The organism is Burkholderia mycopellens (assembly GCF_964265025.1).
Lineage (GTDB): Bacteria > Pseudomonadota > Gammaproteobacteria > Burkholderiales > Burkholderiaceae > Burkholderia.
The window spans coordinates 622796-678334 of sequence record NZ_OZ183802.1; the positions used below are offsets into that span (position 1 = coordinate 622796).

56 protein-coding genes and 1 tRNA gene (2 of these 57 only partly in view) are annotated in these 55539 nt (G+C 66.4%); 34 read left to right on the forward strand and 23 right to left on the reverse strand.

Going from position 1 to position 55539, the window contains the following annotated elements; translation table 11 throughout:
* The 3 genes in view from argJ to ACPTTC_RS02990 are tightly spaced (at most 19 nt apart) and all read left to right on the forward strand, a layout consistent with a single transcriptional unit that may run on beyond the window.
* Positions 1 to 520, forward strand: the 3' end of a protein-coding gene (gene argJ / locus ACPTTC_RS02980; protein ID WP_423391507.1) for a bifunctional glutamate N-acetyltransferase/amino-acid acetyltransferase ArgJ. The gene continues 722 nt to the left of window position 1, outside the view; 520 of the gene's 1242 nt are visible here — the last part of the coding sequence; the start codon falls outside the window, past its left edge; the stop codon is at positions 518 to 520.
* 19 nt (positions 521 to 539) lie between these two features.
* Entirely contained in the window at positions 540 to 1409 is an 870-nt protein-coding gene (locus ACPTTC_RS02985) for an ATP-binding protein (protein WP_423391508.1), read from the forward strand.
* The gene (locus ACPTTC_RS02990; protein ID WP_423391509.1) at positions 1406 to 1864 is read left to right on the forward strand and encodes an NUDIX domain-containing protein; all 459 of its coding nucleotides are present in this window, start codon (positions 1406 to 1408) and stop codon (positions 1862 to 1864) included. The genes ACPTTC_RS02985 and ACPTTC_RS02990 overlap by 4 nt, the downstream gene beginning before the upstream one ends.
* A 60-nt stretch (positions 1865 to 1924) precedes the next feature.
* Here the strand turns inward: ACPTTC_RS02990 and ACPTTC_RS02995 are convergent, their stop codons facing one another.
* The 9 genes from ACPTTC_RS02995 to ACPTTC_RS03035 all read right to left on the reverse strand — a co-directional run bounded on the left by ACPTTC_RS02995 (position 1925) and on the right by ACPTTC_RS03035 (position 9835).
* Positions 1925 to 2125 carry a DNA gyrase inhibitor YacG gene (locus ACPTTC_RS02995; protein ID WP_226195303.1) on the reverse strand — a complete coding sequence of 67 codons (201 nt, stop codon included), beginning with the start codon at positions 2123 to 2125 and terminating at the stop codon, positions 1925 to 1927.
* Positions 2126 to 2150: 25 nt separating this feature from the next.
* The gene (zapD, locus tag ACPTTC_RS03000; protein ID WP_166964954.1) at positions 2151 to 2906 is read right to left on the reverse strand and encodes a cell division protein ZapD; all 756 of its coding nucleotides are present in this window, start codon (positions 2904 to 2906) and stop codon (positions 2151 to 2153) included.
* A 107-nt stretch (positions 2907 to 3013) separates the two neighbouring features.
* Complete coding sequence (coaE, locus tag ACPTTC_RS03005; protein ID WP_423391510.1) at positions 3014 to 3622, reverse strand: dephospho-CoA kinase; 609 nt, start codon at positions 3620 to 3622, stop codon at positions 3014 to 3016.
* A 1-nt stretch (position 3623) separates the two neighbouring features.
* Positions 3624 to 4535, reverse strand: coding sequence for a prepilin peptidase (locus tag ACPTTC_RS03010; protein ID WP_423391511.1), 912 nt, complete (start codon positions 4533 to 4535; stop codon positions 3624 to 3626).
* A 45-nt stretch (positions 4536 to 4580) separates the two neighbouring features.
* Positions 4581 to 5792 (reverse strand): type II secretion system F family protein, encoded by a 1212-nt coding sequence (locus tag ACPTTC_RS03015; RefSeq protein ID WP_423391512.1) that lies wholly within the window; start codon positions 5790 to 5792, stop codon positions 4581 to 4583.
* On the reverse strand, positions 5789 to 7066 hold the full coding sequence (locus ACPTTC_RS03020; protein ID WP_423391513.1) for a GspE/PulE family protein: 1278 nt from the start codon (positions 7064 to 7066) through the stop codon (positions 5789 to 5791). The genes ACPTTC_RS03015 and ACPTTC_RS03020 overlap by 4 nt, the downstream gene beginning before the upstream one ends.
* An 83-nt stretch (positions 7067 to 7149) precedes the next feature.
* Complete coding sequence (locus ACPTTC_RS03025) at positions 7150 to 8442, reverse strand: HlyC/CorC family transporter (RefSeq protein WP_423391514.1); 1293 nt, start codon at positions 8440 to 8442, stop codon at positions 7150 to 7152.
* A 141-nt stretch (positions 8443 to 8583) separates the two neighbouring features.
* A tRNA-Pro gene (locus tag ACPTTC_RS03030) sits at positions 8584 to 8660 on the reverse strand.
* 179 nt (positions 8661 to 8839) lie between these two features.
* Positions 8840 to 9835, reverse strand: a complete 996-nt coding sequence (locus tag ACPTTC_RS03035) for a polyprenyl synthetase family protein (RefSeq protein WP_175955563.1) — start codon at positions 9833 to 9835, stop codon at positions 8840 to 8842.
* A 210-nt stretch (positions 9836 to 10045) separates the two neighbouring features.
* On the opposite strand from ACPTTC_RS03035, the gene rplU reads away from it, so the two are divergent.
* From rplU to proB, 4 genes are all read left to right on the forward strand, one after another.
* Positions 10046 to 10357 (forward strand): 50S ribosomal protein L21, encoded by a 312-nt coding sequence (rplU, locus tag ACPTTC_RS03040; protein ID WP_006025184.1) that lies wholly within the window; start codon positions 10046 to 10048, stop codon positions 10355 to 10357.
* Between the two features lie 24 nt (positions 10358 to 10381).
* A complete protein-coding gene (rpmA, locus tag ACPTTC_RS03045) occupies positions 10382 to 10645 on the forward strand; it encodes a 50S ribosomal protein L27 (protein WP_006476999.1) in 264 nt (87 codons plus the stop codon).
* Between the two features lie 186 nt (positions 10646 to 10831).
* Positions 10832 to 11944, forward strand: a complete 1113-nt coding sequence (obgE, locus tag ACPTTC_RS03050) for a GTPase ObgE (RefSeq protein WP_175955565.1) — start codon at positions 10832 to 10834, stop codon at positions 11942 to 11944.
* An 89-nt stretch (positions 11945 to 12033) separates the two neighbouring features.
* Positions 12034 to 13152, forward strand: a complete 1119-nt coding sequence (gene proB / locus ACPTTC_RS03055; RefSeq protein WP_175971404.1) for a glutamate 5-kinase — start codon at positions 12034 to 12036, stop codon at positions 13150 to 13152.
* Between the two features lie 95 nt (positions 13153 to 13247).
* Here proB and ACPTTC_RS03060 read toward each other — a convergent pair whose 3' ends face one another.
* Both ACPTTC_RS03060 and ACPTTC_RS03065 read right to left on the reverse strand, forming a co-directional pair.
* The gene (locus ACPTTC_RS03060) at positions 13248 to 13856 is read right to left on the reverse strand and encodes a CNP1-like family protein (RefSeq protein WP_423391515.1); all 609 of its coding nucleotides are present in this window, start codon (positions 13854 to 13856) and stop codon (positions 13248 to 13250) included.
* A 13-nt stretch (positions 13857 to 13869) separates the two neighbouring features.
* A complete protein-coding gene (locus tag ACPTTC_RS03065; protein ID WP_034182660.1) occupies positions 13870 to 14517 on the reverse strand; it encodes an RNA pyrophosphohydrolase in 648 nt (215 codons plus the stop codon).
* Between the two features lie 218 nt (positions 14518 to 14735).
* Between ACPTTC_RS03065 and ACPTTC_RS03070 the strand changes: the two genes are divergently transcribed.
* Together ACPTTC_RS03070 and ACPTTC_RS03075 are read left to right on the forward strand one after the other, a co-directional pair.
* Positions 14736 to 16472 carry a proline--tRNA ligase gene (locus ACPTTC_RS03070; RefSeq protein ID WP_423391516.1) on the forward strand — a complete coding sequence of 579 codons (1737 nt, stop codon included), beginning with the start codon at positions 14736 to 14738 and terminating at the stop codon, positions 16470 to 16472.
* Positions 16473 to 16493: 21 nt separating this feature from the next.
* The gene (locus ACPTTC_RS03075) at positions 16494 to 17096 is read left to right on the forward strand and encodes a MarC family protein (RefSeq protein ID WP_009688453.1); all 603 of its coding nucleotides are present in this window, start codon (positions 16494 to 16496) and stop codon (positions 17094 to 17096) included.
* Positions 17097 to 17190: 94 nt separating this feature from the next.
* On the opposite strand, the gene ACPTTC_RS03080 is transcribed toward ACPTTC_RS03075, so the two are convergent.
* Both ACPTTC_RS03080 and ffh read right to left on the reverse strand, forming a co-directional pair.
* Positions 17191 to 17742, reverse strand: a complete 552-nt coding sequence (locus ACPTTC_RS03080) for a hypoxanthine-guanine phosphoribosyltransferase (protein ID WP_175955572.1) — start codon at positions 17740 to 17742, stop codon at positions 17191 to 17193.
* Between the two features lie 94 nt (positions 17743 to 17836).
* Positions 17837 to 19204, reverse strand: a complete 1368-nt coding sequence (gene ffh / locus ACPTTC_RS03085) for a signal recognition particle protein (protein ID WP_124455327.1) — start codon at positions 19202 to 19204, stop codon at positions 17837 to 17839.
* Between the two features lie 89 nt (positions 19205 to 19293).
* Between ffh and ACPTTC_RS03090 the strand changes: the two genes are divergently transcribed.
* The 7 genes from ACPTTC_RS03090 (at position 19294) to ACPTTC_RS03120 (ending at position 27236) form a co-directional block, all read left to right on the forward strand.
* Positions 19294 to 20187 carry a cytochrome C assembly family protein gene (locus ACPTTC_RS03090; RefSeq protein WP_085042265.1) on the forward strand — a complete coding sequence of 298 codons (894 nt, stop codon included), beginning with the start codon at positions 19294 to 19296 and terminating at the stop codon, positions 20185 to 20187.
* 13 nt (positions 20188 to 20200) lie between these two features.
* On the forward strand, positions 20201 to 20512 hold the full coding sequence (locus ACPTTC_RS03095) for a PP0621 family protein (RefSeq protein WP_423391517.1): 312 nt from the start codon (positions 20201 to 20203) through the stop codon (positions 20510 to 20512).
* Positions 20509 to 21099, forward strand: a complete 591-nt coding sequence (ampD, locus tag ACPTTC_RS03100; RefSeq protein WP_423391518.1) for a 1,6-anhydro-N-acetylmuramyl-L-alanine amidase AmpD — start codon at positions 20509 to 20511, stop codon at positions 21097 to 21099. The genes ACPTTC_RS03095 and ampD overlap by 4 nt, the downstream gene beginning before the upstream one ends.
* Positions 21100 to 21550: 451 nt before the next feature.
* On the forward strand, positions 21551 to 24544 hold the full coding sequence (locus ACPTTC_RS03105; protein WP_423391519.1) for a ribonucleoside-diphosphate reductase subunit alpha: 2994 nt from the start codon (positions 21551 to 21553) through the stop codon (positions 24542 to 24544).
* Between the two features lie 365 nt (positions 24545 to 24909).
* Positions 24910 to 26121, forward strand: coding sequence for a ribonucleotide-diphosphate reductase subunit beta (locus ACPTTC_RS03110; RefSeq protein WP_226195313.1), 1212 nt, complete (start codon positions 24910 to 24912; stop codon positions 26119 to 26121).
* Positions 26122 to 26203: 82 nt separating this feature from the next.
* Positions 26204 to 26530: a hypothetical protein gene (locus ACPTTC_RS03115; protein WP_423391520.1), complete on the forward strand. Its 327-nt coding sequence runs from the start codon at positions 26204 to 26206 to the stop codon at positions 26528 to 26530.
* Between the two features lie 28 nt (positions 26531 to 26558).
* A complete protein-coding gene (locus ACPTTC_RS03120; protein WP_423391521.1) occupies positions 26559 to 27236 on the forward strand; it encodes a histone H1-like DNA-binding protein in 678 nt (225 codons plus the stop codon).
* A gap of 232 nt (positions 27237 to 27468) precedes the next feature.
* Here ACPTTC_RS03120 and ACPTTC_RS03125 read toward each other — a convergent pair whose 3' ends face one another.
* The 10 genes from ACPTTC_RS03125 to ACPTTC_RS03170 all read right to left on the reverse strand — a co-directional run bounded on the left by ACPTTC_RS03125 (position 27469) and on the right by ACPTTC_RS03170 (position 35696).
* Positions 27469 to 27942, reverse strand: coding sequence for a glycine zipper 2TM domain-containing protein (locus ACPTTC_RS03125; protein ID WP_226195315.1), 474 nt, complete (start codon positions 27940 to 27942; stop codon positions 27469 to 27471).
* 19 nt (positions 27943 to 27961) lie between these two features.
* Complete coding sequence (locus tag ACPTTC_RS03130) at positions 27962 to 28900, reverse strand: carbohydrate kinase family protein (protein WP_423391522.1); 939 nt, start codon at positions 28898 to 28900, stop codon at positions 27962 to 27964.
* 85 nt (positions 28901 to 28985) lie between these two features.
* Positions 28986 to 29489, reverse strand: a complete 504-nt coding sequence (gene tpx / locus ACPTTC_RS03135) for a thiol peroxidase (protein ID WP_175955600.1) — start codon at positions 29487 to 29489, stop codon at positions 28986 to 28988.
* Positions 29490 to 29562: 73 nt separating this feature from the next.
* Complete coding sequence (locus ACPTTC_RS03140; protein ID WP_423391523.1) at positions 29563 to 30912, reverse strand: DUF3426 domain-containing protein; 1350 nt, start codon at positions 30910 to 30912, stop codon at positions 29563 to 29565.
* Positions 30913 to 30957: 45 nt separating this feature from the next.
* On the reverse strand, positions 30958 to 31860 hold the full coding sequence (gene prmA, locus ACPTTC_RS03145; RefSeq protein ID WP_226195318.1) for a 50S ribosomal protein L11 methyltransferase: 903 nt from the start codon (positions 31858 to 31860) through the stop codon (positions 30958 to 30960).
* Between the two features lie 2 nt (positions 31861 to 31862).
* Positions 31863 to 33230 (reverse strand): acetyl-CoA carboxylase biotin carboxylase subunit, encoded by a 1368-nt coding sequence (accC, locus tag ACPTTC_RS03150; RefSeq protein WP_226195319.1) that lies wholly within the window; start codon positions 33228 to 33230, stop codon positions 31863 to 31865.
* An 84-nt stretch (positions 33231 to 33314) separates the two neighbouring features.
* Positions 33315 to 33779, reverse strand: a complete 465-nt coding sequence (accB, locus tag ACPTTC_RS03155) for an acetyl-CoA carboxylase biotin carboxyl carrier protein (RefSeq protein WP_423391524.1) — start codon at positions 33777 to 33779, stop codon at positions 33315 to 33317.
* Between the two features lie 66 nt (positions 33780 to 33845).
* A complete protein-coding gene (gene aroQ, locus ACPTTC_RS03160; RefSeq protein ID WP_027783493.1) occupies positions 33846 to 34298 on the reverse strand; it encodes a type II 3-dehydroquinate dehydratase in 453 nt (150 codons plus the stop codon).
* 194 nt (positions 34299 to 34492) lie between these two features.
* Positions 34493 to 35044, reverse strand: coding sequence for a TlpA family protein disulfide reductase (locus ACPTTC_RS03165; protein WP_423391525.1), 552 nt, complete (start codon positions 35042 to 35044; stop codon positions 34493 to 34495).
* Positions 35045 to 35051: 7 nt separating this feature from the next.
* Positions 35052 to 35696: a UDP-N-acetylmuramate--alanine ligase gene (locus ACPTTC_RS03170; RefSeq protein WP_226195321.1), complete on the reverse strand. Its 645-nt coding sequence runs from the start codon at positions 35694 to 35696 to the stop codon at positions 35052 to 35054.
* Positions 35697 to 35942: 246 nt separating this feature from the next.
* On the opposite strand from ACPTTC_RS03170, the gene mpl reads away from it, so the two are divergent.
* The 18 genes from mpl to ACPTTC_RS03260 form a co-directional block, all read left to right on the forward strand.
* Positions 35943 to 37328, forward strand: coding sequence for a UDP-N-acetylmuramate:L-alanyl-gamma-D-glutamyl-meso-diaminopimelate ligase (gene mpl / locus ACPTTC_RS03175; protein WP_226195322.1), 1386 nt, complete (start codon positions 35943 to 35945; stop codon positions 37326 to 37328).
* Complete coding sequence (locus tag ACPTTC_RS03180) at positions 37325 to 37894, forward strand: YqiA/YcfP family alpha/beta fold hydrolase (protein WP_226195323.1); 570 nt, start codon at positions 37325 to 37327, stop codon at positions 37892 to 37894. The genes mpl and ACPTTC_RS03180 overlap by 4 nt, the downstream gene beginning before the upstream one ends.
* 80 nt (positions 37895 to 37974) lie before the next feature.
* Entirely contained in the window at positions 37975 to 40062 is a 2088-nt protein-coding gene (locus ACPTTC_RS03185; RefSeq protein ID WP_423391526.1) for a ribonuclease catalytic domain-containing protein, read from the forward strand.
* Positions 40059 to 40925, forward strand: a complete 867-nt coding sequence (gene aroE, locus ACPTTC_RS03190; RefSeq protein WP_175955614.1) for a shikimate dehydrogenase — start codon at positions 40059 to 40061, stop codon at positions 40923 to 40925. Before ACPTTC_RS03185 ends, aroE begins: the two co-directional genes overlap by 4 nt.
* Positions 40926 to 40939: 14 nt before the next feature.
* Entirely contained in the window at positions 40940 to 41677 is a 738-nt protein-coding gene (mtgA, locus tag ACPTTC_RS03195; RefSeq protein WP_226195325.1) for a monofunctional biosynthetic peptidoglycan transglycosylase, read from the forward strand.
* Between the two features lie 438 nt (positions 41678 to 42115).
* Complete coding sequence (locus tag ACPTTC_RS03200; RefSeq protein WP_175955618.1) at positions 42116 to 43726, forward strand: S10 family peptidase; 1611 nt, start codon at positions 42116 to 42118, stop codon at positions 43724 to 43726.
* An 82-nt stretch (positions 43727 to 43808) separates the two neighbouring features.
* Positions 43809 to 44207: an EF-hand domain-containing protein gene (locus ACPTTC_RS03205; RefSeq protein ID WP_226195326.1), complete on the forward strand. Its 399-nt coding sequence runs from the start codon at positions 43809 to 43811 to the stop codon at positions 44205 to 44207.
* Between the two features lie 349 nt (positions 44208 to 44556).
* Positions 44557 to 45456, forward strand: coding sequence for an IclR family transcriptional regulator (locus ACPTTC_RS03210; RefSeq protein WP_423391527.1), 900 nt, complete (start codon positions 44557 to 44559; stop codon positions 45454 to 45456).
* Complete coding sequence (locus ACPTTC_RS03215) at positions 45453 to 46478, forward strand: 2-dehydro-3-deoxygalactonokinase (protein ID WP_423391528.1); 1026 nt, start codon at positions 45453 to 45455, stop codon at positions 46476 to 46478. The genes ACPTTC_RS03210 and ACPTTC_RS03215 overlap by 4 nt, the downstream gene beginning before the upstream one ends.
* Before the next feature lie 23 nt (positions 46479 to 46501).
* A complete protein-coding gene (locus ACPTTC_RS03220; RefSeq protein ID WP_423391529.1) occupies positions 46502 to 47179 on the forward strand; it encodes a 2-dehydro-3-deoxy-6-phosphogalactonate aldolase in 678 nt (225 codons plus the stop codon).
* On the forward strand, positions 47179 to 47958 hold the full coding sequence (locus ACPTTC_RS03225; RefSeq protein ID WP_423393309.1) for an SDR family oxidoreductase: 780 nt from the start codon (positions 47179 to 47181) through the stop codon (positions 47956 to 47958). Before ACPTTC_RS03220 ends, ACPTTC_RS03225 begins: the two co-directional genes overlap by 1 nt.
* Positions 47959 to 48060: 102 nt before the next feature.
* A complete protein-coding gene (locus tag ACPTTC_RS03230; RefSeq protein ID WP_175971378.1) occupies positions 48061 to 49056 on the forward strand; it encodes an arabinose ABC transporter substrate-binding protein in 996 nt (331 codons plus the stop codon).
* Positions 49057 to 49123: 67 nt separating this feature from the next.
* Positions 49124 to 50635, forward strand: a complete 1512-nt coding sequence (gene araG, locus ACPTTC_RS03235) for an L-arabinose ABC transporter ATP-binding protein AraG (protein ID WP_423391530.1) — start codon at positions 49124 to 49126, stop codon at positions 50633 to 50635.
* Positions 50636 to 50705: 70 nt separating this feature from the next.
* Complete coding sequence (gene araH / locus ACPTTC_RS03240) at positions 50706 to 51722, forward strand: L-arabinose ABC transporter permease AraH (RefSeq protein ID WP_423391531.1); 1017 nt, start codon at positions 50706 to 50708, stop codon at positions 51720 to 51722.
* Positions 51723 to 51751: 29 nt separating this feature from the next.
* Positions 51752 to 52558, forward strand: a complete 807-nt coding sequence (locus ACPTTC_RS03245) for an SDR family NAD(P)-dependent oxidoreductase (protein ID WP_423391532.1) — start codon at positions 51752 to 51754, stop codon at positions 52556 to 52558.
* Between the two features lie 49 nt (positions 52559 to 52607).
* Positions 52608 to 53669, forward strand: a complete 1062-nt coding sequence (locus tag ACPTTC_RS03250; RefSeq protein ID WP_423391533.1) for an aldose 1-epimerase — start codon at positions 52608 to 52610, stop codon at positions 53667 to 53669.
* A gap of 39 nt (positions 53670 to 53708) precedes the next feature.
* Entirely contained in the window at positions 53709 to 54536 is an 828-nt protein-coding gene (gene pyrF / locus ACPTTC_RS03255; RefSeq protein WP_050013849.1) for an orotidine-5'-phosphate decarboxylase, read from the forward strand.
* Positions 54537 to 54757: 221 nt separating this feature from the next.
* Positions 54758 to 55539, forward strand: partial view of a haloacid dehalogenase-like hydrolase gene (locus tag ACPTTC_RS03260; protein ID WP_423391534.1) — the 5' portion only. 277 nt of this gene lie beyond the right edge of the window; the window shows 782 of its 1059 coding nt (coding positions 1–782); its start codon is at positions 54758 to 54760; its stop codon lies off the right edge, out of view.

A 55539-nucleotide genomic window follows, 5' to 3' on the forward strand; every position in this document is an offset into this window, starting at 1 on the left:
CCTGATCGCGTCGGGCAAGAGCATGCTGCCGGCGATCACGTCGACCGATTCGCCGGCCTATGCGGCGCTGCGCGATGCGGTGACGGAAGTCGCGCAGGTGCTGTCGCAATTGATCGTGCGCGATGGCGAAGGCGCGACGAAATTCATGACGGTGCAGGTCGAAGGCGGCAAGAGTGTCGCGGAATGCCGCCAGATTGCTTACGCAATCGGCCATTCGCCGCTCGTGAAGACGGCCTTCTACGCATCCGACCCCAACCTCGGCCGGATTCTCGCGGCGATCGGCTATGCGGGCGTCGCGGATCTCGACGTCGACAAGATCGACCTCTACCTCGACGACGTGCTCGTCGCGCAGGCGGGCGGCCGCAACCCGGCCTACCAGGAAGAGGACGGCCAGCGTGTGATGAAGCAGAGCGAAATCACGATCCGCGTGCTGCTCGGCCGCGGCGACGCGCAGGCCACCATCTGGACGTGCGACCTGTCGCACGACTACGTGAGCATCAACGCGGATTACCGCTCCTGATCGGGAGTGCCCGGACGACATGGACAAGCTTGAACAGTTTCTGACGCGCGCCGAAGCGCTGCTCGGCCGTCTCGAGGGGATGCTGCCGCCCGCGCCGGCAGCGGTCGACTGGAATGCCGCCCACGCGTTCCGCTGGCGCACGCGCCAGGGGCGCGGCTATCTGCAGCCGGTGCCGGCCGTTTCGTCGATCACGCTCGATGATCTGCACAACATCGATCGCCAGAAAGGGCTGATCGAACAGAACACGCGGCAGTTCGTGCAGCAGAAGCCGGCCAACAACGTGCTGCTCACCGGCGCGCGCGGTACCGGCAAGTCGTCGCTGATCAAGGCGTGCCTGAACGCGTATGCGAAGGACGGCCTGCGCCTGATCGAAGTCGACAAGGACGACCTGCACGATCTCGGCGACATCGTCGACCTGATCTCGCAGCGTCCGGAGCGGTTCATCGTGTTCTGCGACGACCTGTCGTTCGAGGAGGGCGAGTCGGGCTACAAGGCGCTGAAGGTCGCGCTCGACGGCTCGATCGCCGCGCAGTCGGACAACGTGCTGATCTACGCGACGTCGAATCGCCGCCATCTGCTGCCCGAGTACATGAGCGACAACGAGACGTACAAGCATCTCCCGGATGGCGAGATTCACCCCGGCGAGGTCGTCGAGGAAAAGATCTCGCTGTCGGAGCGCTTCGGCCTGTGGGTCAGCTTCTATCCGTTCAAGCAGGATGACTACCTCGACATCGTCGGGCACTGGCTGCGTCATTTCGGCTGCCCGGATGCGGAGATCGAATCCGCACGCGGCGACGCGCTCGTGTGGGCGCTCGAGCGCGGCTCGCGGTCGGGGCGCGTCGCGTGGCAGTTTGCACGTGACTGGTCGGGCCGCAAGGAGCAGGTATGAGCGCGGATCTCGCACAAGGCGCGGTGCGCGCGCCCGATGGCCGCAAGGTGACGGAAGTCGCGGTCGGCGTGATGGTGCAGCCGGACGGCACGGTCGGCCGCTGCCGCTACCTGCTCGCGCAGCGGCTGCAAGGCAAGCCGTATGAAGGCTACTGGGAGTTTCCGGGTGGCAAGCTGGAGGCCGGCGAAAGCGTCGAGGACGCGCTTGCACGCGAACTGCACGAGGAACTCGGCATCGAAGTCACGGCCAGCCATCGCTGGCACACGCTCGAGCACGATTATCCGCATGCGTACGTGCGGCTGTATTTCTGCAAGGTGACGGGTTGGACGGGCGAGCCGCACAGCAAGGAAGGGCAGGCGTTCGTGTGGCAGCAACTGCCGGTCGACGTCGCGCCGTTGCTGCCGGCCGCGCTGCCGGTGCTGGAACTGCTCGAGAAGGAAGCCGCGTCGAACTGACGCCACGATGGCCTGCCGGAAAGGCGGGCCATATCACTAGCGGGCGGTGCCGCGCATCGCTTAGCTGTCTCGACGGTTGTCCGCGCCGTCCTCCTCCGACGAGGGGCCCTCGTCGGAGGATCCACCGATCCGGTACTTTTCCGCGGCCCATGCGCCGAGGTCGAGCTGTTTGCAGCGGGCCGAGCAGAACGGGCGGAACTGATTTTCGGGCGTCCAGCGCACTTCGGCGCCGCACGACGGGCATTTCACAACGGTAGTCATACGAAAGCGATCCGGCCCGCGGCCGTTACAGATTGCACAGTGTCAGATGGAACGGCACGTCGATGTCCACCGCGCGCGGCCGCACATCGCCGTCCTGCATGGTGAACCGTACCCACAGCATGTATTTGTTGGCGCTCGCTTCGGGAATGACGCGCAGCTCCGGCGGTACGCGCACCTGCATCAATTGGTACGTGCGGCCGGACAGCATCTGCTGGTAGCTGCCTTGCATCGCCATGACCTTCGACGCCTGGCCCGATTCGCGCGCGAGCCGCAGCACGATCGTCACGGCGTCGCGCAGCGGCAGCATCGGCAGGATCCACTTCGTGATGTCCTGGCGCCTCTGCTCGGCGGGCCATTGCTGCCATGCGTAGTACGACGGCAGGTCGAACTTGCACGTGCCGCCGGGAATCACCGCACGGCTGCGGATGCTGGCGAGCCACTCGTTGTCGACGAGGTGCTGCCCGGTCTTGCCCTGCATCTGCGCGAGATTCGCAAGCGTCTGCTCGATTTCGCCGAGCACGGCTTCGAGCGCGTTCTGCTCGATGCCCGGATTGCCGCGAAAGGGGGCGAGCGTCTGGCGCTGACGTTCGAGCTCCTTCATCAGATCCGATTTCAGGTCCGCGCGGCCCGTTACCTCGGCGATTTCGAACAGCGTCGTCAGCGCGACGTGGTGTTCACGCGGGTCCTCCTGAGCCAAAAAGAACGCGAAGCGCTCGAAGAGATCTTCGAGGCGCAACAGCGTGCGAATTCGCTCGTTGAACGGATACTCGTAAAGAATCAAGCGCGCTCGCCTCTTGGGTAGGAATTGAAACAATGCAGGACATTCTAATGCTCACTCTCTACCCTAGCAACGCGCCAATTTCGTACACCATCACGATCGCGTGATGCTCAGTGCGCAGCGGCCGCGAACCCGAGATAGCGTTGGTGCAGTGCATCGACCTGCGCGGCGAGCGCATCGGGTGTCGTCGCGTCGTTGACGATCACGTCGTCGGCCGCCGCGAGACGGGCTTCGCGCGTCGCCTGTTTCGCGATGATCGCTTCGACCTGCTCGCGCGTGAAGCCGTTGCGCCGCATCACGCGCGCAATCTGCGTTTCGACCGTGCAATCGACGACGAGCACGCGATTGCTGCGTGCCTTCCAGTTGCCTGACTCGACCAGCAGCGGCACGATGAACATCACGTACGGGCCTTGCGCTTCGCGCGCTTCGCGATCGGTCTCCGCGCGGATCAGCGGGTGCGTGATTGCTTCGAGGCGCCGGCGCGCGGCGTCGTCGCTGAAAATCAGTGCGCGCATCTTCGCGCGATCGAGCGAGCCGTCGGCGGCAACGAAGCCGCGGCCGAATGCCTGTTCGATCGCGGGCATCGCGAGACCGCCCGGCGCGGTGATGCGATGGGCGATCAGATCGGTATCGACCAGCGACGCGCCGCAGGCGCCGAATAGATCGGCGACGGTCGTCTTGCCGCTGCCGATGCCGCCGGTCAGTCCAATGGCGAACATGTCAGCCTCCGAGCGCCGAATAGAAAGGGGTGCCGAAAAACAGCGTCGCGACGCCGCCTGCCGCGAGGAACGGGCCGAACGGAATCGGCTCCTCGAAGCGCATGCGGCCGCGCCAGGTCGCAATGAGCCCGACGATCGCGCCCGTCACCGCAGCGAACAGCACGACCTGCGGCAATGCGGCCCAGCCCATCCATGCGCCGAGCGCGGCGAGCAGCTTCAGGTCGCCGAAACCGATGCCCTCGATGCCCCGCAGCCATTTGAACAGCCAGTAGATCGACCACAGGAACAGGTAGCCGGCCATGGCCCCGATCACGGCCGAGCGCAGCGACGTGAATGTTCCGCCGAGGTTCAGCACGAGCCCGGCCCAGAGGAGCGGCAGCGTCATCGAGTCGGGCAGGTAGCCCGTCCGGATATCGATTGCGCTCATCGCGAGCAGCGCGGCGCACAGTGCAAACGCAGCAAGCGCGGCGACGGTCGGGCCGAATGCCGCGAGCGAGCCGGCGGCGAGCAGCGCGCACGCGAGCTCGACGAGCGGATAGCGGATGCCGATCGCGTGGCCGCAGCGCCGGCAGCGCCCGCGCAGCATCAGATAGCTGGCGAGCGGGATGTTTTCCCATGCGCGCAGCACGTGGCCGCAATGGGGGCAGGCGCTGCGCGGGCGCCACAGATCGTAGCGCGGCGGGTAGCCGTCGTCGGGCGGGGCGCTCGCGTTGCCGGTCGCCTCATCGATCTCGGCCTGCCACGCGCGCTGCATCATCACGGGCAGCCGGTGCACGAGCACGTTCAGGAAGCTGCCGACGCAAAGGCCGATGGCGACCGCGAACGCATACTGCAGCGCGGGCGGCAGCATCGCCAGCGCGAGCAGCGTGCTCTCGGGCGAATCGGTAACGGCGTACAGGGGCGCTGGCATCATGAGGCTCAAGGTTCGGACTAAAAGGCGACAGAATCGGTTGCGATGCTACACCACGTTGCCGAGCTGAAGGATGGGCAGGTACATCGCGATTACGAGGCCACCGACGAGTGCGCCCAGTACGATCACGATCAGCGGTTCGCCGAGCGCGGCGAGTGCATCGAAACGTGCGTCGAGCTGGCGTTCGCACAACGCGGCGATGTCGGCGAGCATCGTGTCGAGCGCACCGGTCTCCTCGGCGACGGCGATTGGCTGCACGACGTCGTCCGGAAAGCAGCCGGCCGACTGCATCGCGTCTGCGAGGCGTGCGCCGCGCAGCACGCGGGCTGCGATATGCGCAGTGGCGTGCTCGAACACCGGATGGCCGGCGGTGCGCTCGAGCGTGGCAAAGGCGTCGGCGAGCGGCACGCCGGCGCCGAGCAGCGTCGCAAGCGAGCGGCACCAGCGTGCGGCCGCGTACCGGCTGAGCGCACCACCCGCGAGCGGCGCGTGCAGCAGGTGCCGCGCGACCGCGTGGCGCAGCGGTGCAGACCGCCGCAGCGCGTGATGTGCTGCCAGCCCAGCTGCGGCAGCACCGGCAGCGAGCACACCGCCCCACGCTGACAGCGCGGAGGACAGCGCGAGCAGCGCGCGGGTCGGTGCCGGCAGTGCGGCGCCAAAACCGTCGAAGATCTGGCGGAACGTCGGTACCACCCACACCATCAACGCGGCCGAGATCGCGAGCCCGAACAGGATGACGGCCGCCGGGTAGGCGAGAGTGGCCCGCGCCTTGCGCCACTGCGCGTCGGTGCGCTCGCGGTGCTCCGCGACCCGGGTCAGCACGATGCCGAGCGAGCCGGACGCTTCGCCGACTTCGATCAGCTGGCGATACAGCGTGCCGAACTGGGAGGGATAGCGTGCGAGTGCATCGGCGAAGCGTCGGCCGCCGATGATCTCGCGGGCGAGACCCGCGGCGATGCGCGGCAGGCCGTCGCGTGGCCGCGTGCGCGCGAGCATCTCGAGCGACGGCGCGAGCGGCAACCCGGCCTGCAGCAGGCTTGCGAGCTGGCGCGTGAAGCGCGTGACATCCCGCGCGCTGGCCGTTGGCGGCCGGGCCGGCCCGCGGACGTCGAGCGACAGCACGGCGATGCCGTCGCGTGCGAGCGCGGCACGTGCACTCGCCGCGTCGAATGCGACGACGGTGCCGCGGCGCGACGTGCCGTCGCGACGGCGGCCGCGCCACGCGAAGCGGGTTTCACGCGGCGGCGTGCGCATGCTCATGTTGCAGGTGTCGCGGCGAGGGCTTCCGCGATGCTCGTCGTGCCGTCGTGGACGCGCGCGAGCGCCGCGTCGCGCAGACTGCGCACGCCTTCGGCCGCCACGCATTGCGCGAGTTCGCCGACACTCGCCCGTGCGACGATGCGTTCCGCCAGCCCGGGCGATACCGGCATGGTCTGATGCAGGCCGACACGGCCGCGATAGCCGATGCCGTGACAGGCCGGACAGCCGCGCGCGACGAACGGCCGCCATCCGGCTGCGAGGGCAGCCGGGTCGCAGCCGGTTTCGCGCAGGACGGGCACCGGTGCGTCCGAGTGCACGCGGCAGGCGGTACACAGCCGCCGGACGAGGCGTTGCGCGGTGACGAGGTGCAGCGTGGCCGCGAGGTTGTACGGTGCGACGCCGATGTCGAGCAGTCGCGCGACGGCGGCCGGCGCATCGTTCGTGTGCAGTGTCGACAGCACGAGATGGCCGGTCTGTGCGGCCTTGATCGCGACGTCGGCCGTCTCCGCATCGCGAATCTCGCCGACCATGATGATGTCCGGGTCCTGCCGCAGCAACGCGCGCAGTGCTGTCGCGAACGTGAGCCCCGCCTTTTCGGCGACACCGACCTGGCTGATGCCGTCGAGCTGGATCTCGGCGGGATCCTCGACCGTGCAGACGTTGTGCGCGTCGCGATCGAGCATCTGCAGCGCGCAGTAGAGCGACAGCGTCTTGCCGCTGCCGGTCGGACCCGTGACGAGCACGAGACCATGCGGTGCGCGTATCGCGGCCTCCATCGCGGCCGCCTGCTGCGCGTCGAAGCCGAGGCGGGCGAGCGTGAGGTCGGGTGGCAGCGTCTCCAGGCGCCGCAGCACGAGCTTTTCACCGAACAACGTGGGCAGGGAGCTGACCCGGTAGTCGCCGCGCGTACCGCCGTCGATCACGATGCGCAGCCTGCCGTCCTGCGGGAGCCGCCGCTCGGCGATGTCCATGCGCGCGAGCACCTTGATCCGTGTGACGAGCGCGTCGCGCAGATGAAGGGGCGGTCGCGCATGTTCGTGCAGCACGCCGTCGATGCGAAGGCGGATGCGCCAGCCGGCTTCGAATGGTTCGACGTGGATGTCGGATGCGTCGCGCACGCGAGCCGCGTGAAGGGTATCCGTCAGCAACCGCACGGCCGGCGCATCGTCGAGCTGGGCCGCGTCGAGCGTGCGCGGTGCGGTGGCGGACGACACATCGGAGTGAGCGGGCGGCGGCTGCGCGCGCAGCGGCGCCCCGGGAGGAGGGAAATGCATGTGAGCCGGCGCGCTGGCCGCCTGTTGACCGTGACCAGCAGATGGTCGCGCGTCGCGGGCGGCGCCGGCAGTCAGCCGTTCGGCTAGCGCGCGGTGACGCGTGCGGTGCGCGAGCCGCGCGGCTTGAAGAGCTTGACGGTGCGCACGGCCTGATCGTCGCTGCGCATCACTTCAAGCATCACATCACCGATTTTCAGGCACACGTCGTCTTCCGGAATTTCCTCGAGGATTTCGAGCACCAGGCCGTTCAGCGTCTTCGGCCCGTCGGTCGGCAGCTTCAGGTGCAGCCAGCGATTCAGTTCGCGCAGCGGCATGCTTGCCGAGACGATGCATTCACCGTTCTCGTCCCAGCCGCCCGCGCGTTCGCTGCGCGGCATCGACGTCGTGAATTCGCCGATCAGCTCTTCAATGATGTCTTCGGGCGTGACGAGCCCTTCGAGCTCGCCGTACTCGTTGACGACGAGCGCGGTCCGTTGCCGCGTTTCCTGGAAAAACTGGAGCTGCTGGACCACCGGCGTGCCGGACGGCACGTAGTACGGCTCGGCGAGCAGCGTGCGTAGCGTCTCGCGGTCGAACTCCTGGTTGTGCAGCGCGGTCAGCGTCTTGCGGACGTGCAGCACGCCGAGCACCTTGTCGATGTCGCCTTCATAGACGACGAGCCGGTTGTGATAGCAGGTTTCGAGCTGGTGCAGGACGTCGTCGAGCGGCGCGTAGAAGTTGAGCGACTCGATCTGGCGGCGCGGCACCATCACGTCGTCGACCGTGATGTTCTCGAGGTCGAACAGGTTGAGCAGGATGCTGCGGTGCTTGGTCGGCATGAAACTGCTCGACTCGAGCACGATGGCCCGCAGCTCGTCGGCCGACATTCGCTGGTCGCGACCCTTCTTCGTGTTGATGCGCAGCACCCACAGCACGCCGTTCGCGAGTGCGTTGACGAACCAGACGACCGGCTTGAACACGCGCATCAGCGGCGCGATCACGAGGCTCGCGGGCAGCGCGATGCGTTCGGGGAACGTCGCGCCGACGATCTTCGGCGCGATTTCGGCGAACACGATGATCAGGAACGCGACGATGCCGGTCGCGATCGACAGCGCGAGGTTGTTGCGGCCGAACGTATGCAGCGCGAGCGACGTCGTCAGGACCGGGATGATCGTGTTGAACAGGTTGTTGCCGATCAGGATCACGCTGAGCAGCAGGTCAGTGCGCGTCAGCAGCCCTTGCGTGGTTTTCGCGCCGAGTACGCCCTGGCCGGCGAGATGCTTCAGCCGATGGCGGTTGAGCGCCATCATCGCGGTCTCGGAAATCGAAAAGAAGCTGGAACAGAGGAGAAGCAGGAAGACGGCGCCGATTTGCGCCCATAAGGGAATTTGGTCCACGCGTTGGAAGGGCAGTGAAGGACAGGGATGGAAGGAATATAGCAGAGGCCGGCGGCTGCGATGTGTCGTGCGCGACACGAGGGCCTGCGGCAGCCGGGCAAAAAAAAACCGTGCACGGCGTGCACGGTTTTTTTACAAATCTGGTCGGGGTGAGAGGATTCGAACCTCCGGCCTCTACGTCCCGAACGTAGCGCTCTACCAGGCTAAGCTACACCCCGATTTGCACTCTTCCGATTTCGTGGTCTTCTTCAAGAACCGCTGCGTCGTCGAGCAAGAACATAACTATAACGACGTTTCTTTAAAAAGGGAAGGCCTTGGAGAAGAAATTTTTCGAGACAGGTGATTTTCCCGTGTCGAACATGCATAGCGCGCCGTGGCGGCGACGCATGGCATGGACTTACGACTGCCGCGACGTCGAGTACGAGCACAACGCGAGCAGGCTTTCCTTGTAGATCGAATCGGGGAACGCGACGATTGCCGCCGCCGCCGCCTGTGCTTCCTGGCGTGCGCATTCGAGCGTATGGTCCAGTGCGCCGGAGCGCGTGATCGCTTCGAAAATCGTGTCGAAGCGATCGGTGCCACCCTGTTCGATCGCCTCGCGTGCCAGCGCCGACTGTTCGGGCGTGCCGCGTTCGATTAGATAGATGAGCGGCAGCGTCGGCTTGCCTTCGCGGAGATCGTCGCCGGCATTCTTGCCCATTGCCTCGACGGTGCCCGCGTAGTCGAGCCAGTCGTCCATGATCTGGAACGCGGTACCGATCCGGCGGCCGTATTCGGCGGCGGCAGCCTCGGTCGGCGCATCGGCGCCTGCGAGTACCGCGCCCAGACGGGCCGACGCCTCGAACAGCTTGGCCGTCTTGTAGCGGATCACCTGCATGTAGCGCGTTTCGTCGACGTCCGCGTCGTGCATGTTGAGGAGCTGCAGCACCTCGCCTTCGGAAATGATCGTCGTCGCTTCGGACAGGATCTCCATCACGCGCATCTTGCCGACGCCGACCATCATCTCGAACGAGCGCGAGTAGAGGTAGTCACCTACCAGCACGCTCGCTGCGTTGCCGAACAGCGCATTGGCGGTCTGGCGGCCGCGGCGCAGCTCGGATTCGTCGACGACGTCGTCATGCAGCAGCGTGGCCGTGTGGATGAACTCGACGACGGCGGCCAGCACGTGCCGCTGGTGCGACGTCTCGCCGAGCGCGCCAGCGACGAGCAACAGCAATGCCGGCCGCAGCCGCTTGCCGCCCGCGCCGATGATGTACTCGGCGATCTGGTTGATCAGCAGCACATCGGACGCGAGGCTTTGCCGGATAACGCGATTCACCTGCTCCATGTCACTGGTGATCGGAGCGAGCAGATGGGCGGCGCTGAGGGTGGGGGAGGCGGTGGACGACGACATGATGATGGAATTGGGTGATGCGGCGGATTATAAGTCGAATCCGAGATATCCCGGTCTGTCACACGTGCCGCAGCCTTGAATTTGGCCGTTTGGCCGAGGCCCGCGCGCGGCAATCGTCAATCGGTTTTGACTCCGGTGCTAACCCCATGTATAATCACGTGTTTTCCGCGCGTGGTGTGCGGAAAAATTGGATCCAGAGTGAGGTTCTCAATGTACGCGGTCATAAAAACCGGCGGCAAGCAGTACAAGGTTGCCGTTGGCGAAAAACTCAAAGTAGAACAGATACCGGCTGACATTGACGCTGAAATCACGCTCGACCAGGTTCTCGCAGTGGGCGAAGGCGAATCGATTAAGTTCGGTACGCCGCTGGTCAGTGGGGCTTCCGTCAAGGCCACCGTTGTGTCGCACGGTCGTCATGCCAAGGTCACCATCTTCAAGATGCGTCGCCGGAAGCACTACCAAAAGCACGGCGGCCACCGCCAGAACTACACTGAGCTGCGCATCGACGCGATCAACGCGTAAGCGCCTCGGTAAAGGAGCAATCAGATGGCACACAAAAAGGCAGGCGGCTCTTCCCGGAACGGCCGCGACTCCGAGTCGAAACGTCTCGGCGTGAAAGTGTACGGCGGCCAGGCAATCAATGCCGGCGGCATCATCGTGCGTCAGCGCGGTACGCGCATGCACGCAGGCGAGAACGTCGGCATGGGCAAGGATCACACCCTGTTCGCGCTGGTCGACGGTCACGTCAAGTTCGCGACGAAGGGCGCGGACAAGAAGCATCTGGTCATCGTTGTCCCGGCGGCTGCCTAAATTCAGGCACCCAAGGGCTTCGTAGCCGAAAGGCCCCGCAGTCTTCGCGGGGCCTTTTTTATTTGGTCGCCGGGCGCGTATGCGTTCGGCGACCATCGCGCAACCGGCGTACGATCGGCCGAACGGCAGATTGTTCAAGCGCGCCGGCGCGCGGCACAATAGTGGAAATACTGGGCGGAGTGACGAATGAAGTTCATTGACGAAGCACGAATCGAAGTCATCGCCGGCGACGGAGGCGATGGCAGTGCGTCGATGCGCCGCGAGAAATTCGTCCCGTTCGGCGGGCCGGACGGCGGCGACGGCGGCCGGGGCGGTAGCGTGTACGCGATCGCCGACCGCAACATCAACACGCTGATCGACTACCGTTACGCGAAGAAGCATCTGGCGCGCAACGGCGAAAACGGGCGCGGCTCGGATTGCTACGGCAAGGGCGGCGACGACGTCACGCTGCGCATGCCGGTCGGCACGATCATCAGCGACATGGATACCGGCGAGCTGATCGCCGACCTGACCGAGCACGACCAGCAGGTGATGCTTGCGCAGGGTGGCGCCGGCGGGCTCGGCAACCTGCATTTCAAGTCGAGCACGAACCGCGCGCCGCGCCAGAAGACGGACGGCAAGCCCGGCGAGCGTCGCATGCTGAAGCTCGAGCTGAAGGTGCTCGCCGATGTCGGCCTGCTCGGCATGCCGAACGCGGGCAAGTCGACGTTCATTTCGTCGGTGTCGAACGCGAGGCCGAAGATCGCCGACTACCCGTTCACGACGCTTGCGCCGAATCTCGGCGTGGTGCGTGTCGGTCCGAGCAAGAGCTTCGTGATCGCCGACATCCCGGGGCTGATCGAGGGCGCCGCCGAAGGCGCGGGCCTTGGCCATCAGTTCCTGCGCCACCTGCAGCGCACGGGCGTGCTGCTGCATCTCGTCGATCTCGCGCCGTTCGACGAAAGCGTCGATCCGGTTGCGGAAGCGAAGGCGATCGTCGGCGAACTGCGCAAGTACGACGAGGCGCTCTACGAGAAGCCGCGCTGGCTCGTGCTCAACAAGCTCGACATGGTGCCGGAAGACGAGCGCAAGGCGCGCGTCGCGGATTTCCTCGAGCGCTTCGAGTGGGATGGCCCCGTGTTCGAGATCTCGGCACTGACGGGGCAAGGTTGTGAAGCGCTGTGCTACGCGATCTACGACTATCTCTCCGAACATTCGGACGCGCATCGCGCGGCGGAGGCGGAAGATCTCGCGGCAGACGTGCGTTTCCGCGACGCGCCGCCTGCCAAGGGCGATGCAGCGCCGGGCGACGACGCCTGAACGGTTTCGAGTGCGCCGGGCGTGCGGCCCGGCGTCGGCGTTCAATCGCGCCCGGCCGGGCAGGCATCAGATACAGGAGACAGTGCAGGATGCGTTCGATCATCGCGGATTCGAAGCGATTGGTGGTGAAGGTGGGCTCCAGCCTCGTGACCAACGACGGCAAGGGGCTCGATCATGCGGCAATCGGCCGTTGGGTGGCCCAGATCGCGGCACTGCGCGCCCAGGGCAAGGAAGTCGTGCTCGTCAGCTCGGGCGCGATTGCCGAAGGGATGCAGCGGCTCGGCTGGAGCAAGCGGCCGCGGGAAATCGACGAGTTGCAGGCTGCCGCCGCAGTCGGCCAGATGGGGCTCGCGCAGGTCTATGAGAGCCGCTTCGCCGAGCACGACATCCGCACCGCGCAGATCCTGCTGACGCATGCCGACCTGGCGGACCGCGAGCGTTACCTGAATGCGCGTTCGACGATGCTGACGCTGCTGCGGCTTGGCGTCGTGCCGATCATCAACGAGAACGACACGGTCGTCACCGACGAAATCAAGTTCGGCGACAACGACACGCTTGGCGCGCTCGTTGCAAACCTGATCGAAGGCGATGCACTGATCATCCTGACCGATCAGTCGGGGCTGTTCACGGCCGATCCGCGCAAGGATCCGGGCGCGACGCTCGTTGCGGAAGCCAATGCGGGCGCGCCGGAACTCGAGGCGATGGCCGGCGGCGCCGGCTCGAGCCTCGGCCGCGGCGGGATGCTGACGAAGATCCTCGCGGCGAAGCGCGCGGCGCACAGCGGCGCGAACACCGTGATCGCGAGCGGCCGTGAGGCAGACGTGCTCGTGCGTCTGGCGGCCGGCGAGGCGATCGGCACGCAACTGATCGCACGTACCGCGCGGATGGCGGCGCGCAAGCAGTGGATGGCCGATCATCTTCAGGTGCGCGGTCACGTCGTGATCGATGCGGGCGCGGTCGAGAAGCTGACGGCCGGCGGCAAGAGCCTGCTGCCGATCGGCGTGATCGACGTGCAGGGCGCGTTCGCGCGCGGCGAAGTCATCGCGTGTGTCGGCCCCGACGGGCGCGAAGTGGCGCGTGGGCTCACGAACTACAGCAGTGCGGAGACGAAGCTGATTCACCGCAAGCCGAGCGGCGAGATCGAATCCGTGCTCGGCTACATGCTGGAGCCCGAGTTGATCCATCGTGACAACCTGGTGCTGGTGTGACCATTCGTGCCGGTTCCGGCCGTCAGATGAAAAAGCCCGCGTGATGCGGGCTTTTTTCATGCGGCGGACAGGGGCGCGGCGGGCGCCGCGCACCGTCAGCGCAACTGGCTCATCGCGGTGCGGTGAAACCGGATGTTTTCCAGGATCTGCTGGGTTGAGCCCTGCGGCATCTTGTTCGCGCAGAAGTAGTCCTGATAGAGCGCCGAGTGGTAGGCATTCAGCTCGCCGTTCTCGATGCGCTGCCAGTCGTTCTCGACGGTGCGATCCCAGCCGTCGTGATCCGAATTCAGGCCGGCATACTGGCGCCATTCATAGGTGTCGCAACGGATCCCCTCGTAGTTCACGTTGCGCGCGCCGGCCGGGCTCGTGATGACGACTGCGTAGCGCACGACGCCGTCGGTGCCGACCGCGAGCGACTTCGCATCGACGAAGAACTTGAGCGGCGTGTTCTGCGATACGGTGAACGGAAGCAGGTCGCCCGTTTGCGGCAGCGGCGGCAGCGAGTCGACCGTGTTTTCCTTCCAGGTGCCCTGGCGGTCCAGCAGATACACGAACGCGCTGTCATCCTTGTTGGTGGGCGTCTTCGAATTCGCGCAACCTGCCAGCGTGGCCGCCGCGACAATCGATGCGAGCGCGAGAGCAATCGCTTTCAATATGCATTCCTCGTAAAAAAAGGGCGCGACACCAAGGTCGCGCCCGGTCATGCAGTTTGATTCGTCATTTGCCGACGATCACGTGGGGCGGCATCTCGTCGAGCGTGCCCGCTTCCACTTCGATCTCCGAACAGACTACCGATGTATCGACAATCGTCAGCGTCTGCTGGGCCTGCGCGCCAATGACGCGCGGATAGCGCGACAGACGCGGCCCGCGCGGCTTCTCGGCTCGCTGCGCCGGGCGGCGCAGGAAGCGCGACAGTTCCGTCAGCGCCAACTGATAGACATCCCGCTTGAACTCGATCACCGCATCGAGCGGTACCCAGTACTCGTTCCAGCGCCACGCATCGAACTCCGGGTGGTCGGTCGCGCGCAAGCAAATGTCGCAATCGCGTCCAACCATCCGCAGCAGGAACCAGATCTGCTTCTGGCCGCGGTAATGACCGCGTACTTCGCGTTTAATGAACTTGTCAGGCACCTCATAACGCAACCAGTCGCGAGTGCGGCCGATTATCTTGACGTGTTCCGGATGCAGGCCCGTTTCCTCGTGCAGTTCCCGGTACATCGCCTGCATGGGGGTCTCGCCGTACTTGATCCCACCTTGAGGAAACTGCCAGGAATGCTCTCGGAGCCGCTTGCCCCAAAACACCTCGTTGCGCGCGTTCAAGAGGATGATGCCGACGTTCGGGCGAAAGCCTTCACGATCCAGCATACAACCACCTTCGAATCCTTTAAAATTGCTTTGATTATAAACAGATAACGGGCGCTGCGCACCGTGACGGAGCGAATCCGCGCGGGGTGCACCGGCTGATTCGTCCCTGATTAGTCTGCTACGTCATCTGCGCCATCGTCGTTCGTCGCGCGCAGCTTTTTCACCTTGAAACTTTTTCGGGCGCCCCGCCTGGGGGCGCCGTTTTTGGAACCGTCCGCATGAAAGCTTCCCGTTTCTTTATCGGCACCCTGAAAGAAGCACCCGCCGACGCAGAGATCGTCAGCCACAAGCTGATGGTGCGCGCCGGCATGATCCGTCGCGTCGCCGGCGGCATCTATAACTACCTGCCGGTCGGCCTGCGTTCGATTCGCAAGGTCGAGGCGATCGTGCGCGAGGAAATGAACCGGGCGGGCGCCATCGAGCTGCTGATGCCGGCCGTGCAACCCGCCGAGCTGTGGCAGGAATCGGGCCGCTGGGAGCAGTACGGCCCCGAGCTGCTGCGCTTCAAGGACCGCAAGGATAACGACTTCGTGATCGGGCCGACGCACGAGGAAGTCATCACCGACATCGCGCGCAACCAGATCAAGAGCTACCGGCAGATGCCGGTGAACTTCTATCAGATCCAGACGAAGTTCCGCGACGAGATCCGCCCGCGTTTCGGCGTGATGCGCGGCCGCGAATTCATCATGAAGGACGCGTACTCGTTCGACAAGGACGCGGCCGGCCTGAACGAGTCGTATCGCAAGATGTACGACGCGTACGTGCGCATCTTCACGCGCCTCGGCCTCGAGTTCCGTGCGGTCGCGGCCGACAGCGGCTCGATCGGCGGCAACTTCTCGCACGAATTCCACGTGATCGCCGACACCGGTGAAGACGCGATCGCGTACTGCCCGACGTCCGAATTCGCTGCGAACGTCGAGGCTGCCGAAGCGCTGCCGCTGATCGCCGAGCGCGCGGCGCCGGCCGAAGCGATGGAGAAGGTCGCGACGCCTGGCAAGGCGAAGTGCGAAGCCGTCGCCGAACTACTGGCCATCCCGCTCGAGCGCACGATCAAGTCGATCGTGCTCGCGACCGACAACGAAGGCGCCGAGCCGACCATCTGGCTCGTGATGCTGCGTGGCGATCACGACCTGAACGAGATCAAGGTGTCGAAGCTGCCGGGCCTGAAGAACCACCGCTTCGCGACCGAGCAGGAAATCGTCGAGTGGTTCGGCACGCCGCCGGGCTACCTCGGCCCGGTCGGCACGAAGAAGCCCGTGAAGGTGATTGCGGATCGCACGGTCGCGAACATGAGCGACTTCGTCGTCGGCGCGAACGAGGTCGACTACCACATCGCCGGTGTGAACTGGGGCCGCGACCTGCCCGAGCCGGACGTCGCCGACGTGCGCAACGTGCAGAAGGGCGACCCGTCGCCGGACGGCAAGGGCGTGATCGACATCTGCCGCGGCATCGAGGTCGGCCACGTGTTCCAGCTCGGCACCAAGTATTCGGAAGCGATGGGTGCGACGTTCCTCGACGAATCGGGCAAGCCGCAGCCGATGCTGATGGGCTGCTACGGCGTCGGCGTCACGCGCATTCTCGGCGCGGCGATCGAGCAGAACTTCGACGACCGCGGCATCATCTGGCCCGAGTCGATCGCGCCGTTCGAAGTCGTGCTGTGCCCGATGGGCTATGACCGCAGCGAAATGGTGCGCGAGACCGCCGACAAGCTGTACGCGGAACTCGTCGCAGCCGGCATCGACGTGATCCTCGACGATCGCGGCGAGCGCCCGGGCGTGATGTTCGCCGACTGGGAACTGATCGGCGTGCCGCATCGCCTCGTGATCGGCGAGCGCGGCCTGAAGGAAGGCAAGATCGAGTATCAGGGCCGCCGCGACGCCGAAGCGACGCTGCTGCCGGCCGACGCGGCTGCGGCGACGGTCGCGGAGAAGATCCGCGCCGCGCTCGCGCGCTAAGCGCACCGACCGGGGAACGCGGTGGAATACACCTTCCTGTCGGCCACCGTGCTCCTGGTGCTGATTACCGATCCGCTCGGCAACATCCCGCTGTTCATTTCGGCGATGCGGGACGTGCCGCGCGAGCGGCGCGTGAAGCTGATCCTGCGTGAAGTGGGGATCGCGTTCGTGATCCTGCTGTTCTTCATGCTGGTCGGCGACCGCTTCCTGCGAATGATGAGCCTCACCGACCTGTCGCTGCGGCTCGGCGGCGGGATCGTGCTGTTCCTGATCGCGCTGCGGATGATCTTCCCGCACCCGGATGGCGCGCTCGGCAACGATCCGCGTGCGGGGGGCGAGCCGTTCATCGTGCCGCTCGCGATTCCGGCGCTCGCCGGGCCGTCCGCGCTCGCGACGGTGATGCTGCTGACGTCGCAGGGGCCCGGCAAGATGCTCGAGTGGGTCGGCGCGCTGACGGTCACGATGATCGTCTGCGCGGTGACGCTGGTGCTGGCCGAGCGTATCCAGCAATGGATCGGCGAGCGGACCGTCGCGGCGTTCGAGCGGCTGATGGGCCTCGTGCTCGTCGCGATTTCGGTCGAGATGATGCTGGGCGGCATCCGTGCGTTCGTGCACCAGCTGTAGGGCGGGGCGGCGCACACCCAAGACGCCCCAAAAAAAGCGGCGCTCCGGGAAACCGGAGCGCCGCTTTCTATTTATATAGTGCGGAGCGGGGCGCTCAGACGTTCGTGGTCAGCGCGCGGATCGTCGGCAGGTTGCGCCAGTAACCTTTCGCATCCATCCCGCAGCCGAACACGTAGCGGTCGGGCACCGAGAAGCCGCAGAAGTCGGGGTGCAGCGGCTTCGCCTTCGCGAGCGTCTTCTCGCAGAGCACGGCCGACATGAAGCGCTGTGCGCCCATGTCGAGGATGCGGTCGCGAATCGCGGCCATCGTCTCGCCTTCGTCGAGGATGTCGTCGAGCACGAGCACGATCCGGTCCTTCACCGATTCGCGCGGCGCGACGCGCCAGTGCATTTCCGGGCTGCCCTGCGTCGTATTGCGATAGCGGGTCAGGTGGATATAGTCGAATTCCAGCGGGAAATCGAGATGCGGCAGCAGCATCCCGGTAAACACCGCGGCGCCGCCCATCACCGAGAGAACGAGCGGGAACGCATCGCCGATCTCGGCGCGGATCGCGTCGGCCATCCGGGAGATCGACGCATTGACGGCGTCGGCCGAGACGATCTCTTCGGAGTGGTTGAAAATGTGGAGGGCTTCTTCGCGGTTCATGTGTTCTGGCGGGCAGTCGGTATACAAATAAGAATGAAGCAGAACGGACGGCGCGCGCTACGGCAAAAACCCGCGCGCCGGCCGATGGGCGGAATCAGCGCATGCCGGGCATCATGCCCTTCAGGCCGCGCATCATCTTCTGCATGTTGCCGCCCTTCAGCTTCTTCATCATCGTACGCATCTGGTCGTACTGGTTCAGCATCCGGTTGACTTCCTGCACCGGCACGCCCGCGCCGGCCGCAATGCGGCGCTTGCGCGTCGCCTTGATGATCTCGGGTTTTGCGCGCTCGGCGGGCGTCATCGAGCTGATGATGCCTTCCATCCGGCGGATCGACTTCTCGGCCTGGCCCATGTCGGCGCCGGCCGCCGCCTGCTGGAATTGCGCGGGCAGCTTGTCCATCAACGACGACAGGCCGCCCATGTTCTTCATCTGCGAGATCTGCGCGCGGAAATCGTTCAGGTCGAAGTCGCCGCCTTTCTTGACCTTGTCGGCGAGCTTCTGCGCGGCCTGCACGTCGACGCCGCGCTGCGCTTCCTCGACGAGCGCGAGGATGTCGCCCATCCCGAGGATCCGGTTCGCCATCCGGTCGGGGTGGAACACCTCGAGGCCGTCGAGCTTCTCGGCGACACCGACGAACTTGATCGGCTTGCCCGTGATGTGGCGCACCGACAGCGCGGCGCCGCCGCGCGAATCGCCGTCGAGCTTGGTCAGCACGACGCCGGTGAGCGGCAGCGTGTCGTTGAACGCCTTCGCGGTGTTGACCGCGTCCTGGCCGAGCATCGCGTCGACGACGAACAGCGTTTCGGCCGGCTTCAGCGTGCCGTGCAGCGCAGCGATTTCCTGCATCATCGCCTCGTCGATGCCGAGGCGGCCGGCCGTGTCGACGATCAGCACGTCATGGTAGTGGCGCTTCGCCCAGTCGACGGCCGCGACCGCGATGTCGACGGGCTTCTGGTCCGGCGTGGACGGGAAGAAATCGGCGCCGACCTGTTCGCTCACCGTTTTCAGCTGCATGATGGCGGCCGGGCGATACACGTCGCACGACACGGTCAGCACCTTCTTCTTGTACTTCTCGCGCAGCAGCTTCGCGAGCTTGCCGGCGGTCGTGGTCTTGCCTGCGCCCTGCAGGCCGGCCATCAGGATCACCGCGGGCGGCGTGACCGCGAGGTTCAGCTCGGCGGCCTTGCCTTCGTAGTCGCCGCCGATCACGGCGGTCAGTTCCTTCTGGACCACGCCGACCAGCGCCTGACCCGGCGACAGGCTGCTGATCACTTCTTCGCCGAGCGCCTTTTCCTTGACCTTGGCGATGAATTCGCGGACGACCGGCAGCGAAACGTCGGCCTCCAGCAGTGCGAGACGCACCTCGCGGAGCATCTCCTGCGTGTTCGCCTCGGTAAGCCGGGCCTCGCCGCGCAGCGTCTTGACGACGCGCGCCATCCGTTGAGTGAGATTGTCGAGCATGGGGAGCGGTGGACAGTGGGGCCCGAAGGCGCGGCGGAACCGAACAAAGGGAGCCGTCGCGGGAAGGGGGCCTAGTGTAAACTTCGAACATGGATATTGTACTGTATGCCCTCACCGCATTCCTGTACGGCGGCCTCGCCGTCGCAGGGTGGCGCACGCACCGTCAGGGTGCGACGCCGCTCGTCGCGAGCGTGCCGGCCGTGCCGGTTCCCGCGTCCGCCGCGTCCGGAATGAGCGGGGCCGGCCGCGCGCTGCTGTTTGCCGCGCTCGTCGCGCACGGCGTGCTGCTCCACATGACGATCTTTCCGAACGATGCGATGGTGTTCGGCTTCGCGTTCGCGCTGTCCGCGATGTTCTGGCTCGGCGCCGGCATCTACTGGATCGAGAGCTTCTTCTTCCCGCTCGACAGCCTGCGCCTGCTGGTATTGCCGCTCGCGTGCGGCGCGTCGCTGCTGCCGCTCGTGTTCGGCGGCGTGCGGGTGCTTCCCTATGCCGCAGCACCGCTGTTCAAGCTGCATTTCCTGATCGCGAACATCGCATATGGCCTGTTCGCGATCGCGGCCCTGCACGCGATCCTGATGCTGATGGTCGAGCGGCGCCTGCAGTCGCTGAGGAGCGGCGGGCGCGACGGCTCGACAGGTTGGATCGCGAGCTGGCTCGAGACGCTGCCGCCGTTGCTCACGCTCGAGAAGCTGCTGTTCCGCCTGATCGGCGCCGGCTTCGTGCTGCTCACGCTGACGCTCGCGTCGGGCATCCTGTTCAGCGAGCAGGTCGACGCGCGCGCGTTGCGGCTCGACCACAAGACGGTATTCGCGATCCTGTCGTGGCTGATGTTCGGCGGCCTGCTGGTCGCCCGCAAGACGTCGGGCTGGCGTGGCCGTGGCGCCGCGCGCTGGGTGCTCGTGTCGTTCGCCGCGCTGCTGCTCGCGTATGTCGGCAGCCGGTTCGTTTTCGAGGTGCTGCTACACCGTTCCGTGGTTTGAACGCAGGTTTCCGATGCGACAGATTCTTCTCCTGATTCTTCTCTTTTTCGCGGGTTCGTGGATTGCGCGCAAGCTGCGCCAGGCCCAGGAGCACGCGCAGGCGCGCACCGGCCGCGGCGCCGGCCACGACGGTACGCCCGGCGGCGCGGGTGCGGCGCGCCCGAACGGCGACGCGCGGTCGCTGCCCGAGCCGATGGTGCGCTGCGCCGAATGCGGCGTACATGCGCCGAAGGGCGATGCGGTCGCCGCGGGCGGTGAATACTTCTGCAGCGCCGAGCACGCGCAGCGCCACGCGGCGCGCGCGAGCGGTCGCGACGCACGATGAGCGACGCGCCGCTGCTGTCGGTCGACGCGAACGGCTGGGTGCGCGAAGCGCGCCACGCGCCGTCGCCGAACTTCGAGGTGCGGCCCGCTGGCGCGGTGCCGACGCTCGTGGTCGTCCACAACATCAGCCTGCCGCCCGGCGAATTCGGCGGCGATGCGATCGAGGCGCTGTTCCTGAATCGTCTCGACTGCGATGCGCACCCCTATTACCAGAGCCACCTGCGCGGCGTACGCGTGTCCGCGCACTTCCTGATCCGCCGTAACGGCGAACTCGTGCAGTTCGTGTCGTGCGACGAGCGCGCATGGCACGCGGGCTCGTCCGAGTTCTTCGGCCGGCCGCGCTGCAACGACTTCTCGATCGGCATCGAGCTCGAAGGCGCGGACGACGTGCCGTTCGACGACGCGCAGTATGCGATGCTCGCCGTGCTCTGCCGCACGCTCGCGGCACGCTACCCGGTCGACGCATTCGCGGGGCACTCGGACGTCGCGCCGGGCCGCAAGACCGACCCGGGCCCGCATTTCGATTGGCAACGCTTCGCGAGCGATGCCGGTTTTTCCGCCGGATACTTTCCTTTCCGTCAGCACTGATCGCGGGGTTTTTTGACCGGAGAAAGTTTTTTCTCCGACCAATGCCTTGTCGTGTCTGCGCGTGGGCGATGTCAAGACCTCCATCGCAAATTATCCGTTTGGACGTCCTCCGAATGTCCACTATACTTGGTGCCAGTTGAGCAGTTCTGCACTAGATATAGTGTGTGTCGCAGGGGAAACCCGAGCGGCACCGGCCGGCGGGCAACGCCGGCGGACAGGGTTCTCAGGGCGGCGCGTCAGGCCGGGCGGTCCGGGCGTCGCGATCAGCGCAGCGAACTTCGACGGGGCAGGGTACACATGACGAAGCACACGACCGGATCGGTTGTCGCGCATCGACCGAACCGGCTTCCCCGGCGCATCGCTCGCCTCTTACCGCTCGCGCACCGCATTGCGCAGCGTTCGTTTTAATCCGCGGTTCTCTCCGCACCATCCAACACCAGGAGCTTTGCACATGCAAACCACCGACAACGCGACGTCCCAGTACGAGAGCGCCTCGAGCCGTCCGCTCGGCGGGACCGAACAGGGCGCGAAGGCGCTCGCGCCGCAGGCCACGTTCGCCGATTACAAGGTGATCCGCCGCAACGGCAGCGTCGTCTCGTTCGAACCTTCGAAGATCGCGATTGCGGTGACCAAGGCTTTCCTGGCCGTCAACGGCGGGCAGGGTGCGGCATCGGCGCGCGTGCGCGAGCAGGTCGAGCAACTGACGCAGAACGTCGTGCGCGCGCTCGTGCGCAGCCGCCCGAACGGCGGTACGTTCCATATCGAAGACATCCAGGACCAGGTCGAACTCGCGCTGATGCGTGGTGGCGAGCACAACGTTGCGCGTGCGTACGTGCTGTATCGCGAGAAGCGTCACCTCGAGCGCCAGCATGCGGGCGAGGAAGCAGCGGCAGCCGGCGGCGACGCGAGCACCGGCATCAACGTCGTCGACAACGGCGTCACGCGTCCGCTCGACCTGAACGCGCTGCGTGCACTGATCGTGTCGGCGTGCGACGGCCTCGGCGCTGCGGTTAACCCTGACCCGATCGTCGCGGAAACGGTGAAGAACCTGTACGACGGCGTGCCGATGAGCCAGGTCTACGACTCGGCGATCCTGGCTGCGCGCACGATGATCGAAAAGGATCCGGCATACAGCCAGGTCACCGCCCGCATCCTGCTGCACACGATCCGTCGCGAGATCCTCGGCGAGGAAGTGGTGCAGGCCGAGATGTCGGCTCGTTACGCGGAATATTTCCCGCAGTTCCTGAAGCGCGGCGTCGACGCCGGCCTGCTCGACGACAAGCTGCTGCAGTTCGACCTGAAGCGCCTCGGCGACGCGCTCGACGCGAGCCGCGACATGCAGTTCGGCTACCTCGGCCTGCAGACGCTGTACGACCGCTACTTCCTGCACGTCGAAGGCACCCGCATCGAAATGCCGCAGGCATTCTTCATGCGCGTCGCGATGGGCCTGTCGCTGAACGAGATCGACCGCGAAACGCGCGCGATCGAGTTCTACAACGTGCTGTCGAGCTTCGACTTCATGAGCTCGACGCCGACGCTGTTCAACTCGGGCACCCACCGCTCGCAACTGTCGTCGTGCTACCTGACGACGGTCGCGGACGATCTCGACGGCATCTATGAAGCACTGAAGGAAAACGCGCTGCTGTCGAAGTTCGCTGGCGGTCTCGGCAACGACTGGACGCGCGTGCGCGCACTCGGCTCGCATATCAAGGGCACGAACGGCAAGTCGCAAGGCGTGGTCCCGTTCCTGAAGGTCGTCAACGACACGGCCGTCGCGGTCAACCAGGGCGGCAAGCGCAAGGGCGCGGTCTGCGCGTACCTCGAATCGTGGCACCTCGACATCGAGGAGTTCCTCGAGCTGCGCAAGAACACGGGTGACGATCGCCGCCGTACGCACGACATGAACACGGCGAACTGGATTCCCGACCTGTTCATGAAGCGCGTGATGGAAGGTGCCGACTGGACGCTGTTCTCGCCGTCGACCTGCCCGGACCTGCACGACAAGTTCGGCGCGGAGTTCGAGACGGCTTACACGGCTTACGAAGACAAGGTCGCGCGCGGCGAGATCAAGCTGTTCAAGAAGATCCCGGCGGCGCAGCTCTGGCGCAAGATGCTCGGCATGCTGTTCGAGACGGGCCACCCGTGGATCACGTTCAAGGATCCGTGCAACATCCGCTCGCCGCAGCAGCACGTCGGCGTCGTTCACTCGTCGAACCTGTGCACGGAAATCACGCTGAACACGAGCGACACCGAAATCGCGGTGTGCAACCTCGGCTCGGTGAACCTCGTTGCCCACCTGGTGAAGCAGGCCGACGGTAGCTACGCGCTCGACCACGACAAGCTGAAGCGCACGATCAGCGTCGCGATGCGCATGCTCGACAACGTGATCGACATCAACTACTACGCGGTGGCGAAGGCGCGTAACTCGAACCTGAAGCACCGCCCGGTCGGCATGGGCATCATGGGCTTCCAGGACTGCCTGCACCTGCTGCGCACGCCGTACGCGTCGGAAGCGGCGGTCGAGTTTGCCGATCGTTCGATGGAAGCGGTCTGCTACTACGCGTACTACGCGTCGACCGAGCTGGCCGAAGAGCGCGGCCGCTACTCGAGCTACCGCGGCTCGCTGTGGGATCGCGGGATCCTCCCGCAGGACACGCTGAAGTTGCTGACGGAAGCACGCGGCGGCTACGTCGAGGTCGACACCTCCGAGTCGCTCGACTGGACGTCGCTGCGTTCGCGGATCGCCGCGCACGGCATGCGCAACTCGAACTGCGTCGCGATCGCACCGACGGCGACGATCTCGAACATCATCGGCGTGTCGGCCTGTATCGAGCCGACCTTCCAGAACCTGTACGTGAAGTCGAACCTGTCGGGCGAATTCACGGTGGTGAACGAGTACCTGGTGCGCGACCTGAAGGAGCGCGGCCTGTGGGACGAGGTGATGGTCGCCGACCTGAAGTACTTCGACGGCATGCTGTCGCGCATCGACCGCATCCCGGCCGACCTGCGCGCGATCTACGCGACCGCGTTCGAAGTCGACCCGACGTGGCTGGTCGAAGCGGCATCGCGTCGCCAGAAGTGGATCGACCAGGCGCAGTCGCTGAACATCTACATGGGTGGCGCGTCGGGCAAGAAGCTCGACGAGGTCTACAAGCTCGCATGGCTGCGCGGCCTGAAGACGACCTACTACCTCCGCACGATGGCGGCGACGCACGTCGAGAAGTCGACGGTCGCACACGGCGCGCTGAACGCAGTGCCGACGGGCGGCGGTTCGAGCAGCGGCGGCGCGCAAGGCGCGGCTGGCGGCTTCGGTGCGGCAGGCGGCGCGGCGTCGTCGGGCGCGGTCAACGCGGCACCGGCACTCGCACCGGTCGAGGCAGATGGTCCGGTGTGCACGATGCGTCCGGGCGATCCTGGCTTCGACGAATGCGAAGCGTGCCAGTAACGCAGTGCGCCTGACCTGAGAAGAAGGTCAGCGCGGCGCACACGACGACCGATCGAGGTTGAAGTGTGCGCCGCTCTCAACTAAAAAAATGATAAGGAATCTGTAACGCGGCACCTGCGTTGCAGGCAGTGACAAGCGATCGAAACATCCCCGACGACGTCGCGTTTCGATCAGCGTTCGATGCGTCGAGCGCACCTCGCGATACACGCGCGGCACACGTCGCGCGCTGCATGAACGACGATGCGTTGCTCAAAGTGTTGTATCGAGGTCGCAACGCGAATCGAAAAAAGGATTTTTCGTGAGCGAACCCTTTTATCGCTCAGGAAAAGATGGTACAAACCGTTCTAAATTGATGGTGAGAATTTATGCTCAACTGGGATGAAGAGAAGACTGCCGTAACTCCCGCGAGCGGAGCGCAGCAAAACGCGATGCGCACCTCCGCAGGAACGGCTGTCGGACTGCAGGCTGCAACGCCTGCCGCCCATCAGGTCCGCGACATTTTCGAAGGCGATCTTGCGGTGCCGCCGCAAGCATCGGCTGCTCCCGCCGGCGGTTCGGAAGCGCGGGTCAATGTCGCCGACAAGCGCATCATCAACGGCCAGACTGACGTCAATCAGCTGGTGCCGTTCAAGTACAAGTGGGCGTGGGAAAAGTATCTGGCCGGTTGCGCGAACCACTGGATGCCGCAGGAAATCAACATGTCCCGCGACATCGCTCTGTGGAAGGACCCGAATGGTCTGACCGAGGACGAGCGCCGCATCGTGAAGCGCAACCTCGGCTTCTTCGTGACGGCCGATTCGCTCGCGGCGAACAACATCGTGCTCGGCACGTACCGCCACATCACGGCGCCCGAGTGCCGGCAGTTCCTGCTGCGCCAGGCGTTCGAAGAGGCGATCCACACGCACGCGTATCAATACATTGTCGAATCGCTCGGTCTCGACGAAGGCGAGATCTTCAACGCGTACCACGAGGTCGCGTCGATCCGCGCGAAGGACGAATTCCTGATCCCGTTCATCCACACGCTGACGGACCCGGCCTTCAAGACCGGCACGCTCGAAGCGGATCAGAAGCTGCTGAAGTCGCTGATCGTGTTCGCCTGCATCATGGAAGGCCTGTTCTTCTATGTCGGGTTCACGCAGATCCTCGCGCTCGGCCGCCAGAACAAGATGACGGGTGCTGCAGAGCAATATCAGTACATCCTGCGCGACGAGTCGATGCACTGCAACTTCGGCATCGACCTGATCAACCAGATCAAGCTCGAGAACCCGCATCTCTGGACCGCCGAATTCCGTGCCGAGATCCGCGAGCTGTTCAAGCAGGCTGTCGAACTCGAATACCGCTACGCCGAGGACACGATGCCGCGCGGCGTGCTGGGTTTGAACGCGTCGATGTTCAAGAGCTATCTGCGCTTCATCAGCAACCGTCGTTGCCAGCAGATTGGCCTCGACCCGCTGTATCCGAACGAGGAAAACCCGTTCCCGTGGATGAGCGAGATGATCGACCTGAAGAAGGAACGCAACTTCTTCGAGACGCGTGTGATCGAGTATCAGACGGGCGGCGCGCTGTCCTGGGAATAACCCGCAGCAGCGAACTCGTCACATGATGGAGCAGCCGGCGGCCTCTTGGCCCCGGCCCAAGGTTTAGGAGCAAGAACGCCTGATGCAAAGCACGCCCGGTGCCTTAACGGCACGACGACACGACAGGCACTTTGCGAACCCTTCAGTGGGATGGGCAAACTTCCCTCCGGAAAAAGCGGACAGCTGTGTGGCGGTCCGCTTGATCAAGCGATTAGGGGTAGCGGCGCGAGGTGCGCCGGCTACCGACTTGATTTGGCGCGCGAGGCCGGGTGGTCACGCGCGCCATACCGTATTCATTAGCGTAAGCGCGTGGTATCCGCGTACGCCGATGAATAGCCCGCTTCGAAGCGCACGTCCTGAACAGCGTCCGCGGGAAGCGGGTTTTGACGAAGGGTGTAGTTTGAACTGACTCTCATCTGAACCTGAAGGAGAACAACATGGCTACCGCCAAGAAGAAACCGGCTGCTAAGAAGGTTGCTGCAAAGAAGACCGTTGCGAAGAAGGCTGCTGCGCCGGCGAAGAAGGCTGCTGCAGTGAAGAAGGTTGCTGCGAAGAAGGTCGCGGTGAAGAAGGTTGCCGCGAAGAAGGCAGCACCGGCCAAGAAGGCCGCAGCGAAGAAGGTTGCAGCCAAGAAGGTCGCAACGAAGAAGGTTGCAGCCAAGAAAGTCGCAGTGAAGAAGGTTGCTGCGAAGAAGGCCGCACCGGCCAAGAAGGCCGCAGCGAAGAAGGTTGCAGCCAAGAAAGTCGCAGTGAAGAAGGTTGCTGCGAAGAAGGTTGCTGCGAAGAAGGCCGCACCGGCTAAGAAGGCTGCTGCGAAGAAGGCCGCGCCGGCGAAGAAGGCTGCTGCGAAGAAGGCTGCGCCTGCCAAGAAGGCTGCCGCGAAGAAGGCTGCGCCTGCTGCGAAGAAGGCTGCTGCTCCTGCGACGAAGGCCGCTGCTCCCGCGAAGAAGGCTGCCGCTCCGGCCAAGAAGGCTGCGGCTCCGAAGAAGGCCGTCGTGAAGAAGGCAGCGCCGGCAACGACCGCGTCGACCGCATCGGTTGCGCCGGCATCGGGCGTGAAGACCGCGCTCAACCCGGCAGCGGCATGGCCGTTCCCGACCGGCAGCCGTCCGTAATCGAGGCTGACCCGCACTACCCGGACACTCATGCGGTGTCCGTGGGTTGAGTAGCGCTACTCAATCAGTCCCGCCATCTGGTTCAGGTGGCGGGATTTTTTTCGCCCGTCCCTGCGGATGTGCGGGACGTCGGGTGCCCGTACCGGCACCGGCGAGTACGGACGAAAAAAAACGCATGTGCAGCTTCGCACATGCGTTCGACCGCGGCTTGCGCCGCGTGCTGAGGTACCCGTTAGTGCGTGACGCGCGTGATGCCGCCGCTCGACAGCAGTCGCACGCGCTCGCCGGCGCGGAACGCTTCGCCGCTTGCCGCCTGCGTGATCGAGCGCAGATCGCCGTTGTCGAGGCGCACGGTGATTTCGACACCGTTCGCCGTGCTGAGGTTTTCGCCGACCGCGTTGCCCGCGACCGCGCCGACGAGACCGCCGGCGATCGCGGTCAGGATCGACCCCTTGCCGCCGCCGATCGCGCTGCCTGCCACTGCGCCGAGTGCGCCGCCGCCGAGCGTGCCGATCGCGCTGCCGCCGCCGTCGGACTGGATGCGCACGGCGCGGACGCTTTCGACCGTCCCCATGCGAACCGTTTGTTCCCGCTGCGCCTGGCCGACGCTATAGACATCCGCCGAACCGGGTGCGGTGAAGCAACCGGTGAGCGTCAGCGAGGCCGCCAGCATGGCCGCGAACGTGAGGGTCTTTTTCGTCAACATCTTTGCTCTCCCACAAAATTCATTTGAGACTGTAACCGAATGCAGTCTCGAAGCGCGCGTCGATCTCGGCGCGCGTCAGTACGTAAGTCTGGGGCCCCTGGTGGGCGATCTTGATCGAGCCCATCAGGCTCGCGAGGCGGCCCGTGGTTGCCCAGTCGAGGCCATGCTCGATGCCGTACAGCAGGCCACCCCGGAAGGCATCGCCGCAGCCGGTCGGATCGGAGATGCGCTCCGCCGGTACGACGGGAATCTGCTCCGTGCCCTGCTTGTGGCGGATGGTCGCGCCGTGCTCGCCACGCGTAATGACGAGCGCGTCGACCCGGCTGGCGATTTCATCTTCGGACCATCCCGTCTTGTCGCTCACCAGCTTGGCCTCGTAGTCGTTGACCGCCACATAGGTCGCAAGTTCAATGCTGCGTCGCAGCGTCGCGCCGTCGAACAGCGGCAGGCCCTGACCCGGATCGAACACGAACGGCACACCGGCCTTGGCGAGTTCCTCGACGTGCTGCACCATCCCGTCGAAGCCGTCGGGGCCGACGATCGCGAGCTTGATGTCCGGCGCGTCGCCCGCGTGGTTCAGGTGCGACTGCATCATCGCACCCGGGTGGAACGCCGCGATCTGATTGTTGTCGAGATCGGTCGTGATCATCGCCTGCGCCGTATACGTGTCGGGCAGCACGCGAACGTGGTCGCGGCGCAGGCCGAGCTGGTCGAGCCGGTCGAGATACGGCTGCGCGTCGAGCGCGCCCATCGTCCCCATCACGCGCGCATCGCCGCCGAGCAGGTGCAGTGCGTACGCGATGTTGCCCGCGCAGCCGCCGAATTCGCGATGCATCGTCGGCACGAGGAAGCTCAGGTTGATGAGGTGCACCTGGTCGGGCAGGATGTGCTCGCGAAACCGCCCTTCGAAGGTCATGATGGAATCGTAGGCGATCGAGCCGCAAATCAACGTAGCCAAGGTGTGCGTTCCTGTAGAAATGAGGGGCCCTGCGCGACAACGCCGCGCGAAAGGCGCGGCGCGGCAGGGGAAAGCGAAAGAAAGCTTACTTCAGTGCGGCGAGCGCTGCATCGTAGTTCGGCTCGTCCTTGATTTCGCCGACGAGTTCCGCGTGGATCACCTTGTCCTGCGCGTCGAGCACGACGACTGCACGTGCGGTCAGGCCGTTCAGCGGGCCGCTCGTCACGTCGACGCCGTACGCGTTCGCGAACGCGCGGCCGGTGCGGAACGTCGAAGCCGTCACGACATTCTCGAGGCCTTCGGTCGTGCAGAAGCGCGTAGCAGCGAACGGCAGGTCGGCGGACACGACGATGACAACCGTGTTGTCGAGCGACGATGCGGCTTCGTTGAACTTGCGGGTCGACGTCGCGCAGGTCGGCGTGTCGAGGCTCGGGACGATGTTCAGCACCTTGCGCTTGCCGGCGAAGCTGGCGAGCGACAGGTCGGCGAGGTCCTTGCCGACCAGCTTGAAATCGGCGCCTTGTGCGCCGACGACCGGGAACGTGCCGGCGAGATCGATCGGGTTGCCACCCAGCGTAACTTTGCTCATGTTCGTGCTCCGAAATAGCGCGCCGCTTCGGCGCGCGGGTTGAGACGGACGCGCAGGCGCGCGCCGCGGCGCGTCACGGATAGAAAATCTGGACGCGGAAATTCGAGGCGGGCGTGCCGTTCGTTTCGACGCGGACGACCATCGTCTGCGTCGTGCCAGGCGGCAGCCCGGCGTCGATCGGCGTGCCCGGGCGCACGTAGTCGCGCGGCGCAAGTACGCGGCGTACGGTCACGTGGTTGGTGTCGTCGAGCAGCGTCAGCTCGAGCGACGGATAGGCGAGTGCGACACGGTAGCGGTTCGTCAGCGGCACCTTCAGCTCGAGCTCGCGCGGGCCGTCGAGCTGGCGCAGGTCGGTCGCGTCGAGCCGCAGGCCGTCGATCGCGCGCGGCGGCGCAACCGTGCAGCCAAGCGGCGCGCAGGCCTGCCGGAACCAGCCCTGTGTGACGGGCGCGTAGATCATCAGCGTTTCGCGCTGCCACCATGCGAGTTGCGCGACGAGCAGCACGGCGAGCACGGCGGCGACGAGGCCACCGAAAAAGCCGCCGAGCATGCCGCGTCGCTGCGGCGCGCGCGTCTCGCGCGTGACGGCGAAATGCGGACGATCGTCGTCGGTCAGCGCAGCGGGGAACGGCGCGGCCGGTGCGCCGGCCGCGGCGGCGGGCGTCTCGTCAGGCCGTGTGGTACTGGTGTCAGGCTCGGCCCCGGCTTCGGCTTCGGCTTCGGCTTCGGTGACGGCTGGCGCAGGAGCGAACGCAAAACGCGGTTCGCGCGGCGCGCGTTCGTCGTCCGGCACGGTGAAGCGTGCGGTGCCGACGGGTTCGGCGGCATCGCGAGCGGTCTCTGGGTCCGACGGAAGGTGGGCGACGAAGCGGGGCTCACGCGGGTCGCGTTCGACGGGTGCGGTCGATGGTCCGATGTCTTGCTGCGTCTGCAGCGATTCGGCGGGTTGCGCGACGGCAGTGGAAGTGTCCAGCTCGGCCGGGGAGGGCGCGAACGGTGCGGGCGTACCCGACAGGTGAACGACGCCGGCTTCGGTGGACGGAAGTGCGAGCGGGATCAGCGGCTCGGTGCGCAGGGTCTGCACGCTGTGCTGCAGCGACGGGTCGACGCCGGCATCGAGCCATGGCGCCCACATGTCCCAGCCTTCCGGCTTGTAATCGGTGTCGGAAGGTAGTGCGGCCGGCGCTTCGGCAGTGAACAGCCGAGGCGGGGCCGGATGATGCGCGTCGCCGTCATCCGGCGCGGCAGCCGGTTCGGTCAGGGCCGGCTCGGGCTGCTGCGCGTGCTCGGGAACGAGCGACTCGGATGCGTTGAAGACTTCGTGGCAATGCCCGCAACGCACGAGCCCTTGATGCAGCGAGAGCTGTTCCTGCTGCAGCCGGAAGACGGTTTCGCAATGAGGGCAGCGCGTCGCAAGAAGCATGTCGAGCCGGGCGGCCTGCTGGCCAGAGTGAAGGACAGCGCTATTCTAATGGCTTTCGCGTCGGGTTCCGGCGAGGCATACCCAACCTTCGTGCTCACGCCAGACCGAAATGTCGACGTAGCGTGCGTAGACGGCCGCAACTTCGTCCGCCTGGCGCGCGAGCACGCCCGACAGCGCGATGCGCCCGCCCGGCTTGACCTTCGATGCGAGCATCGACGCCATCAGCTTCAGCGGATTCGACAGGATGTTCGCGACGACGATGTCGAATTCACCGTCCGGGCATGCATCGGGCAGCCCGTACGTGACATCCGCGCGGTTGCGTTCGCTGTTCTGCCGCGCCGATTCGACCGCCTGCGGATCGATGTCGATGCCGATGACGGGGTTCGCCCCGCATTTCTTCGCGAGGATCGCGAGAATGCCCGAGCCGCAACCGTAGTCGAGCACCGATTGGCCCGGCTTCACCGACTGCTCGAGCCATTCCATGCACAGGCGCGTGGTCGGGTGGCTGCCGGTACCGAATGCGAGGCCAGGATCGAGTTCGAGGACGAGCGCATCGGGATCGGGTGCGTCGTGCCACGACGGCACGACCCAGATCCGCTCGCCGATCGGGATCGGCTCGAACTGCGATTGCGTGAGCCGCACCCAGTCCTGTTCCTCGACTTCGCGGACGGTGAACGCCGGTGTCTCGGCGACGCCGATCTCGTTCGCGGCGGCCGCGAGCAGGACGGCCGGCTCGTGGTCGGCCGCGAGCAGCGCGACCACGCGCGAGTGCTGCCACGCGGTGCGATCGGGCACGAGGCCCGGCTCGCCGAAGAGCGGCTGTTCGTCGGGCGTGTCGGCGTCGGCGTCTTCCACGGACACCGACAGCGCGCCGAGTTCGAGCAGCGCGTCGGACAGCGCCTCCGCATGCTCGCGGGCCAGTTCGACGACGAGTTCGCGATAGCTCATGCTTACGCTTCTTCCGGTGCGACCTGCTGCTTCTGGGCGAGCCGGTTTTCGAGGTAGTGGATGCTGGTGCCGCCTTCGACGAACTTCGAATCGATCATCAGCTCGCGGTGCAGCGGGATGTTGGTCTGGATGCCTTCGACGACCATTTCCGACAGCGCGATGCGCATCCGGCTGATCGCCTGCTCGCGCGTCGCGCCGTAGGTGATCAGCTTGCCGATCATCGAATCATAGTTCGGCGGCACGAAATAGCCATTGTAGGCGTGCGAATCGACGCGCACGCCAGGACCGCCCGGCGTATGCCACGACGTAATCCGGCCCGGCGACGGCGTGAACTTGAACGGATCTTCGGCGTTGATCCGGCATTCGATCGCATGTCCGCGGAACTGGATGTCGCGCTGGCGCAGCGCGAGCTTCTCGCCGGCCGCGATGCGGATCTGTTCCTGCACGATGTCGACGCCCGTGATCAGCTCCGATACCGGGTGCTCGACCTGCACGCGCGTGTTCATCTCGATGAAGTAGAACTCGCCGTTTTCGTACAGGAATTCGAACGTGCCTGCGCCGAGGTAGCCCATCTTCTTGCAGGCGTCCGCGCAGCGGTCGCCGATGCGGTCGATCAGGCGGCGCGGAATGCCGGGTGCCGGCGCTTCCTCGATCACCTTCTGGTGGCGGCGCTGCATCGAGCAATCGCGCTCGCCGAGCCAGATCGCGTTCTTGTACGCGTCGGACAGCACCTGGATTTCGATGTGGCGCGGGTTCTCGAGGAACTTCTCCATGTACACCTGCGGGTTGCCGAACGCACGGCCGGCTTCCTCGCGAGTCATGTTGACCGCGTTGACGAGCGCAGCCTCGGTGTGCACGACGCGCATCCCGCGCCCGCCGCCGCCGCCCGCCGCCTTGATGATGACCGGATAGCCGACCGCGCGCGCAATCTTGACGATCTCCTTCGGATCGTCCGGCAACGCGCCATCCGAACCCGGCACGCACGGCACGCCGGTCTTGATCATCGTCTGCTTCGCGATGACCTTGTCACCCATCATGCGGATCGTTTCCGGGCGCGGGCCGATGAACGTGAAGCCCGACTGCTCGACGCGTTCCGCGAAATCGGCGTTCTCCGACAGGAAGCCGTAGCCGGGGTGGATCGCCTCGGCGTCGGTGACTTCAGCGGCGCTGATCAGCGCCGGCATGTTCAGGTAGCTCAGGTTCGACGGGGCCGGGCCGATACAGACGGCTTCGTCCGCGAGGCGCACGTACTTGGCTTCCTTGTCGGCTTCCGAGTAGACGACCACCGTCTTGACGCCCAACTCGCGGCACGCACGCTGGATGCGCAGCGCGATTTCACCGCGGTTGGCAATGAGGATTTTTTCAAACATAGCGAGTATTCGTCTCTTCGAGGGGCGCGCGAACGGCGCCTGGCGGGCATCGGCGGCGCGCGGCCCGCAGGCCGCGCGGCGGACTTAGCCGATCACGAAAAGCGGCTGGCCGTATTCGACGGCCTGGCCGTTCTCGACGAGGATTTCCTTGATCACGCCGGCTTTGTCCGACTCGATCTCGTTGAGCAGCTTCATTGCTTCGATGATGCAGATCGTCTGGCCTTCCTTGACCGTGTCGCCCACCTGGACGAACGGGTCGGCGCCCGGCGACGGCGCGCGATAGAACGTGCCGACCATCGGCGACGTCACGACGTGGCCCTGCGGGACAGCCGGAGCGGCTGCGGCCGGCGCGGCAGCGCCTTCGATCGGCAGCGCGGCCGACGGCGCGGGCGCGCTGACTTGCGGGGCATACCCAGCCGTCGGCTGCACGTAGACCGGCGGCGCGTTCTTGACGATGCGCACCTTGCCTTCGCCTTCCGTCACTTCCAGCTCGGAGATGCCGGATTCGGAAACGAGGTCGATCAGAGTTTTCAGCTTACGAAGATCCATCGGGAATTCCCCTTTCAATACGTGAAAGCGCCGGTTAGGGGCCGGCGCTGAATCTAGATCGCGAAATCAGCCGCGCGACGCGCCTTGCAGCTTGTCCAGCGCGTACTCGAGCGCGTACAGATAACCTTTCCAGCCGAGCCCGCAGATCACGCCTTCGGCCTGGTCGGAAAAGTAGGAGTGGTGCCTGAACGCTTCGCGGCGATGCACGTTCGACAAGTGAACCTCGACGAACGGGATGCCAACGCCGGCGATCGCGTCCCGGATCGCGACGCTCGTGTGCGTATACGCGGCCGGATTGATCAGGATGAAATCGGTCTGTTCCTCCCGTGCGGCCTGGATGCGGTCGACCAGCGCGCCTTCATGGTTGCTCTGGAACGACGACAGTTCGGCGCCGGCTTCCCGGGCACGCGCGGCAAGCGCCTGATCGATCTGTGCGAGCGTGACGCGGCCGTACACCTCCGGTTCCCGGGTGCCGAGAAGGTTCAGGTTAGGGCCGTGCAGCACCAGCAATCGTGTCATGGTCGCTTCTATTTCTGCGGAATTGCGCGAACTTTAGCGCTATTTAGAGAAATTTGTCTAGTTTTGCCGAACGGTCGAGCGCGCCCGACTTGCAAGAATTACCGGTGCGCACGCAAAGTATCGGCGAATTCACGCGAAATTGCGGCGATCCACGGGCAAATCGCCGCCAACTTGCGTGCCTTCGTCCGGGCAGGTTACAGCGCGTCGAGCGTCTTTTTCAGCTCGGCCGGTTGGATTTGTCCCAATTTTGTCTCGCGAATCTTGCCGGTTTCGTCGATGACGACCGTAAACGGCAACGCGCCGGCAGTATTTCCGAAATTACGGGCCAGATCGGCGCCCGCATATCCGCTGATGAATACCGGGTAGTCGACCTTCACCTTCTGCAGAAAGTTCTTCACGTTCTGTTCGGAATCGACGCCGATCCCGATGAAACGGATGCCCTTCTGCTTGTATTGATGCGACAGTGTGACGAGCTCCGGCATCTCCTCGACGCACGGGCCGCACCACGACGCCCAGAAATTGACGACGACCTTCTGGCCCTTGAAGGCGGACAGCGTGGCCGGCTTGCCGTCGGTGCCCGTCAGCGACGCCGCCCACAGCTGTTCGACCGGGCTGCCGTGTGCGGCGGGCGCGGCGACGGCGACACCGTCATCGGCGGGGCCGCGGAACCAATGGCCGGCGGCGAGCCCGCCGGCTACGGCGGCGGCCGCGACCACCGCGAGCGCCAACATGCGTTTCATCATCATCGTTGAATCATTCCGGTTCGGAAGGGGTCTTGCCTGCTTCGACGAGCGCACGGAGTGCGGCGGCATCCGCACGGGCGACCCGGCCGCGCGCGTCGGCCTTGACCGCGCCGCGCAGGTCGTCGCTCGCGTAGAGCGCGAGGTGGATGCCGATCGCGTCCACGTCGCGCCGCGGGCGCCACAGGAAACTGAGCGTCTCGACGTCGGCGCGGCCCGCGAAGTGCCGCGTCTCGGATACGTCGTACTGGATATTCTGGTTCAGCAGGTAGATCGCGACGTCCTTCGGGTTGTCGGTGAATGCCTGCAAATGGATATCCGAATGCGCGTTCGCGGTGCCGTTCAGCACGGCACCCGTCACATAAGGATGGAACTCGGCGAGCCGGCGCATCCAGTCGAGCGCGACTTCGCGCAGGCGGCGCAGTTCGTCCGGCTGCGTGTCGCTCTGGAACAGGGCGAGGTACTCGCGCAGTTCTTCCTCGATCTGGTCGTTATCCGGCAGCCATTCGCCGGCAACGCGCGTATCGCCCAGCAACTGGCGGGCGGCCTTGCGTTTCGCGCCGGCATAGTCCAGGCCGTCCTCCGCGATCAGGCGCGCGGCGGACTGGGCGATTTCCTCGCGGACGCGCCGCGGGTCGAGAAGGGTTTTGCGAGACATGATCCGGCAATCATACTCGATCGCCGCAGGCCCCGAGCGCGGGTGCGGCGGCCTGCCGCCCGGCGTGCCGGCGCCGTTCGCGCGCAGCGTTCGGGCCGCCGGGCACGGCGGGCCGTCAGTTACAATAGTGTCCTTTGTGTCGCGGCAAAGGCCGTTGGCCGGGCGCCGGCCGCACGGCTCGTCCGGCGCGCCGCACCCACATCCTTTCCGAATCGACGGCGCCCGGCGGCGCGAAAGCATTCATCTATGCACATCCACATTCTTGGCATCTGCGGCACCTTCATGGGCGGTCTCGCCGTACTCGCGCGTGAGGCGGGCCACACGGTGACGGGTTGCGACGCGGGCGTCTATCCGCCGATGAGCACGCAGCTCGAGGCGCAGGGCATCACGCTGATCGAGGGCTACGGCGCCGAGCAGATCGACCTGAAACCGGACCTGTTCGTGATCGGGAACGTCGTCACGCGCGGCAATCCGCTGATGGAGGCGATCCTGGATCGCGGCCTGCCGTACGTGTCGGGCCCGCAGTGGCTCGGCGAGCACGTGCTGGCCGGCAAATGGGTGCTCGCGGTCGCGGGCACGCACGGCAAGACGACCACGTCGTCGATGCTCGCGTGGCTGCTGGAGGACTCGGGCCTGAATCCGGGCTTCCTGATCGGCGGCGTGCCGCTGAACTTCGGCGTGTCGGCGCGGCTCACCGATTCGAGCTTCTTCGTGATCGAGGCCGACGAATACGATACGGCGTTCTTCGACAAGCGCTCGAAGTTCGTCCACTACCGGCCGCGCACCGCGGTGCTGAACAATCTCGAATTCGATCATGCCGACATCTTCCCGGATCTCGCGGCGATCGAGACGCAATTCCACCATCTCGTGCGTACCGTGCCCGGTGTCGGCCGGATCGTCACGAACGGCCGCTCGGATGCGCTCGAGCGCGTGCTGGCGCGCGGCTGCTGGAGCGAGGTCGAGCGGTTCGGCGTCGACGGCGGCTGGCAGGCGCTGCCGGCCGAGGACGGCGTGCCGGTCGACGAGCGTTTCGCGGTGTATTCGCACGCGGAACGCGTCGGCGAAGTCGCGTGGCAGGTGCAGGGCGATCACAACCGGATGAACGCGCTGGCGGCGATTGCGGCTGCGCGCCATGTGGGCGTACCGCCCGCGCAGGCGGCCGAATCCCTCGCGTCGTTCCGTAACGTGAAGCGCCGCATGGAAGTGCGCGGCAGCGTGGACGGCGTGACCGTCTACGACGATTTCGCGCACCATCCGACCGCGATAGAAACCACGATCGCCGGCCTTCGTGCCCGCATCGGCCGCCAGAATGCCCGCATCCTCGCGGTGCTCGAGCCGCGTTCGAACACGATGAAGCTCGGCGTGATGAAGTCGCAATTGCCGGCGAGCCTGGCCGACGCCGATCTCGTGTTCGGCTACGGCGCGCCGACCGGGCGCGACGCGCTCGGCTGGAACCTGGCCGAGGCGCTGGCGCCGCTGGGTGAGAACGCGCACGCGTTCGACGACCTGCACCTGCTGGTGAAGTCCGTCGTCGCAGCCGCGCGCCCGGGTGACCACGTGCTCGTGATGAGCAATGGCGGCTTCGGCGGCGTGCACCAGAAGCTGCTCGATGCGCTCGGGAGCCGCACGTGATCCTGTATCTGCACGGCTTCCGGTCGTCACCGGAATCGCAGAAGTCGCGCCAGCTCGCGGCGCGCATGGCCGAACTCGGCCGCACCGAAGAGTGGCGGTGCCCGTCGCTGTCGGTGTCGCCGCTCGAGGCGATCGCGGTCGCCGAAGCGGAGGTGGCCGGCGCGCGCGACGTGACCGTCATCGGCAGCTCGCTCGGCGGCTATTACGCCACGTGGCTGGCCGAACAGCACGGCTGGAAGGCCGTACTGCTGAATCCGGCCATCGTGCCGCAGCGCGATCTCGAGCAGCATCTCGGCGAACAGCCGCTGTACCACGGCGGCGGCACGATCGTCGTCGAGCGCCGGCACCTGCATGAACTCGATGCGCTGCGCGTGCCGGCGATCACGCGTGCCGAACGCTACTATCTGTTCGCGGCGACCGGTGACGAAGTGCTCGATTACCGCGAGATGCTCGCGCATTACCCGGGCGCGAAAACGCGCGTGATCGAAGGCAGTGATCACGGGATCAGCGAGTTTGCCGACTATGTCGACGACGTTCTCGCGTTTTGCGACGGAAAGACGTCTTAAACCGGCCATGTGCCGATCGAATTCCCATCATCATGCGGCGCCGCCGACGCGGCGCCCGGCAGTCTGAACGAGAGTACTGAGTGAACGTTTTCTTCGAGGAATCGGGCAGTTTCAAGGCGGGCAGCGTGCTGTCGCGCCAGGGCGACGCGTTTCAGGTCGAGTTGCCCGGCGGGCGGCGTGCGAAAGTGCGCGCGAAAGACGTGCTGATCGAATTCGACAAGCCGGCCGCAAGCGAACTGATGCAGGAGGCCGACACGGCCGCGCAGCAGATCGATCTGGATTTCCTGTGGGAATGCGCGCCGGCCGACGAGTTCGCGTACACGGCGCTGGCCGCGGAATACTTCGGCGCGACGTACGGCCCGGTCGAGCGTGCGGCGCTGGTGTTGCGACTGCACGGCTCGCCCGTCTATTTCCGCCGCAAGGGGCGCGGCCAGTACCAGCGCGCGCCGGAAGACCAGCTCAAGATGGCACTCGCGTCGCTCGAGCGCAAGCGCCAGCAGGCGCTCGTCCAGGTGCAGTATGAAGAGGAACTGAAGGCCGGCAAGTTGCCGGACGCGTTCGTGGGCAAGGTGCTCGGGCTGCTGACGCGGCCGGACAAGAACGCGATCGAATACAAGGCGATGGAAGCGGCGGCCGGTGCGCGCGGCGTGTCGCCGGCGCGACTGATGCTCGACTGCGGCGGCATCGCGTCGCCGCGTGCGCTGCATGAGGCGCGCTTCCTCGCGGAGTTCTTCCCGCACGGCACCGGCTTCCCGGCCGTCACGGTCGGCGCGCTGCCGGACGACCTGCCGCGCGCGGACGTCCAGGCGTTCTCGATCGACGACATCACGACGACCGAAATCGACGACGCGTTCTCGGTCGAGCACCTGGCCGACGGCCGTGTGCGGATCGGCGTGCACATCGCGGCGCCGGCGCTGGGCATCGTGCGCGGCGACGCGGTCGACGCGATCGCGCGCACGCGCCTGTCGACCGTCTACATGCCGGGCGACAAGATCACGATGCTGCCGGATGACGTCGTCGACGTGTTCACGCTGAAGGAAGGCGACTACCGCCCGGCGCTGTCGCTGTACATCATCGTCAACCGCGAAACCCAGGAGATCGTCGCGAACGAGACGCGCGCCGAGCTCGTGTTCGTGAAGAGCAACCTGCGGCACAACCACCTCGACGAGCTCGTCAATGAAGAGACGCTCGCGGCCGGCACCGGCGACTATCCGCACAAGGACGACATCGCCGTGCTGTGGCCGCTTGCGCAGGCGCTGTTCGAGAAGCGCCAGGTCGCGCGCGCGGGCTACGGCCTGAAGCGCGAGGTGCAGCGCAACACCGATTACAACTTCTACGTCGACGGCGAGCACGTGTCGATCACGCCGCGCCGCCGCGGATCGCCGCTCGACCTGATCGTGTCGGAGCTCGCGATCCTCGCGAACTCGACCTGGGGGGCATTCCTGCACGACCACACGGTGCCGGGCATCTACCGCTCGCAGCGCGGCTTCGGCGCGCCGGGCCCGAAGCGCACGCGGATGCAGACGACGGCCGCGCCGCACGAAGGCCTTGGTGTGGCGCAGTACGCGTGGAGCACGTCGCCGCTGCGCCGCTACGTCGACCTCGTGAACCAGTGGCAACTGCTCGCGTGCGTGCAGCATGGTGTCACCGCGAAGCTCGCCGCACCGTTCAAGCCGAAGGACGCCGATCTTTATGCGGTCGTGCAGGGCTTCGACGACACCTACACGGCCTATGCCGACTACCAGCGCCGGATGGAGTATTTCTGGTGCCTGCGCTGGCTTGCGCAGGAGCAGAAGAAGCAGGTCGTCGCGAGTGTCGTGAAGGGCGATCTCGTGCGCCTCGAGGAAATTCCGCTGCTGCTGCACGTGCCGGGGCTCGGCGTGCATGCGCGCGGCACGCGCGTGCTGCTCGACGTGATGTCGCTCGACGAGCTGACGATCGAGGCATCGGTGCGGTTGGTGAAGGTGCTCGACGCGCCGGCCGTGACGAGCGGCGACGCGGCCGAGGAAGAGGATGACGCCGAAGGCGGCGACGACACGCTGATCGACGCCGAAGACGCGACGGCCGAAGCCGAGGCCGAAGCGATGGCGGAAGCGGAAGGCGCGGCGGCCGGTGAAGGCGGCGAAGCCGCGAACGGCAACGCCGGCGAAGAGGGGCGCGCATCATGAGCGCGGCTGCGTCGACGAGCGGCGCCGACCGCTATGTCGTGTTCGGCAACCCGGTGGCGCACAGCAAGTCGCCGTTCATCCACGCGCAATTCGCCGCGCAGACGGGCGAGCCGGTCGAATATACGCACCGGCTCGCGCCGGTCGACGGTTTCGACGCTGCCGTGCGCGCGTTCGTCGCCGAAGGCGGGCGCGGCGCGAACGTGACGGTGCCGTTCAAGCTCGAAGCGCATGCGCTCGCCGACACGCTGTCGCCGCGCGCGGCGGCGGCCGGTGCCGTGAATACGCTGCGCTTCGACGCCGACGGCCGCATCCACGGCGACAACACCGACGGTGTCGGCCTCGTGCGCGACATCGAAGCGAATCTCGGCGTGTCGCTGGCGGGCGCGCGCATTCTGCTGCTCGGTGCGGGTGGCGCGGCGCGCGGCGTCGTGCTGCCGCTGCTCGACCGCGCGCCGCTGTCGATCACGATCGTGAACCGTACCGCGAGCAAGGCCGAGGCACTCGTCGGGCAGTTCATGCAGGCCGCGCACGATGCGGGCTGCACGCTCGCGGGTGGCGGCCCCGATGTCGTGCGCGCGGAGCCGTACGACGTGGTGATCAACGCGACGGCCGGCAGCCTCGATGCCGCGCTGCCGGAGTGCGACGCGGCCGCGTTCGGCGCGGGCACGCTTGCGTACGACATGATGTACGGCGCGCAGCCGACGGTGTTCATGCAGCATGCGGCGTCGCTCGGCGCGCGCACGGCCGACGGACTCGGGATGCTCGTCGAGCAGGCGGCCGAATCGTTCTTCATCTGGCGCGGTGTGCGGCCGGACGGCGCACCGGTGCTGGCCGCGCTGCGCCAGGCGCTCGCGGCGAGCTGAACGGAGCGCGGCACGTGGTGGCGGTGAGCGGCACGCAGCCCACGCGGACGGTGAGCCCGATCCGCTGGATCGTCTATGCAGGATCGGTGTTCGCGGGCGCGTGGTTCGCGACGCAACTGTTCTATCTCGTGCAGATCGCGTTGTGGTCGTTCGTGAACCCGGGCTCGACCGCGTTCATGCGTACCGACGCGTGGTGGCTGTCGCACGACAAGCCGCCCGCGCAGATTCAGCATCAATGGGTGCCGTACGACCAGATCTCGCGCAACCTGAAGCGCGCGCTGATCGCGTCGGAAGATTCGACCTTCGCGACCAACAACGGCTACGACGTCGACGCGATCCTGCAGGCGTGGGAGAAGAACAAGGCGCGCGGCCGGATCGTCGCGGGCGGCTCGACGATCACGCAGCAGCTCGCGCGCAACCTGTTCCTGTCGCGCGAGAAGAGCTACATCCGCAAGGGGCAGGAGCTCATCATCACGTGGATGCTCGAAACGGTGCTCGACAAGGAGCGGATCTTCGAGATCTACCTGAATTCCGTCGAGTGGGGACGCGGCGTGTACGGCGCCGAGGCAGCCGCACGCTATTACTACAGGATTCCCGCCAGCCGGCTCGGCGCGTGGCAATCGGCGCGTCTCGCGGTGATGCTGCCGAAGCCGCGCTGGTTCGACGCGCATCGCGGCTCGGCCTACCAGGCGCAGCGCGCGGCTGTCATTGCCCGCCGGATGGGTGCGGCCGAACTGCCGCAATCGGAGTGAACGGCGCGCTCGCGCCGTCGCATTGACCGTTTCGCCATCCGTGCGCCGCTCGTGCGTCGTTTGTGCGCTGCAGCGCATTCGTGTCGCGCGCATTTCGGGCCACATCCTTTAGACGAATTCGTCTATTTCGTTTTGCCGAGCAATGCCGCGCGCCGCGCGACTTTGTTAGCCGATATGGCACGAAATTCTGGAATTTTTAGTATTTCAGACTAAACGAGAAAGCGGACGAAAGGTATGTGAAATGCAACGTTTCACGAACCGAAGCATTCCTGAAAGGTGTGCGCTGCACCGGCCGCCAGCCAAATATTTCAAAATTTTTCAAAGCTGACGGGCTCGCGTATATTGGCCAGCGCCTCGGCTCATCGGCCGCAATCGAGGCGGGGGGCGGCTTATCCGGCTGCTCGACACAAAAAACATCCGAGAGAAGGAAAGCAAACGATGCCAGCGAGCAAAGCGAAGCTGTTGTTGGGAGTGGTGTTTTCTTCGCTGATTCTGACGGCCTGCAACGACGACGTGACATCGTCCGCTGCTGCCAGCGCCGACAGCTCAGCCGATCCCGCCAGTCAGGTGGACAGGGCGTACAACGATCCGAACAGTTATTCGTCGAGCGCGAACGCGTCGCTCGACGCCTCCGCCGCGGTTGAAAAGGCCGCCGTCACGCATCACCAGATCACACTGAACGGCAAGACGATCCACTACACGGCCACGGCCGGCCACCTCGTCGCGCGCAATCCGCAGACCGGCGCGCCCGAAGCATCGTTCTTCTATGTCGCCTATACGGCCGACAACCAGCCCGCGGCGAAGCGGCCCGTCACGTTCCTGTACAACGGCGGCCCCGGCTCTGCATCGGTGTGGCTGCACCTCGGCTCGTTCGGCCCGCGCCGGATCCAGACGGGCGACCCGAATGCGAACACGTCGACGTTCCCGTTCGTCGACAACCAGGAAAGCCTGCTCGACACGACCGACCTCGTGTTCGTCGATGCGATCGGCACCGGCTTCTCCGAAGCGGTCGCGCCGAACACGAACCAGACGTTCTGGGGTGTCGACCAGGACGGCGGCGCGTTCCGCGATTTCGTGATGCGCTACCTGAGCGTGAACCAGCGCAACGATTCGCCGAAATACCTGTTCGGCGAGTCGTACGGCACGCCGCGCACCGACGTGCTCGCGAACCTGCTCGAGACGGCCGGCGTGAAGCTCGACGGCATCGTGCTGCAGTCGTCGATCCTGAACTACAACACGAACTGCGACATGGCGAGCGACTACATCGGCAACTCGAACAACGGTTCGAGCCCGGTGAGCTGCGCGGGCTTCGTGCCGTCGTATGGCACCGTCGGCGCGTACTACCAGCTCGACAATCCGAACCCGTCGAGCCTGCCGCAGTATGCGGACCAGATGCGCCTGCTGACGGCCGGCAGCTACGCGCCCGCCGTGAACGCGTACCTGGCGAGCCATACGCCGCCGCCGCCGACCCTCGTCACGACGATGGCGAATTCGACCGGCGTGAAGCAGTCGTTGTGGAATGCGAACTTCAACGTGATCCCGACCTTCTTCGACAACAGCTTCCAGCTGTCGCTGATCCCGGGCACGCTGATCGGCCGCTACGACGCGCGCGTGAACGTGCCGGTGTCGAGCCCGCTGGCATCGGGCGGTGACCCGTCGAGCACGTACATCACGCAGCCGTTCACCGACACGATCGGCAAATACCTGCCGAACGAGCTGAAGTACACCGCGCAGTCGGCCTACTCGTTGAGCAGCAATGCGATCAACACGTGGGACTGGACGCACGACGGCCTCGCGATGCCCGACACGATCCCCGATCTGGCCGCGGCGCTGTCGCTGAATCCGCAACTGAAGGTGCTGTCGCTGAACGGGTATCACGACATCGCGACGCCGTTCTACCAGACCGAGCTCGACCTCGCGCGGCTCGGGACGCAACCGAACCTGACGATCAAGGACTATCAGGGCGGACACATGGTCTATCTCGACGATACGTCGCGTCCGCAGGAGAAAGCCGACCTCGTGACCTTCTACAACGCGGCCGCGCACTGATGCGATGCGCAAGGCAGGCGACGCGCGCCCGCGGTGGCGCCGCGCCTGCCGTCGACGACCTCATTCCAGACTGGAGCCTGATATGAAGAACCGTTTCATCGTCGTTGCCGCGGCGCTCGCATGCGTCGGCGCCGCAGCATCCGTATCCGCGTTCGCACAGGCGAGCGACGCCGCCGCGCCGGTGCGTGCGCGCCAGGCGCAGCTCGGCGATCCGTACGTGCCGCCGGCCGCACGCAAGCCGACCGCCGGCACGCAGACGACGGGCGCCGCGCTGCATGCGCAGGTGGTGCGCAAGCTCGCACGGCAGTTCAGCGCGGCCGACGCGCAGAACACGGGTTCGATCACCGAATCGCAGGCGCGCGCGGCCGGCCTCGGCTATGTTGCGAACCACTTCCGGCAGATCGACTCGGGCGGCAGCGGCCGTGTGTCGTTCGCGGACGTCCAGCGCTACATGCAGGCACGCAGCACGAGCCAGCAGTAAGCGCGGCGCGCGGTGAGCAAACGGGGGCGGAACCTGCTGCGCAGCGGGTTCCGCCCCCGTTCACATGGAGCCGCCGTGACGTCGCGTACACGGCGGATTCGCGCCGAATTCTCATTATCTGGGCAACGCATTCAAATATTGGAGGCGAGTGCGTGCGCTCCTACAATCCGAAGCACATCGACAGCTTCGGACCCATGCATCGCGCGGCGCCCGACGCACACGGAGACACCTTCCATGAAGTTCACCGGGCGCTTTATTCGGTGCATCGACCGCCGCCTCGTCGCGACGCCGGACGCAGTTCCGGCATCGTGCGAACGGCTTCACCGGTTCCGTTGAAGAAGCCCGCCCCATGACCAAGATGCCCGACACACTTGCCCTCGACGCCCGGCGTGCGACGCCGGACGATGCGTCGCTGACCGACAGCATCGGCGCGACCAGCACGCCGCTCGATCTCGCTGCGCAGCAGGCCGGCACGCAGACGCTGCTGCGCGGTCTTGCGATCCTCGAGGCGATCGCGAACGGCGCGCGCGACATGCGCGCGATCGGCGCCGCGCTCGGCACGACGCGCAGCACCACGCACCGCCTCGTGAGCAGCCTCGTGCAGGCGCGCTACCTGCGCCAGGTGCAGGGCGGCTACCTGCTCGGCCCGAAGCTGATCGAGCTCGGCACGATCGCGCTCGAGCAGATGCCGCTCACCGCGGTGGCGCGCCCGCACCTCGAAGCGCTCGCGGAAGCGACGCTCGACACGATCCATCTCGGCGTGCGCGACGGCGACGACGTGCTGTACATCGACAAGATTCCCGGCACGCGCGGCCTCGAGATGCGCTCGCGCGTCGGCCACCGGATGCCGCTCGCGTCGACCGGCATCGGCAAGGCGATGATGCTCGACACCGATCCCGACACGTGGAGCTCGCTGTTCGAGGCGGCCCGGCGTGCGCTTGCCGGCGTCAATTTCAAGCCGGACAACCGGCCCGAGACGAGCGCGTTCCTGCAGCGCATGGCGCATTACGCGGCCGGCGGCTATACGTTCGATCTCGAGGAGAACGAGGCGTCGATCCGCTGCGTGGCCGCGCCGATCCGCGACGCATCGGGCGCGATCGTCGCGGCCGTGTCGGTTGCGAGCACGATTCCGTACATGCCGCACGACCGGATGGACGAACTGATTCCGCTCGTGCAGCGCGAGGCGCGAGCCATTTCCGCGGAACTGGGCTGGAGCCCACCGCAGGGTACCCGCAGGATCAAACGATGACGACTTCGACCCGGCCCGTTCCGGATGCCAGCACCGCCACGCCGTCGCTGATCGCGCTCGACTGGGGCACGACGTCGCTGCGCGCTTACCTGTACGACGCGCGCGGCGCGCTCATCGACACGCGCAGCCGCCCGGCGGGCGTGATGCACGTGCCGGGCGGCGGCGCGCGCGCGTTCGACGCGGTGTTCGAGGACGCGTGCGGCGACTGGCTCGACCGCACGCCGGGCCTGCCGGTGCTTGCCGCCGGAATGGTCGGCAGCGCGCAGGGCTGGCGCGAGGCGCCGTACGTCGCGGTGCCGGCCGGCGCCGATGCGCTCGTCGCGGGCCTCATCACGGTGACGACGTCGCGCGGCACGACGATCTCGATCGTGCCGGGCGTGATCGCGACGGGCGAATTGCCCGACGTGATGCGCGGTGAAGAAACGCAGATATTCGGTGCACTCGCGAGCGATCCCATGCTTGGCACCGATCGTTCAGGGCTACTGATCGGCTTGCCGGGCACCCATGCGAAATGGGCGTGGGTGAGGGAAGGGTTGATCGAGCGCTTCCAGACCTTCATGACGGGCGAGTTGTTCGCGGCGCTGCGCGACCACACGATCCTCGGCCGCACGATGCGAGCCGGCGCGTCGCCCGATCGCGCGGCGTTCGTGCGCGGCGTCTCGGTCGCGCGCGGCGCGCAGCGCACGGGGCTGCTCGCCACGATCTTCAGCACACGCACGCTCGGCCTGACCGACCGGCTCGCGCCCGATGCGCAGGGCGACTACCTGTCCGGGCTGCTGATCGGCCATGAGCTCAACGCGCTCGACGCGATGCTCGCGGAGCGCGGCGTCGCGCTCGCGGACCAGCCGCTGCTGCTGATCGGCGATGACGGTTTGTGCGCGCGCTATATCGATGCGCTTCGCGTATTCGGCCACATGCACGCGCGGGTCGTCGCGCATGCGACCGAGCGCGGTCTGTGGCGGATCGCGTCGCGCGCCGGGCTCGTGCGCGCGGACGGCGAACCCGTCCTGGCCGACCAATGAACCGATTGCAGAGGAATCCCGACATGCCGTCCGACCTTACGTTGCCCGCGCCATACACGCCTCATGCCGCACTGATGCGCGCGTTCGACGCGTGCCCGCTGATCGCGATCCTGCGCGGGATCACGCCTGCCGAAGCGGCCGACCACGGCCATGCGCTGTACGAAGCCGGTTTCCGGATCGTCGAGGTGCCGCTCAACTCGCCGGATCCGTTCGACAGCATCGCGGCGCTGCGGCGCGCGCTGCCCGACGATGCGATCGTCGGCGCGGGTACCGTGCTGCGCGCCGAGTATGTCGACCGCGTGCAGGATGCGGGCGGGGCGCTGATCGTGATGCCGCACAGCGACGCGGCCGTGATTCGCCGCGCACGCGAGCGCGGCCTCGCGAGCGCACCGGGCGTCGCGACGCCGACCGAAGCATTTGCGGCGCTCGCGAACGGCGCCGACGTGCTGAAGATGTTCCCGGCCGAGCAACTTGGCTTGCCGGTCGTGAAGGCGTGGCGCGCGGTGATCGACCGCGCGGTGCCGCTGATTCCGGTCGGCGGCATCTCGCCCGACAACATGGCGCCGTTCCTCAACGCCGGCGCGAACGGTTTCGGGCTCGGCTCGGCGCTGTACCGCCCCGGCCAGTCGGTCGACGCGACCGCGGCGAACGCGCGCGCGTTCCAGGCCGGCTTGCGCATCGCGCGCGGCGGAGCCGCATGATGAGCCGCCTCGCGGGCAAGGTCGCGATGGTGACGGGCGCGGGCCGCGGAATCGGCGCCGCGATCGCCCGTGCGTTCGTTCGCGAGGGGGCGGCCGTCGCGCTCGTCGATCTCGATTTCCCGCAGGCGCAGCGCACGGCCGCCGAGATCGTGCACGAGATCGCCGGCGCGCGGGTGCTGCCGCTGCAGGCGGACGTCGCACGGCAGGATGCGGTGCGCGATGCGCTCGCGCAGACCGAGGCGGCATTCGGCCCGCTCGACGTGCTGGTGAACAACGCCGGCATCAACGTGTTCGCCGATCCGCTGACGATGACCGACGACGACTGGCGCCGCTGCTTCGCGGTCGACCTCGACGGCGTGTGGCACGGCTGCCGCGCGGCGCTTGAGGGGATGGTCGAGCGCGGCCGCGGCAGCATCGTGAACATCGCGTCGACGCATGCGTTCAGGATCATCCCGGGCTGCTTTCCGTACCCGGTTGCGAAGCATGGCGTGCTGGGGCTCACACGTGCGCTCGGCATCGAATACGCGCCGCGCAACGTGCGCGTGAACGCGATCGCGCCGGGCTACATCGAGACGCAGCTCACGCGCGACTGGTGGGACGCGCAGCCTGATCCGGCCGCCGCGCGCGCCGCGACGCTCGCGCTGCAGCCGATGAAGCGGATCGGCCGGCCGGAGGAGGTCGCGATGACGGCCGTGTTCCTGGCGTCCGACGAGGCGCCGTTCATCAATGCCGCGTGCATCACCGTCGATGGCGGGCGCGCGGCGCTGTACCACGACTGACGCAACGATTCGAAAGACCGCACGTGCGACGGCCGCGCGCACGCTGCGTCGAAACCAACAAGCGGCCGCATCCTGTTCGATGAAGACAAGGAGACACTGGAGATGAAACGCAGAACGTTCGTAACGCTGGCCGCCGCGGCCGCGGTGGTGATCGGAAGCCCCGTCGTGCACGCGGCCGATCCGGTCAAGATCGGCTTCCTCGTCAAGCAGCCGGAAGAGCCGTGGTTCCAGGACGAGTGGAAGTTCGCCGAGATGGCGGCGAAGGACAAGGGCTTCACGCTCGTGAAGATCGGCGCGCCGTCCGGTGAAAAGGTGATGAGCGCGATCGACAACCTGTCCGCGCAGAAGGCGCAGGGCTTCATCATCTGCACGCCCGACGTGAAGCTCGGGCCGGGCATCGTCGCGAAGGCGAAGTCGCACAACCTGAAGATGATGACGGTCGACGACCGCCTCGTCGACGGCGCGGGCAAGCCGATCGAGTCGGTCCCGCACATGGGGATCTCCGCGTACAACATCGGCAAGCAGGTCGGCGACGGCATCGCGGCCGAGATCAAGAAGCGCGGCTGGGACATGAAGGACGTCGGCGCGATCGACATCACCTACGAGCAGCTGCCGACCGCGCATGACCGCACGAGCGGCGCGACCGACGCGCTGGTGGCTGCCGGCTTTCCGAAGGCGAACGTGATCGCGGCGCCGCAGGCGAAGACCGACACCGAGAACGCATTCAACGCGGCGAACATCGCGCTCACGAAGAATCCGCAGTTCAAGCACTGGGTGGCGTACGGCCTGAACGACGAAGCCGTGCTCGGCGCGGTGCGCGCGGCCGAAGGGCGCGGCTTCAAGGCGGACAACATGATCGGCATCGGCATCGGCGGTTCCGATTCGGCGCTGAACGAGTTCAAGAAGCCGCAGCCGACGGGCTTCTACGGCACCGTGATCATCAGCCCCAAGCGCCACGGCGAGGAAACCTCGGACCTGATGTACGCGTGGATCACGCAGGGCAAGGCACCGCCGGCGCTGACGCTGACGACGGGCATGCTCGCGACGCGCGACAACGTGTCGAAGGTGCGCGAGGAGATGGGGCTCGCGTCGAAGTAAGCGGCCCGCCGGCTGCCGCGGCGATGCGGCGGCCGGCGGTCGATCGATCCGGAAGTGGGGAGACGACGTGTCAGCGGCACTGCGTTTTGACAATATCGGCAAGGTCTTTCCTGGCGTGCGCGCACTCGACGGCATCTCGTTCGACGTGCATGCGGGCGAGGTGCATGGCCTGATGGGCGAGAACGGCGCGGGCAAGTCGACGCTGCTGAAGATTCTCGGCGGCGAATACCAGCCCGATGCGGGCAGCGTGCTGGTCGATGGCCAGCCCGTGCAGTTCGCGAGTGCGGCCGCGTCGATCGCGGCCGGCATCGCGGTGATTCACCAGGAGCTGCAGTACGTGCCCGACCTGACGGTTGCGGAAAACCTGCTGCTCGGCCGCCTGCCGAATGCGTTCGGCTGGGTGAAAAAGCGCGAGGCGAAGCGCCACGTGCGCGAGCGGCTCGCCGCGATGGGCGTCGATCTCGATCCCGACGCGAAGCTCGGGCGGCTGTCGATCGCGCAGCGGCAGATGGTCGAGATCTGCAAGGCGCTGATGCGCAACGCGCGCGTGATCGCGCTCGACGAACCGACCAGCTCGCTGTCGCATCGCGAGACCGAAGTGCTGTTCAAGCTCGTCGACGACCTGCGTGCGCAGGGCCGCGCGCTGATCTACATCTCGCACCGGATGGACGAGATCTACCGGCTGTGCGATGCGTGCACGATCTTCCGCGACGGGCGCAAGATCGCGTCGCACGAATCGCTGGCCGACGTGCCGCGCGAACGGCTCGTCGCCGAGATGGTCGGGCGCGAGATTTCGGACATCTACCATTACGCGCCGCGCGCGCTCGGCGACGTGCGCTTCGCGGCCGAAGGCGTCGACGGCCCGGCATTGCGCGAACCCGCGAGCTTCTCGGTGCGCGCGGGCGAGATCGTCGGCTTCTTCGGGCTTGTCGGCGCGGGCCGCAGCGAGCTGATGCGGCTCGTGTACGGCGCGGACCGCCGGCGCGCGGGCGTGCTGACGCTCGACGGCGCGCGCATCGACGTGAAGCGCACCGGCGACGCGATCCGCCACGGCATCGTGTTGTGCCCCGAGGACCGCAAGGAAGAAGGGATCATCGCGATCGCGTCGGTCGCGGAGAACATCAACATCAGTTGCCGCCGCCATTCGCTGCGCGCGGGGCTCTTCATCAACCGCAAGGCCGAAAGCGAAACGGCCGACCGCTTCATCCAGCGGCTCAAGATCAAGACGCCGAACCGGCGGCAGAAGATTCGCTTCCTGTCGGGCGGCAACCAGCAGAAGGCGATCCTGTCGCGCTGGCTCGCGGAGCCCGACCTGAAGGTCGTGATCCTCGACGAGCCGACGCGCGGGATCGACGTCGGTGCGAAGCACGAGATCTACGACGTGATCTACCGGCTCGCGGAACGCGGCTGCGCGATCGTGATGGTGTCGTCGGAGCTGCCGGAAGTGCTCGGCGTGTCCGACCGCATCGTCGTGATGCGCGAAGGCCGGATCGCGGGCGAACTACCGCGCGAACAGGCGAACGAACACGCGGTGCTGAGCCTCGCGCTGCCGCAGACGAGCGCCGTCGAGGCGGCTTGACGCAGGGCACGACAATCGAATCGGACACGCGCGGCGCGGGCCGTGCAATGCAGGAGCAGGAGACACAATCATGCAAGTCAACGAAAACCTTGGCAGCGCCGCCGTGAAGCGATCGGCCGACGCGCTGGTGCCGCAGCAGAGCGACCGCCAGAAGTGGTGGCAGCATCTGACCGAATACAGCCTGATCGCGATCTTCGCGGTGATGTTCATCACGATGTCGCTCACCGTCGACCACTTCTTCTCGATCGACAACATGCTCGGCCTCGCACTGTCGATCTCGCAGATCGGCATGGTCGCGTGCACGATGATGTTCTGTCTCGCGTCGCGCGACTTCGACCTGTCGATCGGCTCGACCGTCGCGTTCTCGGGCGTGCTGTGCGCGATGGTGCTGAACGCGACCGACAACACGTTCGTCGCGATCGTCGCGGCGGTTGCGGCCGGCGCCGCGATCGGCTTCGTGAACGGCGCGGTGATCGCGTACCTGCGCATCAACGCGCTGATCACGACGCTCGCGACGATGGAGATCGTGCGCGGGCTCGGCTTCATCGTGTCGAAGGGGCAGGCGGTCGGCGTGTCGTCGGATACGTTCATCGCGCTCGGCGGGCTGTCCCTGTTCGGCGTGTCGCTGCCGATCTGGGTCACGCTGCTGTGCTTCATCTCGTTCGGCGTGCTGCTGAACCAGACGGTGTATGGCCGCAACACGCTCGCGATCGGCGGGAACCCGGAAGCCTCGCGGCTCGCGGGGATCAACGTCGAACGCACGCGCGTGTACATCTTCCTGATCCAGGGCGCGGTGACGGCGCTCGCAGGCGTGATCCTCGCATCACGCATCACGTCGGGCCAGCCGAACGCCGCGCAGGGCTTCGAGCTGAACGTGATCTCCGCGTGCGTGCTCGGCGGCGTGTCGCTGATGGGCGGCCGCGCGACGATCTCGGGCGTCGTGATCGGCGTGCTGATCATGGGCACCGTCGAGAACGTGATGAACCTGCTGAACATCGACGCGTTCTACCAGTACCTCGTGCGCGGCGCGATCCTGCTTGCTGCCGTGCTGCTCGACCAGTTGAAGAACCGCGGCGTCCGCGACTGACCCGATCTGCTCTTACGGAGACGAACCGCATGACCATCGACACTTCCGCGCGCGACCCGCACACCGCGAGCCACGCACGCTATGCACGGTATCCGAGCCTCGAGGATCGCGCGGTGCTGATCACGGGCGGCGCGACCGGCATCGGCGCGGCGTTCGTCGAGCACTTCGCCGAACAGGGCGCGCGCGTCGCGTTCGTCGACCTCGACGCGGCGGCCGGTACCGCACTGGCGGAAAGCCTCGCGCACGTCCGTCATGCGCCGCTGTTCCTGCCGTGCGACCTGACCGACATCGGCGCGCTGCGCCATGCGATCGACGCGATCCGCGCGCGCATCGGTGCGATCGCGGTGCTCGTGAACAATGCGGCGAACGACGCGCGCCACGCGATCGACGACGTGACGCCCGAATCGTTCGACGCGGGCATCGCGGTGAACGTGCGACACCAGTTCTTCGCCGCGCAGGCGGTGATCGACGACATGAAGCAGCAGGGCGGCGGCGCGATCATCAACCTCGGCTCGATCAGCTGGATGCTGAAGAACGGCGGCTATCCCGTCTACGTGATGGCGAAGGCGGCCGTGCAGGGGCTGACGCGCGGTCTCGCGCGCGACCTCGGCCCGTTCGGCATTCGCGTGAATTCGCTGGTGCCCGGCTGGGTGATGACCGACAAGCAGCGCCGGTTGTGGCTCGACGACGCGGGCCGTGCGGCGATCAAGGCCGGCCAGTGCCTCGATGCCGAACTGCTGCCGGCCGATCTCGCGCGGATGGCGCTGTTCCTGGCAGCCGACGACAGCCGGATGATCACCGCGCAGGACGTGATCGTCGACGGCGGCTGGGCCTGACCGTTCGCACGACCTGCATCGTTTCTTCGACGAAGGAAAGGAGTTCACCATGACCGCCACGTCCTCGCACGCATCGTCGTCCACCAGCCAGTCGCGCCGCGCGCGCCTGGCCGCCGCCGCGCAGCCGGTCAGCCCCGGCCCGCAGACGGCTGCCTTCGCGCAGGGCGTCGGCGCCGCGCATGCGGCGGCCGTCACGCTGTCGAACGCGTCGCTGCGGCTCGACGTGCTGCCGCATCTCGGCGGCGGCATCGCGCGCTTCGACTGGCGCGGCGACAACGGCGCGCTGATGCCGGTGTTCCGCCGCTGCGAGCATCCGGAGACGGCGACGGACCCGAACGAACTCGCGTGCTATCCGTTGCTGCCTTACTCGAACCGGATCGGCGACGGGCGGTTCGAATGCGACGGGCGCAGCGTCGCGGTGCCGCGCAACCGCCGCGACGAGCCGATGCCGATCCACGGCGACGGCTGGCTCGCGCCGTGGCAGGTGGACGATGCGACCGGCACGTCGCTGCAACTGTCGCTCGATCGCGCCGCCGGCGCGCCGTATGCGTTCCGCGCGATCCAGTCGTTCGAGCTCGACGACGCAACGCTGTCGATCGCGCTGACGATCGAGAACGCGGGGCGCGCGCGGCTGCCGTTCGGGCTCGGCGTGCATCCGTTCCTCGTGCGCGATGCCGCGACCGAGCTGGCCGCGGCCGCCGGCGGGCTGTGGCTGTCGGGCGCCGATTTCCTGCCGGTGCGGCACGTGAGCGTGCCGCCGGCCTGGCAGTTCGGCGTCGCGTATCCGCTGCCGGCCGTGCTCGTCAACCATGCGTTTACGGGCTGGGGCGGCCACGCGACGGTGAGCTGGCCGCGCCGCGGGCTGTCGCTGACGGTGGCGGCCGACGCCGACGCGTACGTGCTCTATACGCCGCCCGGCGAGGATTTCTTCTGCTTCGAGCCGGTCGATCATCCGATCAATGCGGTGAACCTGCCGGGCGGCGCGACCGCCCACGGGATGACGCTGCTCGCGCCCGGCGAGCGGCTCACGCGGCGTTTCGCGTTCACCGTCGAGCGCGCCGATGCGCGCGGCAATGCCGCGACACGCGAGGCGCGCCGGCGACGCGGGTAAAATACGCGGTCTACCAACGGTTTGCCGCGAGTACCCGCCATGTCTTCCCCGCTTACTTTCATCGAATCGCTGCGCGCCGCGTGGCAGCGCACGAACTCGCTGCTGTGCGTCGGCCTCGATCCCGAGCCGTCGCGTTTCCCCGTGCAGTTCGACGGCCAGCCCGACGCGATCTTCGAATTCTGCCGGCAGATCGTCGACGCGACCGCGCAATACGCGAGCGCGTTCAAGCCGCAGATCGCCTACTTCGCCGCGCATCGCGCGGAAGACCAGCTCGAGCGGCTGATCGCGCACATCCACCTCCAGCATCCGGGCCTGCCCGTGATCCTCGACGCGAAGCGCGGCGACATCGGCAGCACCGCCGAGCAGTACGCGCGCGAAGCGTTCGAGCGCTACCGCGCGGACGCCGTCACGGTGAATCCGTACATGGGCTACGACTCGGTCGAGCCGTACTTCGAGCACGAAGGCAAGGGCGTGATCGTGTTGTGCCGCACGTCGAACCCGGGCGGGTCCGACCTGCAGTTCCTCGACACGAACGGCCGGCCGCTGTATCAGGTCGTCGCGGATCTCGCGGCGAACAAGTGGAACGCGAGGAACGGCCAGCTCGGCCTCGTGGTCGGCGCGACGTTCCCGAAGGAGATCGAGATCGTGCGCGGGATCGTCGGCGACATGCCGCTGCTGATTCCGGGCATCGGCGCGCAGGGCGGCGACGTGCAGGCGACCGTCAATGCGGGCCGCACGGCCGACGGCACCGGCATGATGATCAACTCGTCGCGCGCGATCCTGTACGCGAGCAAGGGCGAGGATTTCGCCGAAGCCGCGGCGCTCGCCGCGCAGAAGACCCGCGACACGATCAACGCGCATCGTTGATCGGTCGCATCGGCTGCCCGCCCGGGCAGCCGGCTGCGGCGGGCTCCCACGCGCGAGCCCGTCGCTTCCCTGCCGCTTTCCCGCTCCTCCCGCCGCCCGGCCCGCACTGGCGCACGCAGACAACTTCCCGTCGCTTGCGCACCGCATTCCCGCGCGCCAATCGCGCGATGCTGCCGCTTGTCATCGATCCGTAACGAAAATGTCAAGAAAGGAGCGACGCCATGCCCAAGTTGTCCCGACGTCTTCTGAGCGCGCTTGCCGCGTCGCTGTGCGTGAGCTTCGCCCATGCGGCGGATCTGTCGCACTGGCCGGCCGACAGCGCGAAGGCGCTGAACGCGATGATCGCCGCGCACGCGAACCGTGGCGACTACGCGGTGTTCGACGCCGACAACACGACCTACCGCTACGACCTCGAGGAGTCGCTGCTGCCGTACCTCGAGAACCGCGGCGTGCTGACGCGCGACACGCTCGACCCGTCGCTGAAGCTGATCCCGTTCAAGGATTCCGCCGACTACAAGGAATCGCTGACGAGCTATTACTACCGGCTGTGCGAGATCGACGACCTGGTCTGCTACCCGTGGATCGCGCAGGCATTCGCCGGCCAGTCGCTGGCCGACCTGAAGCGCCACGTCGACGCGATGCTCGCCGACGGCAAGCCGATCCCGATCCGCTACTGGCAGGGCGACAAGGTGGTCGACGGCACGGTGAACCCGCCGCGTTTCTTCCGCGGGATGCAGGAGTTGTACAACGCGCTGCGCGAGAACGGAATCGAGGTCTACGTGATGACGGCCGCGCACGAGGAGCTCGCGCGGCTCGTGCTGTCCGACCCGAAGTACGGCTACAACGTGAAGCCGCAGAACGTGATCGGCGTGACGACGCTGCTGCGCAACCCGGCGACGGGCTCGCTGACCACCTCGCGGCTGCAGATCAAGGCCGGCAAGTACGACGAGGCCGCGAACCGCAGTCTGGTGATCACGCCGTTCCTGATGAACCCGATGACGTG

What these genes read in the sequence shown, in the direction of transcription:
- mpl (WP_226195322.1), top strand. Translation starts at nt 35,943, where the DNA reads ATGCACATCCACATTCTTGGCATCTGCGGCACCTTCATGGGCGGTCTC.
- ACPTTC_RS03105 (WP_423391519.1), top strand. Translation starts at nt 21,551, where the DNA reads ATGCAAACCACCGACAACGCGACGTCCCAGTACGAGAGCGCCTCGAGC.
- ACPTTC_RS03115 (WP_423391520.1), top strand. Translation starts at nt 26,204, where the DNA reads ATGCAAAGCACGCCCGGTGCCTTAACGGCACGACGACACGACAGGCAC.
- ACPTTC_RS02995 (WP_226195303.1), bottom strand. Translation starts at nt 2,125, where the DNA reads ATGACTACCGTTGTGAAATGCCCGTCGTGCGGCGCCGAAGTGCGCTGG.
- coaE (WP_423391510.1), bottom strand. Translation starts at nt 3,622, where the DNA reads ATGTTCGCCATTGGACTGACCGGCGGCATCGGCAGCGGCAAGACGACC.
- ACPTTC_RS03245 (WP_423391532.1), top strand. Translation starts at nt 51,752, where the DNA reads ATGACCATCGACACTTCCGCGCGCGACCCGCACACCGCGAGCCACGCA.
- proB (WP_175971404.1), top strand. Translation starts at nt 12,034, where the DNA reads ATGCGTTCGATCATCGCGGATTCGAAGCGATTGGTGGTGAAGGTGGGC.
- ACPTTC_RS03140 (WP_423391523.1), bottom strand. Translation starts at nt 30,912, where the DNA reads ATGCTTCTTGCGACGCGCTGCCCTCATTGCGAAACCGTCTTCCGGCTG.
- pyrF (WP_050013849.1), top strand. Translation starts at nt 53,709, where the DNA reads ATGTCTTCCCCGCTTACTTTCATCGAATCGCTGCGCGCCGCGTGGCAG.
- ACPTTC_RS03120 (WP_423391521.1), top strand. Translation starts at nt 26,559, where the DNA reads ATGGCTACCGCCAAGAAGAAACCGGCTGCTAAGAAGGTTGCTGCAAAG.
- ACPTTC_RS03215 (WP_423391528.1), top strand. Translation starts at nt 45,453, where the DNA reads ATGACGACTTCGACCCGGCCCGTTCCGGATGCCAGCACCGCCACGCCG.
- ACPTTC_RS03200 (WP_175955618.1), top strand. Translation starts at nt 42,116, where the DNA reads ATGCCAGCGAGCAAAGCGAAGCTGTTGTTGGGAGTGGTGTTTTCTTCG.
- ACPTTC_RS03225 (WP_423393309.1), top strand. Translation starts at nt 47,179, where the DNA reads ATGAGCCGCCTCGCGGGCAAGGTCGCGATGGTGACGGGCGCGGGCCGC.
- rpmA (WP_006476999.1), top strand. Translation starts at nt 10,382, where the DNA reads ATGGCACACAAAAAGGCAGGCGGCTCTTCCCGGAACGGCCGCGACTCC.
- ACPTTC_RS03015 (WP_423391512.1), bottom strand. Translation starts at nt 5,792, where the DNA reads ATGAGCATGCGCACGCCGCCGCGTGAAACCCGCTTCGCGTGGCGCGGC.
- ACPTTC_RS03010 (WP_423391511.1), bottom strand. Translation starts at nt 4,535, where the DNA reads ATGATGCCAGCGCCCCTGTACGCCGTTACCGATTCGCCCGAGAGCACG.
- ACPTTC_RS03065 (WP_034182660.1), bottom strand. Translation starts at nt 14,517, where the DNA reads ATGCTGGATCGTGAAGGCTTTCGCCCGAACGTCGGCATCATCCTCTTG.
- ACPTTC_RS03230 (WP_175971378.1), top strand. Translation starts at nt 48,061, where the DNA reads ATGAAACGCAGAACGTTCGTAACGCTGGCCGCCGCGGCCGCGGTGGTG.
- ampD (WP_423391518.1), top strand. Translation starts at nt 20,509, where the DNA reads ATGAGCGACGCGCCGCTGCTGTCGGTCGACGCGAACGGCTGGGTGCGC.
- ACPTTC_RS03090 (WP_085042265.1), top strand. Translation starts at nt 19,294, where the DNA reads ATGGATATTGTACTGTATGCCCTCACCGCATTCCTGTACGGCGGCCTC.
- ACPTTC_RS03060 (WP_423391515.1), bottom strand. Translation starts at nt 13,856, where the DNA reads ATGACCGGGCGCGACCTTGGTGTCGCGCCCTTTTTTTACGAGGAATGC.
- ACPTTC_RS03165 (WP_423391525.1), bottom strand. Translation starts at nt 35,044, where the DNA reads ATGATGATGAAACGCATGTTGGCGCTCGCGGTGGTCGCGGCCGCCGCC.
- accC (WP_226195319.1), bottom strand. Translation starts at nt 33,230, where the DNA reads ATGTTTGAAAAAATCCTCATTGCCAACCGCGGTGAAATCGCGCTGCGC.
- ACPTTC_RS03170 (WP_226195321.1), bottom strand. Translation starts at nt 35,696, where the DNA reads ATGTCTCGCAAAACCCTTCTCGACCCGCGGCGCGTCCGCGAGGAAATC.
- accB (WP_423391524.1), bottom strand. Translation starts at nt 33,779, where the DNA reads ATGGATCTTCGTAAGCTGAAAACTCTGATCGACCTCGTTTCCGAATCC.
- araH (WP_423391531.1), top strand. Translation starts at nt 50,706, where the DNA reads ATGCAAGTCAACGAAAACCTTGGCAGCGCCGCCGTGAAGCGATCGGCC.
- ffh (WP_124455327.1), bottom strand. Translation starts at nt 19,204, where the DNA reads ATGCTCGACAATCTCACTCAACGGATGGCGCGCGTCGTCAAGACGCTG.
- ACPTTC_RS03110 (WP_226195313.1), top strand. Translation starts at nt 24,910, where the DNA reads ATGCTCAACTGGGATGAAGAGAAGACTGCCGTAACTCCCGCGAGCGGA.
- obgE (WP_175955565.1), top strand. Translation starts at nt 10,832, where the DNA reads ATGAAGTTCATTGACGAAGCACGAATCGAAGTCATCGCCGGCGACGGA.
- ACPTTC_RS03220 (WP_423391529.1), top strand. Translation starts at nt 46,502, where the DNA reads ATGCCGTCCGACCTTACGTTGCCCGCGCCATACACGCCTCATGCCGCA.
- aroE (WP_175955614.1), top strand. Translation starts at nt 40,059, where the DNA reads ATGAGCGCGGCTGCGTCGACGAGCGGCGCCGACCGCTATGTCGTGTTC.
- ACPTTC_RS03035 (WP_175955563.1), bottom strand. Translation starts at nt 9,835, where the DNA reads ATGTCGTCGTCCACCGCCTCCCCCACCCTCAGCGCCGCCCATCTGCTC.
- ACPTTC_RS03020 (WP_423391513.1), bottom strand. Translation starts at nt 7,066, where the DNA reads ATGCATTTCCCTCCTCCCGGGGCGCCGCTGCGCGCGCAGCCGCCGCCC.
- rplU (WP_006025184.1), top strand. Translation starts at nt 10,046, where the DNA reads ATGTACGCGGTCATAAAAACCGGCGGCAAGCAGTACAAGGTTGCCGTT.
- tpx (WP_175955600.1), bottom strand. Translation starts at nt 29,489, where the DNA reads ATGAGCAAAGTTACGCTGGGTGGCAACCCGATCGATCTCGCCGGCACG.
- ACPTTC_RS03210 (WP_423391527.1), top strand. Translation starts at nt 44,557, where the DNA reads ATGACCAAGATGCCCGACACACTTGCCCTCGACGCCCGGCGTGCGACG.
- ACPTTC_RS03070 (WP_423391516.1), top strand. Translation starts at nt 14,736, where the DNA reads ATGAAAGCTTCCCGTTTCTTTATCGGCACCCTGAAAGAAGCACCCGCC.
- ACPTTC_RS03125 (WP_226195315.1), bottom strand. Translation starts at nt 27,942, where the DNA reads ATGTTGACGAAAAAGACCCTCACGTTCGCGGCCATGCTGGCGGCCTCG.
- ACPTTC_RS03250 (WP_423391533.1), top strand. Translation starts at nt 52,608, where the DNA reads ATGACCGCCACGTCCTCGCACGCATCGTCGTCCACCAGCCAGTCGCGC.
- ACPTTC_RS03205 (WP_226195326.1), top strand. Translation starts at nt 43,809, where the DNA reads ATGAAGAACCGTTTCATCGTCGTTGCCGCGGCGCTCGCATGCGTCGGC.
- ACPTTC_RS03080 (WP_175955572.1), bottom strand. Translation starts at nt 17,742, where the DNA reads ATGAACCGCGAAGAAGCCCTCCACATTTTCAACCACTCCGAAGAGATC.
- ACPTTC_RS02990 (WP_423391509.1), top strand. Translation starts at nt 1,406, where the DNA reads ATGAGCGCGGATCTCGCACAAGGCGCGGTGCGCGCGCCCGATGGCCGC.
- prmA (WP_226195318.1), bottom strand. Translation starts at nt 31,860, where the DNA reads ATGAGCTATCGCGAACTCGTCGTCGAACTGGCCCGCGAGCATGCGGAG.
- aroQ (WP_027783493.1), bottom strand. Translation starts at nt 34,298, where the DNA reads ATGACACGATTGCTGGTGCTGCACGGCCCTAACCTGAACCTTCTCGGC.
- ACPTTC_RS02985 (WP_423391508.1), top strand. Translation starts at nt 540, where the DNA reads ATGGACAAGCTTGAACAGTTTCTGACGCGCGCCGAAGCGCTGCTCGGC.
- ACPTTC_RS03095 (WP_423391517.1), top strand. Translation starts at nt 20,201, where the DNA reads ATGCGACAGATTCTTCTCCTGATTCTTCTCTTTTTCGCGGGTTCGTGG.